Here is a 56,776-nt window from a genome sequence, read left to right as displayed (position 1 = left end):
CACATTCCTGGGCCAGCAGGGGATGTCGTGCCTTGCGGTGACGGCCATCCGCTGTAATTTGAGCGAAACAATCAAAGGAAGGAATCCATGGGGGGAGTTCTGGAGGGCGTGCGCGTGCTCGATTTCGGGCGCTATATCGCCGGGCCTTATTGCGCGACCTTGCTGGCCGAGTTCGGGGCCGAGGTCATCCGCGTCGAGAAGCGCGACGGCAGCGAGGATCGTTTCGTCGCGCCGGTGGGTGAAGGCGGCGAGGGCGCGCTGTTCCTCCAGGTCAATCGCAACAAGAAGTGCATCACGCTCGATCCGATGAAGGCTGAGGGGCAGGAGGTGATGCGCCGCCTGATCGCGACCGCGGACGTCGTGGTCGCCAATCTGCCGCCGCAAACCCTGCGCGCGATGAACCTCGATTACGAGTCGCTGACGGCGATCAAGCCGGACATCATCCTGACCACGGCCACCGCGTTCGGCGGGCCGGGGCCCTGGTCCGATCGCGTCGGCTTCGACGGCGTTGGCCAGGTGATGTCGGGCTCGGTGTACATGACGGGCGCGGGCGATCCGCCGTATCGGGCCGCGGTGAACTGGGTCGATTTCGGCACCGCGCTGCATTGCGCGTTCGGCACGCTCGCCGCGCTGATCGAGCGCGGCAAATCCGGACGCGGGCAGATCGTCGAGGGCGCGCTGCTCGCAACCGCATTGTCCTTCACCAATGCCACGCTGATCGAGCAGGCCGTCATCAACGTCAACCGCGTGCCGACGGGCAATTTAGGCCAGACCGCAGCGCCAGCCGACATCTACCGCACCAAAGATGGCTGGGTGTTATGCCAGGTTACCGGACATCCGCTATTCAAGCGCTGGGCGAGGCTGATGGGCGAGGAAGAGCTGTGGCTGAACGATCCGCGCTTTGCCGACGACATCAGCCGCGGCAACAACGGCCGCATCATCAGCGAGCGGATGGCGCGCTGGTGTGCCGAGCGCACCACGCAGGAGGCCGTCGACGCGCTGGGGCAAGCGATGATTCCGACCGGCCCCGTGCTCTCACCGCAACAGGCGCTGGATCATCCGCATATCCGCGCCGCCGGCTTCATGCAGGACGTCGACTATCCCGGCCTGCCGAAGCAGGCGCCGGTCGCCCGCGCCGCGGTGCGGCTGTCGGAAACGCCGGGCGGCATCGCAACGCGCCCGCCGACGCTTGGCGAGCACACCGATCTCGTCCTCGCCGAGCTCGGCTATGATGAGACCGCGATCGCGGCGCTTCGGCAGGGCGGCGCTATCTAGCGTCACAACAGCTGCTTCAACGCCCTTGCGTCGGCCGGCGCTGCGCTCTTCTGGTCGTTGTCGAAATAGACATAGACGTCGCAGCCCTGCCGCTTCCACGACTTGATGCGCTTTGCCCATTGCGCCAGCGTGGCTTTGGTGTAGTGCCCGTGATAGCGCCCGCCCGGTCCGTGTCCGCGCACATAGACGAAATCCGCCGTGCGCTTCCACGGCGCCGGCGCATCGTGATGGTCGGACAGGCACAGCGAGATATTCTCCTCGGCCAGCATCCGCAGGATGCGCGGCTGATACCAGCTCGGATGACGGAATTCGAAACTGTAGCGTCGTTTCCGCGACAGCAGCTTGAAGAAGGACGCGAGCCGGTCCGCATTCGCCTCGAATTGCGGCGGCAGCTGGAACAAGATCGGGCCGGCCTTGCCGCCGAGCCGCGAGATGCGGTCCTCCAGCAGCTCGAGGCTGTTGACGGAGCGGTCCGACAGGCGCTTCCAGTGCGTGATGAATTTCGACGCCTTCCAGGCGAACACGAAATCGCGGCCGGTCTGCTCGCGCCATCCCTTCACCGCCTCCGGTGTCGGCGTGCGGTAGAACACGCCGTTCAGCTCCGTGGTGTCGAACTGCCCGGAATAATAACGAAGCTGCTGCTTCAGCGTCACGCCCTCGGGAAAGAACGGGCCGCGCCAGGAGGCGTAATGCCAGCCGGAGGTTCCGATCAGAACGCGCGCCATGTTTCACGTATCAACCGTTGCCATTTGCCGGAGGGAACGTCCATGCGGCCGATACGTTGCTCGTGAGGATCAACGCAGGACCGGAACCGATGTACGCGCTGTTCGAAGGCAACAAGCAGATCGGCAATCCCTTTCCGACCGAGAAAGAGGTGTGGGAAGCCGCCTTGATCGAGGGCCTCGTGACCGACGTTCCGGTCGCGGACGAGGAGGGCGGACACCTCTTGCCCGCCGGCTATCACGTCGAGCGCGTGGACGAGGTTTGCGAGCCGCGACCGGATTGGAAGCTTCCGCGCGAGATCTCGTGAGCTAGTTCGACGCCAGCGCCGTCTTGGCCACCTCGGCCATCCAGTTCGACGCCACCGGCAGGATGGCGTCGTTGAAATCGTAGCGCGGGCCGTGCAGCTCGGCGCCCTCGCGCAATTCGCCATTGCCGATCCAGACGAAGGCGCCCGGCCGCTGCTGCAGATAGTGGGCAAAATCCTCGCCGGCCATGCTGGGCGGAAGGTCGCGCCGCACCGGCGCCTGCACCTTCTCCGCGGCGATGCGCGCGAGCTCCGCTTCGGCCGGCGTGTTGATCACGACGCCGACGCCCATGACGATCTCGGGCGTGACCTTGACGCCAAAGCTGGTCGCAATCCCGGCACAGCTGCGCTCGATGCCGTCGAGGATGATGCCCTTGACCGCTTCGCGGTGATACCGCAGCGTGCCGCGGATGGTGACGCGCCCGGCGATCTGGTTCGGCGCGGTGCCGCCTTCGATCGTGCACAGCGACAGCACGGCGGTGTCGAGCGGATCGACGCCGCGCGAGGTGACCGATTGCAGCGCCACGATCAAGTGGCCGGCCGCCACCACCGGATCGCGCGTCAGATGCGGCATGCCGGCGTGGCCGGCATGGCCCTCGATGGTGATGGTGATGCGCCCGCCGGAGGCCATGACGACGCCGTCATGCACCGCGACGGTGCCGGCGGCAAGCCCGGGCCAGTTGTGGAAGCCGAATATCCGTTCCATCGGAAAACGGTCGAACAGCCCGGCCGCGACCATCGCGCGCGAGCCGCCAAAACCTTCCTCGGCCGGCTGGAAGATGAAATCGACCGTGCCGCTCCAATCGGTGTCGGCGGCGAGCAGGGCTGCGGCGCCGAGCAGCGAGGCGGTGTGGCCGTCATGACCGCACGCATGCATCACGCCTGATGTCCTTGAAGCGTAGGGCAGGCCGGTGTCCTCGGTGATCGGCAGCGCATCCATGTCGGCGCGCAGGCCGACCCGCCTTTGCGCGTGGCCGCGCGTCAAGGTCGCGACGATGCCGTGCCCGCCGATGCCTGCCTCAAAGGGAATGCCGAGCTCGGTGAGCTTGTCCTGCACGAAGGCCGCGGTAGCTTTTTCCTGGAGCGATAGTTCGGGGTGGGCATGAAGGTGCCGGCGCCACGCGGTCAGTTTCTGGTGCAGCTCGGGGGACAAGGCGGAGGTCTTTCGCTGGGAGGGCCGACTTGCAGTCAGCATAGCCGAATATTGGGCCGCTGCATCAAGCGCCAGCGAATGCCTCGCCTGCAGCAGCGCGCCCCGGAATGACGAGCAATTCGGTGTCACGCCAGCTTCGCCAGCCCCTTCCAATCGAATCCGATCCCATGCCCCGGCCTATCAGGCGCCAGCGCAAGCCCGTCCTTCAGCACCAGCGGATGCTCGATGTACTTGTCGAGCCCGAAGCCGTGCGCCTCCAGATAAGAGCGGTTCGGGCAGGCCGCGAGCAGGTGCACGGTGATATCGTGCGCGCCGTGGCTGGTGACCGGCAGGTTGAAGGCTTCCGCCAGCCGCGCGATCTTCATGAACGCGGTGACGCCGCCGCAATTGGTGACGTCGGGCTCGGGATAGGACACCGCGCCACTGGCGATGTAGTTCTTGAACTCCCACAGCGAGCGCAGATTCTCGCCCGCCGCGATCGGAACGCCGCCCGCCTGCATGATGCGCGCGTGCCCGGCGACATCGTCGGGGATGATCGGCTCCTCGAGCCAGGTCAGGTCATAGGGAACGAAGGCACGCGCGGCCCGGATCGCCTCCTCGACCGTCCACTTCATGTTGGCATCGGCCATCAGCGGAAAGCCATCGCCGAGGTGCTGTCGCATCGCGGAGACGCGCGCGACGTCGGACTTGAGGTCGGGTCGCCCCACCTTCATCTTGATGGCGCGAAATCCCTTGGCGAGGTTGCCGTCGGTCTGCTTGAGCAGCGCATCGACGGAGAGATCGAGGTCGATGCCGCCGGCATAGCACGGCACGTGCGCATCGAAGCCGCCGAGCAAACGGTACAGCGGCAGCTTGGCCCGGCGCGCCTTCAAATCCCACAGCGCGATGTCGAGCGCGGAGAGCGCCAGCACGGTCGGCCCACCGCGGCCGCCATAATGCAGCGCCCACCAGAGGTGATGCCAGATCGCTTCCGTATCATCGGCCTCGCGCCCTTCGACCAGCGGCGGGATCTCGCGCTTGAGAATGTCGGCAGTCGCGCCGCCATTGCGGCCGACGGTGTAAGTGTAGCCGACGCCTTCGGCGCCATCGGCATCACGGATGCGGCAGGTGATCAGCTCGAACGCGGCGATCTCGCCATGGGTGGAGTCGGAGAGCGTAATGGGGAGGGGAACCCGGTAGAGTCCGGTCTCGGTTGTTGCGATGCGCGCCATGGTTCCTCCCTGCGTTTTCTTTGCAGGGTAAGCCGGTCACGCGATATGCGCAACCGAATGCGCCACGGCCGCTTGGGCAGGACGCGGCCGCCAACTCACGCCTGACATGTCAACGGTTGGATTGACCTTGTGTGCTCGGCTGGCGCAGGAAGGCCAGCAACTGCGCGGTCAAGAACTCAGGATTCTCGTCCGGCAGCCAATGTCCGGTATCCGGCGCGACGCCGCCGTGAACGTCGCTGGCGATCTCTCTGGCCATCGTCACTTCGATCATGCCGTTGCTCTTGTCGCCTGCGAGCGCCAGCACCGGCATCGGCAGCTTGTGCTTCTCGAATTCTGTGAAACGGCGCTCGTCCTCGGGGAAGGCGCGATAAAGCTCGAAGCCGGCGCGCAGGCCGCCGGGCGCCGCATAAGCGCTCGCGTAGACGGCAATGTCATCGTCCGAGACAGGCCGGAAGGCCCGCTTCCTGTAGAAGTCGCGGATGAACTCATACTCGTGGCCTCTCACCAGCATTTCGGCGATGTCGCGCTGCTGGAACAGTCCGAAGTGCCACAGCTCCGGATCGGGCTTGGATTTGGCATCGTTCCAGGCCGTCGTGGCCGGGATCGGTACATCGAGCATCGCGAGTGTCTGAACTTCGTCCGGCCATTGGGCGGCATAGGCGAAAGCAACCATCACGCCTATGTCCCGGCCGACCAGATGAAGCCGGCTTGCGCCGAGGTGATGGACAAGGGCGCGGATGTCCGTGGCCATCGTCGCCTTGTCGTAGCCGCCGGCAGGCTTGTCGGACTCGCCGGCGCCACGGTAATCGATTGCAATCGTGCGATAACCCGCCTTCGCCAGCGGCAGCATCACCTTGCGCCAAGCGTACCAGATTTGCGGCCAACCGTGCAGCAGGACCACGAGCGGACCGTTGTCCGGTCCGCCGATGACGTAGTGCAGCCGCACCCCGTTGACCTCTGCGAAACGATCGTGAAATTCGTCGCGAAATCCATCCGGCAGACCGCTCTGTATCAACGACGCGGCGCGAAGCCCGGCGTCATGTGCGTTGGGCCATGGCTGCGCAAATGCGGCTCCGACGCCGCCTGCAACGACAACCGCCACCATGATCGCGAAACGAGCCGTACGCCGGCCGATATTCATTTTGTCCATCGCGATCCTCCGGAGCCCTTGATTTTCCGTCACGTTGCATCCAAACGTCGTGCGATTTCCTTCGTTCCGATTGCGCCAGTGTGCTGCGCGCACAATCGCCGGCCGCGGACGCGGTCAGCGGATCCGGCAGTTCGACGCCGTCTCCGCTGCCGCGCCGTTGCGGTCCACCGCTGCTCTTGTGCAGCCGGGCCTAGACGATGAAGTCCGTCGCCTCCAGCGAGGCCGCATGAACCCCGCTCAAGGTGATCGTGTCATTGGCGGCGAGGTGAATCACCGCATTGCCCGAGCTGTCATCGCTGATGAGGCTGGACACGGCCGCCCAATCCGCAAAACCGTAGTCGTGCAGGTTGATCACGTCGAGTTCCGGCGCGGTGCTGCCGACGGCGGTGTTGCCTTGATTGAAGTCGTTGATGACGTCGTTGCCGGAGCCGGCCGTGAAGACGAAGACATCGTTGTTCGGTCCGCCCCACAGCTGATCATTTCCCGCGCCGCCGTTCAGCGTGTCCGTGCCGCCGGTGATGGAGCCAGGCGCGGATGGCGCATAAGTCCGCGCATCGCCGTAGAGATGATCGGTGAACTCTCCGCCAGTGAGGGTGTCATTGCCGCCACGCGCGTTGCCGGACATGTTCAGGGCATCGCCAATCAACTGGGAGCCGTAGACGGCTGGCGGCGGCTCGCCACCGTTCGTCACGAAGGTCAAGGTGTCGTCTCCACCCTGGGCATTGTCGGTCAATGACGCGAGCGAATCGCCGGCCAGCGTTCCACCTCCGATGGCCATGCCGCTGCTGATGCCCAGGGTGAGGTTGTCATTTCCGCCAATTGCGTTGCCGGTCATGGCACCGACGGCATCCCCACTGAGGGTCGCCGTGCTTTCGAATGCATATTCGAACACGTTCAGCGTGTCGTTGCCGCCCTGCGCGTTCTCGCTCATGGATCCCCCGGCATCGCCGCTGAACACGTTCTCGAAGGCCCGCCCACCGGTCACGCCCGTCAGCGTGTCATTGCCGCCTTGCGTGCTGCCCGACATGTCGCCTCCGGCATCTCCGTAAATGGAGATGTTGGAGCGGAAATTGCCGCCGGCGTCGGCGGAGAGCGTGTCGTTTCCGCCTGCAGCATTGCCCAACATGGTCTGGGCGTCGCCCATAATGGTGGCGCCGCTGAAGGGATAGTCCACGTCCGCCGTGAGCGTGTCGTTCCCGCCGTGGGAATCGCCCTGCATGATCGTGTCTTCGCCGATGAGCGTGACGAACACGTCCGCGTTCAGGATGGTCGCCGTCACCGTGTCGTTCCCGCCCCAGCCGTCGATCGGGAAGTTGGGATCTCCGACGATGGTCGCGGTTTGGCTGAAGTCCGGAAAGGTGAGGATCAGGGTGTCGTTCGGCATCGTGCGCATGGCGCATCACTCCCATTTCATGTCAGTCGCGTGACTCTGACGACAGCGGAGGTCTCGGCGAGACGCACTGCGGTCACGCTTGAATCCGAATCTACTTGGAGTTGATGGCGGAGGTTTGCTCCGGACTCGGTTTGATTGCGGCCGAGGAACCGCGTGACGGTGCTGGCCGTCGATGGCAGCACGGGGCATGCGCGGACTTCACGGAAGCCGCGACCGACCTGTTAGATCAAAGCCGTGTTAAAGCGCTATGACATGTCTTTTGCCAGCTCACCGTATCGTCGCGAGCTGCAGCGCCAGCGCACAGGCGCGGTCGTATTCGTCAAGATTGATCCATTCGTCGACCGTGTGCGCCTCGTTCTGGCCGGCGCCGAAGGTCACGGTCGGAATGCCGTGACGGACCATCCAGTTGGCGTCCAAGCCGCCATTGGCAGCGCGCACGTTCGGGGTTCCGCCCACCGCAGACACCGCCTCGATCGCGCGCTTGACCACCGGCAGGCTCTCCCTCATGCGGAACGGATAATAGTCGGTCTCCGCCTTGAACTTGACCTTGCCCGATTTGCCTTGCGTGTTGGTGACCTTCTTGGCCGCCTTCTCGAACGCGGCCTTGTAGGCCTTGGTGATCTCCTTGAAGAACTTGCCGTCATGGCTGCGGCTCTCGCCGCGCACATGCACGTAATCGGTGACGACGTTGGTGGCATCGCCCGCCGGGCGGCCTTCGCCGCCGGTGACAGGGCCGACATTGCTGGTGCCTTGGCGCTTGCCTTTCACCACCTTGCCGAACCAGCCGCCGGCCTTCACATCCGCGAGCGCGAGCGCCATGATCATGGTCGAGGAGATGCCGCGCTCCGGCGCGACGCCGGCATGCGAGGCGCGGCCGAAGATCTCGACGGTCCAGCGGTCGGCGCCGACGGCACCGATCACGACGTTGGAGGCCGAGCCGCCGTCATAGTTGAAGGCCATCACCGGCGAGCCGAGCTCATCGAGCTTGACGTGGCGCGCGCCGTAGAGCCCGCTCTCCTCGCGCACGCAGAACAGCAGCGTGATCGGCGGATGATCGAGCTTCTGCCTGGCGAGCTCGGCCGCCAGCGTCACCAGCACGCCGCAGCCGCAGCGGTTGTCGCCGCCGAGCGCGGTCCTGGCTTCGTTGACGATCTTGCGCCCGGATTTCTTCGGCTTGGCGCCGGCACACAGCGGCACGGTGTCCATGTGGGTCATGAACATGATGCGCGGCTGGTTGTGCAGCGCGCCGCGGCCGGGCAGGTCGACGATGAGGTTGCCGGTCTCGGTCGGCACCGGAATGCGCGTGTTGGCATCGTCGAGCCGGATCGCCTTCGCCGGCACGCCGGCCTCCTTCAGCGCGGCGGCAATCTCACGCCCGATCGCCGCCTCCTGTCCGGTGACGCCCTCGACGGCGAGAAAGCGCATGAGACGGTCGGTGCCGGCTTTGGTGTCGACGGGCATGTAGCGGTCCTTCGCTGCGATTTCGTAGGATGGGTCAAGCAAAGCGAAACCCATCGAGCCAGGCGCGAGGATGATGGGTTTCGCGAAGAGCTCAACCCATCCTACGAACGCGGCGAGGTGTAAATCAAAAAGATCAACACACCGAATGCCAGCATGGCAGCCATGAACAGCAGCACCACCGGCAGTCCCGCGAGCGCCGCCACCGCGCCGGTCACCGACTGCATCAAGGCCGCGCCGAGAAAGAATGCGAGGTTCACGGCTGCGAGCGCCTTCCCGGCGGTCTGCGCGTCGACCAGCTGCCTGGACATGCCGAACAGCAGCGGCTGGGCGGAGGTCGCAAGACCGATCAGCACGAACAGCGCGAGGTCGTATTGCGGCGGCATCACGGGCACGCCGAACAGCGTGGCGACCGCATAATGCGGCGCGCCGAACGCCATCAGCGCCAGCAGCACCGCCCCGGCTAGATGCGAGCCCGCCACCAGCGCGCGGCGGCGGCCGAGCCTGCGGTCGATCATGCCGATGCACAGGGGGCCTGCGATCATCGCCAGCGTGAACGCGCCGAGCTGGTTGCCGGCCTCGACCCGCGACAAGCCCTTGACCTGCATCAGCCACGGCCCGCCCCACAGGCCGCGCAGCACCAGTGTGGTCGCCAGCGACACCAGCGCCAGCGCGATCAGGCCGCGCAAGGGGCGGGAGAGGCCGAGCCTGAGCACCTCGATCATCTGCGCCAGCGGCGAGGAGTCGTCCTTGTGCTCGGCCGGCTGGTTCGGCACCAGCGCGAACACCGCGAGCGCCACCGCGACGCCGCCGATCGCGGAGATCCAGAACCCCGCGCGCCAGCCCCAATTGTCGACCACGAAGGCGAGCGGGCTCGCCGACAGCAGCATGCCGATATTGCCGATCGAGAGGATCGCGCCCGACCAAAGGCCGAAGCGGCCTGGCGACAATTGCTTGGCGGCAAGAGTCATCGGGCACATCAGCATGCCCGAGGTGGCAACGCCCAGCAGCAGCTGCCCGACCGCAAAACTTTCCGGTCCCGTCGCAAACCCCGACGCCGCTGCGCCGAACACGGTCCCCGCGAGCAGGCTCAGTGACACCGGCCGCACGCCGAACCGGTCCATCGCCGCGCCGACCGGAATCTGCGCCGCCGCAAAGGCGAAATGATAGACCGAGGTGAGGCTCGCCAGCGCCTGCGGCTCGATGTGGAAATCCGCCGCCATCAGGTCGAGGCTGACGGCCGGAATGGTGCGCAGCAAGGTCGAGAGCATGTGGCCGCAGGCGAGCGCGAGCAGCGCAAAGATCAGCGCGCGGGTGGCGGTGCCCGCGTCGTGGGTGGTGGTCATGAGCGTCCCGTCCCCGAGGAGGTTTTGGGTGGGGTTACATGATCGAGGGGGCGGGTGCCAATGGCGGCAGCGGGACCCCCTCATGTCGGAATGTGCGTCTGTAGATCAACTCGCGAATGACCAGGCGGGCAGTCGGTCATCGGCATGGCGCTGCCGAGTGACTGTCGGCCGTCGCGACGACTGCCGATTTCCGCGGCGCAACTGACGCAGCAATGCCACGGAGGGGCAGGGGGGCCGGACCGTCGACGATAGGAACAAAGGAGACGTCATCGCTCTTACCTCGGTCAGGAGACCTGCTCATGCTGTCCTCGAGACCGCCACGGCCCATTCGCACAACGCTCGATCTTGCGAACGCAGCGCAGGTCAAGTCGGTACGCAGGCGGCTTCGCATCTCCAATACCGATCTGGTCAGGCTCGTCGACAAGATCGGCAACTCTCTCGCGGCCATAGAGAAGGAAGTGGAGATCGAGAAGTTGGCCGTTCAGCAGTGTAGTGCCAAGAACGCAGCCACGAACCTCGAATAGATTCAACCGTCCTACCGGCAAGGAGAATTGCAATGAACGGCTTGATTTACCTCATAGGACTAGTCGTTGTGATCGCGGTCATTCTTTCGTTCTTTGGCTTGCGATGACGTCTCGGTTCTGCACGCTGACGCACCGCCGATCCGGTGAAGCAGTCAGCAATTCCGCGAGCAGTAAATGGTTGATGCCCACCAGGTGAATACCATCATCGCAACGACGCTTTGCGCGTTCTTTAGGGGACATCCCGACGCACAAATCGGAACTGAGGAAGCCAAGCTTCTGGCGAAGCAGATCACTGAAGCGCTGAACAAGGCTGGGCTGCAAATTACCATCGTGGATCCGGAGAGCTCGACGAGCTAGGACGCGGACTCATCAAGGCGAAGCCCCTGTTGACGCGAGTTGGACGAAGGTAAGGTAATTGGCAGCGAACCTGTCGTAACGCGTCACCACCCGACGACATTATTTGATCTGTTGAAGAACTCTCGACCCGGTTGCGAGCGCGGTAGAGATAAGGGCTAAAGCAGATCGGATCGCTGTAGTTGCTTTTCGGCGGGATGTCGGCCGACGCGCCCTTCTTGATGGCAAGCGAAGGCAATGCTGCTATGGGTTCATCGGCTTAGGGCCGGCCGCGGTTTCTTGAAGTATTGCTCTGGCAGCCTGTAGATCCGTAGTCGAGAAACCCTCGGTGAACTGGCCATAGAGTGCCGTGAGCAGGTCGTGTGCGTCACCGCACCGATGTTGTTCTCTCCACAATCCTGCGCGACGTGTCGCCGAGCGCAACTCCCACAGCTTAGCGCCTTGCTGGCGCGCGGTTGCAGCCGCATGCCCGAACCGTGCTTCCGCGGTGGTCGGATCGGGCCTCGGCAGCCGCAGCATCAGTTCTCCATTTATCCGATGGAGCTCGGCCTCGAACCACCTCTCACCGGTTTCTTCCACGCGGTCTAGCGCTGCGGCAACGAGGTCCAAGCCCTCATTCACGGCCCCCGACCGGCCATGGACCCCGGCAAGCAGGCTTGTGAAATAGGGTACCAGGAAACCCGCTCCGGTGGCCTGCCACATCGCAAGCCCGTCTCGGATCTGCGCGATGCCTGTCCCAAAATCCCCAGCCTCGCCCAGCGCCCAGCCACGAATGACGATGCCGGCTCCGAGGAAGTGCAGAGCGTCCTGCTCGGCCGCAAGTGCGATCAGCGCATTCGCCCGATCGCGGGCCTCGTCTTTGTCCTGGCGGAGCTGCGACAGTATGCAGCCGTAAAGCAGGGCATAGCCGAGGGTGTTGCGGTGGGACAACTCCTTCGCGTCTGTCAATGCCTCTTCGCTCCTCGCCTGAGCCTGTTCGGGATAGCCGAGGGCGAACAATCCCCAGGACATAACGGATAGCGCCGCTACGCGTGGATCCTGCGCGAACAGGAAGGCGAGCGACCGATGCGCGGAGGGATCGTAGAGAGCGAGCGTCCGCTCGAGATGGGCGCGAGCAGCCACTAACTCGCCGCGAAGCAATTCACCGGTGCCGACGATGCGGTTGCCAATGGTTTCGGCAGCAGCATCATTCTGTTCCTGGGCGCGGCGGAGCAAATCTTCGCCTGCAGTTCGACCGGCCTCGAGCTCCGCCCTCACGACGTGAAAAACCCATTTCCCATAGAGAACAGGGAAGAGCCGCGACGTGTCGCCGAGGCGCTCGCACAAGTCGCGAGCCCGTGCGTTGGCCCGCCCGACCTCCGGTGCGGCCCAGCCCTTCGCAGCCATCAGGGCGACGCCGAGGGCGATTTGCAGCTCGAGTTCCCGCCGCCATCGTGCGGCGTCGTCGGGAAGAGCAGAAATCAGCTCGAGCCCTTTGGTCAGTTGCGTGATCGCCTCTGCTGTGGCCGAGCGCGCGATCTCTGCTTGTCCTGCCCTCAGCCAATAGTCGATAGCCGGTTCGGCCAGCCCCGCCTCCATGTAGTGATGAGCCAGAAGCTCGGGCTGCGCCTGCACTGTCTCCGGAAAGTGCTGTTCAAGCGCAGCGGCGATCCGCACGTGCAAGCGCTGCCGCTTCGTGCGCACGAGCGTTGCATAGGCGGCGTCCTGAACGAGTGCATGCTTGAAGCTATAGGTCGCCTTCGGCGGCGTGCCGCGCCGGAACACCAGGCCCGAGCCGATGAGGTCGTCCAACGCCACCTGGAGATCGTTCTCCGGCAATGCCGTCGCGATCGCGAGCAGTTCGTGAGAGAACTCCCGGCCAATAGCAGCTGCGACCTGGGCTACCTCCCGAGCCGGAGCCAGCCGGTCGAGCCGCGCCAACAGCGACTCCTGAAGCGTGGCGGGGATCGCCATGGGCGGCAGCGGCCCCGCGAGCGCGTAGTGATCGCCTTCATCGGAGAGCAGATTGGTCTCGAGGACCGTCCGCGTCAGCTCCTCGACGAACAGCGGCACGCCATCGGTCTTGGCGACGATCTGGTCGAGCACCGCAGGGGGGAGCGCTTTTCCGCCGCTCAGCCGCGCAACCATGGCCGCGCCTTGCCGGCGGCTCAGCCGACTGAGGGTCAGGGTGGTGACATTGGCACAACGCATCCAGGGCGGCTCAAACTCGGGCCGGAAGGTGATGAAGACGAGCACACGGGCGCCTTGCACCCGGTCGACCAGCAGATCGAGCAGCTCGAGCGACGTCGGATCTGCCCAGTGCACGTCCTCGTACATGGCCAGCACGGGCCGCCGTGCTGCGAGGCCGAGAACCTGATTGACCAGCTCCTCGAGCGTCCGCTCCTTCTGCCGGTGCGGGCTCATGTCGAGCGGCGGGTACCGCGCCCCTGTCTCGAGCGACAGCAAGGTCGCGAACAGCGAGGCCACCGCGGTGACATCATCGATCGATAGCGCAAGCAGCGCCTCGAGCTTGTCGAGCTTCGCTGCGGCGGAATCGTCTGGGGCGAAGCCCGCCACCCGCTCCAGCAGGCCGATCACCGGATAAAGCGGGCTGGTCTGATGGTGCGGTGAGCAGTAGTGGCTCAGGGCCGTATGCGGTTCGTTTTCCAGTCGCCCCCGCAAGGCCCGCACGAGGCGCGACTTGCCGATGCCAGGCTCGCCTCCGAGCAGGACCACTTGGCCCTCACCCTCTTTGGCTCGCTGCCAGTGTTCGAGCAGCAGGCCGATTTCGTTGTCGCGACCGACAAGCGGTGTCAGGCCCGCGCCGTGCAATGCCTCGAACCGGCTCTCGGCGCTGCCTTCTCCGACCACACGCCACGGGCGTACCGGAACAGGAAATCCCTTCAATATCTTCATACCGAGTTCGGCGAGTTCGAACAGCCCGCCAACGAGCTCTCGTGTGCGGGCGGAGATCACGACCGTGCCCGGCTCGGCCAAGGCTTGCAGCCGCGCCGCGAGGTTCGGGGTATCGCCGACCACCGTCTCCTCCCGTGCTGCGCCTTCGCCGATCAATTCGCCGACGATCACCGAGCCAGTCGCGATGCCGATTCGGGCCACCAGCGCCTCGCCATGTGCCGATCCCAGGCCGCGCACCGCCGCGACTGCGGCGAGGCCGGCCCGCACCGCGCGTTCGGCGTCATCCTCGTGGGCGCGCGGGTAGCCGAAATAGGCCAGCACACCGTCGCCCATGTACTTCGCCACATGCCCTTCGAACCGCGCGATAGCGCCCGCCACCGCGCTCTGATAGATTCGCAGGAGTTCGGCCATTTCCTCCGGATCGAGCTGCGCCGCGAGTGCGGTCGAATCGACCAGGTCGACAAACATCACTGTGAGCTGACGGCGCTCGGCCTCCGCTGCAGGCGTGGACTTTTCGGAGACAGTGATGGCTGCAGCCGTGGCAGCAGGATTGGTGGCGGAAATTGAGCCGGCACGCAGGGCGGCAATGGCGGCGAGCAGCTTGCGGCGATGGCCGATCGAGGCGACTCCGAGCCCAATCAGATCCTCCGCCGTAAGGTCCATGAGAACCTCGGCATCGATGTCGTTCGCCCGGAACGCCTGTTCGTACTGTCCCAGCCCCAGACCACACAGCCAGGCCCCAATGTCCATGGGCTCCTCCCGGCTCTCGTCTTCAGCGCTCTGTGCTCCAGTCTATCTCAAAATGGCGGGCGGCGGGCGCGGTGAAACGCCACGAGTTGACCGGTGAGAAAGCTCGGTTTCTGGCCCATCGCGACCTATTGCGCTGCCGCACGAATTTGGTCGCTATCGGAACAAAGCGGACATTGCCTTCTTCGCATTACGCCGCTGGATTTATGGGTACGCGGCCTGGACTTGCCGCAGGCGATCGGATCATTTGTGTCGATCAGGTCGCCGCATTGCTTCTCCGCCGTCAGCTTGCATTGATCTCGGCCAGCAGCTTCCGCGTCTCGCCCAGCAACTCGCGTATGGCCCGCCGTTCCGCAATCCTATCCTGGGCGAAGGCACCGTGCTTCCGCGCATTCTGATTTCCCCTCGGCGCGCCTGATCTCCCCGCGCCGCCGTGCATGCGGCAGCGGGGCTTTCCCAGCACTGCCGGCGCGCGGCAGGCGGTGCCGTTGCGCGTCGCAGCACCGCAGCGCGGGCTTGCCATCATGGCGCCGGTGTCGCGGGGGTGATTGCCGCTCATGGGACGATGCCTTGGCGGGCGATGGTCTGTTCGCATTCGCCGGCTTCGCGGGAAGCGGTGCCCGGATCGGCAACGATCACATGCGCATGCTGCGTGAGATTGCCCACGATCGCCCGTCCTCCATCCTGCACCGACAGGTTTTGCACCGTGATCGCGCGGTCGTCGCTGTTGCGGTGGCGATTCAGCGCTTCGACCTGGGCGGCGAAGGTACGGGAGAGCCGTGTCAATGCGCGGGTGACGCCCTCCTGCTGGGCAAGATCGTCCGTGCAGGCGAGGCGGCAGGCGCAGCGCATTGCCGCCATATGGACGGAGACCATCTGGGAGACCAGCATGGCCTCGATGGAATCTTTCGGCGCGATGCTCCTGATCGTCGAGATCATGAAGGCGAGGTTGGCCTCATCGGGCTTTTGCCCGATCGCGCTGGCCTTGACCAATTGCCTCAGCATGCCGTGGAGCGCGTCGCGGTCGGCGGCGCCGAGCGCCTCGGCCAGCAATCGCTCGCCGGCCTGCGGGTCGGGATGGCTGATCGCGATGCGCCGCTTGTAGAGTTTTATGCGCGGGGTTGCGAGAGGGCCGCTGCGATCGTTTGCCGCAAGCGGCGATGTGATGTGGCGTTCGAGAGCTGTCGTCATGTCCGGTGTCCTTTGCTGACGCAGGCGCGCGCGAGCGACTGTTCGCTCGTTGCGCGCGAATGCGAATTTTACGGATGTCGATGAAGGGTTACACGCAACCGCGTCGGAGGCCCGTTGTCGGGCAGGTCGTGACGCTCGCGATCTTTGCGATGATGCCATCATGCCACTGTTTTGCCCGACGAGTCAAAATGGATTTCGTAAATCCGAAAATTTTCTTCCCCCTGCGCAAGTCCTTGTTCTGACAGGGCCCGGCTACTGTGCATGGGGTTGTTTTCGCATTTCTTGTTTGGAAGCGGCGCGCACGTGCCGCGCGGCGGAATGCCGGCGCCCAAACGCGATTGCGAAATCCGGCGCGGCCGCTCATCATGATCTTCGAACGCGTCGCACCAACAAGCATGCACAAAGCGGCGCCAAAAAAGGTCTGGGAGAGAACGAATGCAACGAACGGCCCGCCTGCTGGCAGTCATCGCCGGATTATGCGCTTTGGTGCTGGCGACAGAGGCCCTGGCGCAGAAATACCCGTCGCGGCCGGTCAAGGTCATGGTCGGCTTCAGCGCGGGCGGACCGGTCGACGTCGTCGCACGCATCATCGGCGATCGTCTCGGCAACAAGCTCGGCCAGCCCTTCGTGGTCGAGAACCGCGCCGGCGCCAACGGCATGATCGCGGCCGAGGGCGTCGCGCGTGCGGACGCGGACGGCTACACCATGCTCGCCTGCAACTCGTCGACGATCACGTTGAACAAGACGCTGTTCAGGGAGATCCGCTACGATCCGCAAGTCGACTTTGCGCCGCTGACCACGGTGGTGTCGGCGCCGCTCGTCCTCGTCGTCAATCCCGAGAATCCCAAGACGGCGAACATCAAGACGGTGGCCGATCTCGTCGCTGCGGCCAAGGCCGCGCCCGGCGCGCTCGCCTACGGCTCCGGCGGCAACGGCAATCTCGCCCATCTCGTCATGGAGCTGCTCAGCCAGAAGGCCGGCATCAAGCTGATCCACGTGCCCTATCGCGGCGGTTCGGCCGCCGAGGTCGGTATCCTCGCGCAGGAGGTGCTGGCGGTGTTCGATCCGCTCTCCGCTGTGCCGCTGGTGAAGGCCGGCAAGCTGCGCGCGCTGGCGGTGTCGTCGGCCGAGCGGCTGCCGGCGCTGCCTGATGTGCCGACCGTCGCGGAAGCGGGCTATCCCGGCTTCGACATCTCGTTCTGGGTCGGCTTCTTCATGCCGAAGGCGACGCCCGCGCCGATCCTGGAGACGCTGCACCGGGAGATCGTCGCCGCCGCCAAGGATCCCGCGGCCGAGGAGAAGCTCGGCTCGCAGGGTGTCGTCAGCGTGCTCAGCCCGGCCGACTACGCGGCGAAGATCGCCAAGGAGACCAAGGAGCTCGCCGAGGTGGTCGCGGCCGCAAACATCAAGGCGGAGTGAGGCGCGGCCGGCGAGCGCAAGCGAGCGCGACGCGCTATCCGCCGGTCAGCTGCTCCAGTCGGTCAAGCAGCGGACGCTGTCCGGCGTTGATCCTCTCCCGCGCCGCTTCGAGCGTGAACCATTCCGCGCGGTCTGCTTCCGGAAAGGCCTGCCGCTTGCCGCTGCGAGGCGGCCATTCGATCTCGAAGGTGTTGCTGCGAATGCTGCGCACGTCGATGTCCAGCTCGGCCGCGAACGCGGTGACGAGCTTGCCCCCGCGCTGCTTGACCTGGCCAAGCGGGGTCAGCGGCACGGACAGCTCGAGCCCAAGCTCCTCGGCAAACTCCCGTCGCGCGGCAATCTCCGCATCTTCTCCGTCCGCGTACTCGCCCTTCGGGATCGACCATGCGCCGAAATCCTTGTTGCGCCAGAATGGCCCTCCGGGATGAACGAGGAGCACCTCGACTTTCCGGCGCTTCCGATAGGCGATGATCCCGGCACTCTTCGATGGCATTGCGGGTTCCATGCAGGCGTGGGTGGCAGCCTCTTGGCTCGGGAAAAACTGGAACAGAGCGTCCTAGCGCAGGTTAGTAGCCAAGTTCATTTTGATAAAAGGGAGTGAAGTCATGATCCGCCTGCTGGCAACCACCGCCTTAGGGCTGGTGCTGGCGAATGCCGCCTTTGCGCAATCGCCAGGCACGAGCACGACGTCTCAGCAGACGCCGCAATCCCAGTCAAATTCCACCGCGCCATCCACCGCCCCGCCGTCAGGCGCGGCCGATAGGCAGCAGACCACATCGCAACCGCAGCAACCATCGACGTCGGGAACGTCGACCCAGAATACGCAGGCCAACCCACCGTCTTCCGGCTCCGGCAGCTCCAATGCAGCCGGCAACCAGCCTGCGACGCAGCAGAGCGCCAACCCGCCGCCGGCGAATACGAACCAGGCGCAGGACCGGTCCAATCCGCCGCCGACCACCGGCAATCAGGCCCAGCAGGCGCCCGCTGCATCTGGAACCAACCAGGCCCAGCAGGCGCCGAACGCGCCAACCAGCAATCAAGCGCAGGGCGAACGTTCGGGCACCAATTCACAGGCGGCGGCCCAGACTGACGTCAACCTCAACAAGCAGCAGGAAACCAGGATCAGCACCTCGATCTCGCGCCTGAACGTGCGGCCGCTCACCAACGTCAATTTCTCTCTGAATGTCGGCACGGTGGTGCCGCGCGACGTGCACCTTTCGACACTGCCGCCTGACGTCGTCGAGATCGTGCCGCAATATCGCGGCTACAGCTTTGCGCTGGTGAAAGATCGGATCGTCGTGGTCGATCCGGCAACGTACAAGGTCGTGACGGTGCTGCCGTATGCGGGGCAATCCACGGCAACGACGACCACGCGCGAGCGCAGCGCGAGCAAGTTCTCGGATCGCGATCGCGAAGTGATCCGCAAGCATGCAAAGACTCGCACCGAAGGACGGGGCGAGGCGCGGACCACCGGCAGCACCGCGCGCACGGAGATCCATGTAGGTGATCGAGTCCCGGACACCGTCGAGGTCGAGGAATTTCCGAGCACGGTCTATCGCGATGCGCCGGACTTGCGCGAATACCGCTACATCCACCGCGACACCCGGACCTACGTCATCGAGCCGCGCGAGCGTCGGGTGATCGAGGAGATCGACTAGTTCGCACGCCCATCGGAAGCCGCTTCATCGAGCGGCTTCTCCCTCATCGTATCAGATCGCAGAGCGTTCTCGCGCGGCGACGCGGACGGCGCGGGCCTTCGCACTCTTTCCGGCGGCGCGTGCCGCGATCGTGCTGCGTGCCTTGCCGTGAGCCGTGACATTCTTCCGCAGCACGGTTGCGAACCGCTTGCGCGCACGGTTCGCCGCCAGCCGCGCGGCGAACTGCTCGGCCTTGCGAACGATGCTCGCAACCGAAGGCGTCAAGTTCACCGGAACCCAGGCGACGTCCTTGGCCTTCGAAAGACTGCCGATGCCTTCGCAGGGCGCTTCGCGCGGCAGATCGATCCGGATCGCGAGCGCCTCGGAGCGTTCAATCCAGTCTTCCGCCTTGGTGCCGGTGATGATGCGGACATAGTCGCGCGTCTCGCGCGGCAGCTCGCTCTCTCTGGCAAGCCATTTCTGGATGCGGCCGGGGCCTGCGTTGTAGGCGGCGGCAGCAAGGCCGAGATTGCCGAAATCGTCGCGCAGCTTGCGCAGGAATTTCGCCGATGCCGGCAGCGCCTTCATCGGATCGAAGGGATCGTCGAGGCCGACCTCGGCGGCCGTCTCCGGCATGAACTGCGCAACACCCTGCGCGCCGGCATGGCTGACCTCGTTGGACTTGAAGCGGCTCTCCTGCCAGATCAGGCGCGCGAAGAACGGCACCGGAATGCCGCTGGATTCGGCGGCCTCGCGCAGCGCGTGACAAAATCGTTCGGATGGTGAGAGCTCCGCCTGTACCACCGGCTCGATCGCGCGCGGTGGCTCGATCACCTGCTCATAGGCCGCGTGCGCGTTGGCAAGCTCGATCGCCTGCACGCTGGCGACGAAGAGTTCGACCACCGGAACAAGTGGCGAGGCATGATTGTTCTGGAGAACAGTGGCATCGAAACGTGATGCTTGCCGGGACGCCGACGGATCGAGGTCGCACATCAGAAGCAGAAATGCGGCGCAAGCCGCGACGACAAATCGCATTTGCGGGGACAACCTCGAACTGTGGGCTGAACGGCCAGCGATGCGCCGGCGATAACGAGTTCTTAACCGTCCGATTGCGGCAAAGCTGCGATCTCGTCGGTTCCTTCGGTGTTACTACGGTGTTCCCGAAGAGAAACCTTCCGCGGTTTTGCGGGCTGGTTGCGAGATGCGCGATGACGACACGATGGATGCTTGGCGCGGTGATGTCGCTGTGGCTCGTCGGCCCGGCGCTCGCAGGCAATCTCGATCCGGCTGCTGTGAATGAGGCTGCACGTCCGGCGAAGCAGCCGGCCACCGACAAGCTCAATCCGGCGATTGTCAAGCTTCAGGTGCTGCTCGATCGTGCGCAATTCTCTCCCGGCGAGATCGACGGCAAGTTCGGCGAGAACGCGCGGAAGGCCCTCAAGGCCTTTGCGGAGCAGAACGGCATCGCATCCGACAAGGGAGTAGCGCCGGAGCTCTGGGACAAGCTGACGGCAGCGCTCGAAGGTCCTATTCTCGTGGACTACAAGGTCACGGACGCCGATGTGAAAGGGCCGTTCCTGAAGGAGTTGCCGAGCAAGCTCGAGGACATGAAATCGCTGAAGGCGCTGAGCTACATCAGCCCTGTCGAAGGACTTGCCGAGAAATTCCACATGAGCGCGGATCTGCTCAGGGCGCTCAACCCGGGCAAGGCCTTCGACAAGGCCGGAGAGACCATCGTCGTTGCAAACGTTCCGGCACGGCGCGAGCTGCCGCGCATCGCCCGGCTCGAAGTCGACAAGACGCACGGGACCTTGAAAGCGTTCGACGCAGCCGACGCTTTGCTGGCGTTCTATCCGGCGTCAGTCGGCAGTCCGGATCGCCCGACGCCGACCGGAACGTTGAAGGTCACCGGCACCAACGAGCAGCCGACCTACCACTACAATCCCGAGTATAGGTTCAAGAGTGTCAAATCCAACAGGCCGTTCGACATCCAGTCGGGCCCGAACAATCCGGTGGGAGCGTACTGGATCGGCCTGTCGGCACAGGGCTACGGCATCCACGGGACGGCAGAGCCCGACAAGGTCAGCAAGTCGGCGTCGCATGGCTGCGTCAGGCTCACGAATTGGGACGCTCGTGTGCTCGGCGAGAACGTGAAGCGCGGCACACCCGTCGTCTTCCTCGATGCGCCGACGGAATCCTCGTCCAGGCAAAACCGCACGCCCGCTGCGAAGCGCGCGGCAAACTAGTCTGTGGGAAAATCCTTGCGCATCGCGATCTCGGCGGCATCGCCGGGCGACAGCACTGTCTGATCGAAGGCGGCCTGCGGCTTCGTCATGATGTCGTAGAGCGAGATGCCCTTGATCGGCTTGCCCATGAGCTCGCGTACGCATTCGGCGAGTGTGCCGTTGTAGACGAGATAGGGCGGACCCCGATCCTTCTGCCTCTCGCCTTTCAGCGACGGCCACTTCTTCAACTCGGCCGGCGCGTCGTAGGCGATCGGCGATCCCTCTTTGAACATGCGTCGGGTCCCGGCGACTTGGATTGCCTGGAATCCTACAGCCGCCGGGTAAACACCCGTTAAAGAATTAGTTCAAATCAGCCGGCAACGAAGGCGAGCAGGGTGCCGTTGGCCTTGGCCGGCGGGACGCAGACCGCAGCTCCGCTCCGCACGGCTGCTGAACCCAGCGCTTTCTCCGTCGCCGCCAGATTGCCGCTGACCAGCACCAGCGCGGCACCGCCGCGTTCGGAGAGGCCTGCGAGCGGCACGCCGGGATAGCGCTTGGCCAATTGGTCCAGCGTCAGATAGACGAAGTCGGCACGCTCGCCGCCGGAGGGTACGGTAACGGCGCCGTCGGCCTCGGCCTGCGGCTCGCGGTCGATCAGGCGGGCGAGGTGTGCGGCGTCCTTTGCCGGCTCCGGCGTTGCGATCAGCGTCTGCTTGATCCACTTGGCCGCATTGGCGTGGGTCATCAGCGCGGGAATCCACACGGTCTCGCGGCTCTTGTGCTGGCAGGCGAAGATGCGCACGCCGCCCGGCGCTTCGGCGGTCGGCCACATGAAGGTGCGGAATTTCGCCGCCGAGACCGTGCCGTCTGGCAGCGTCACCGGACGTTCGAAATCGGTTGGGCCGATCGGCTCCAGGCCCCGAGCACGGATCTCCTCGGCGCCGGCGGCGGAATCGACTGCGGTGAAGGCGATGCGCTCGATGCCTTCGCCGCGCTTGTCCAGGAAGGCGCGCGCGGGGGCATTGAGCTCGGTCGCAGCGAGCACGCCGAGCAGCTCCATATAGTCGGGGTCGAACATGATAGTGTAGTTGCCAGTGCCCATATGGACGCTGTGGGTGCCGCGCGGGGATACGGTGAAGCCGAGTTGCCGATAATTCTCGGCAGCCTTGTCGAGGTCCTTCACCATGACCACGGCGTGGTCGATACCGATGATGTTCTTGAGCGCCACTGTTCTTTCCCGACTGCAAACTGATTCTTGGGCCGCGCCGACGGCTGCCGGTCATGTCTACGCCGGATAGGCGGCCAAGTCATTTTCCAATTCAGCGGCGCATGCGAAAAATTTCATTCCGCGCAACGCATCCTCGTGCGACGCGCGTCAGCGCGCTTGCTCGAGATAGGCGGCGAGGACGGCGCGCTCCTCGCTGGTCATCTCGGTGATGTTGCCGGGCGGCATCGCGTTGGACCAGGCCGCGACACGCCCGATCAGGCGGATGTTGCGATGGATGTGCTCGGGGGCATCGAGCAGGATGCCTTTCGGGGCGGCGACGATGCCGGCCCAGACCGGCTCGGCCGCGTGGCACATGCTGCAGCGGGACATCACGATCTCCTCGACCTTGGCGAGCGTCGGCTGTGCCGGCAGCGCGCCCGCCTTAACCTCGCGCGGGCCGGCCGCGGAGAGGAAGAGGATCGCGATCACGCCCACGGCTGCGACGCCCCACACCCACCACGGCGATTTGCGCCCGGCATGGCGCTCGTTGAAGAAGTGCCGGATCACCGGCCCCAGCGCCAGGATGATCGCGACGATGATCCAGTTGAAGCGGGTGGCGTAGAGCAGGGGATAGTGGTTGCTGATCATCAGCACGACCACGGGGAGCGTCAGGTAGTTGTTGTGGACCGAGCGTTCCTTGCTGGCCTTGCCGAGTTTTGGATCGGGAGCCCGGCCCGCGATCAGGCTGGCTACGATCTTCTTCTGGTTCGGGATGATCAGCGCGAAGACGTTGGCCACCATGATGGTGCCGATGATCGCGCCGATCTGGTTGAAGGCGCCACGACCGCTGAGCACATGCGTGAAGGCGTAGGTGAGCGCGACCAGAAACAGGTAGCCGCCGATGGCAAAGGGCAGCTCGCGCTGCGCAAGCCCGGTGCGGCAGGCGGCTTCATAGAGCAGCCATGCCAGCGCGAGGCTAAAGAAGCTGAACAGGCCGGCCTGGAATGGCGTGAGGTCGAGGATCGACTTGTCGACCAGGAACAGGTCGGCCTCGAGATAATACACCACCACCATCAGCGCGAAGCCGGACAGCCAGGTGGTGTAGGCTTCCCATTTGAACCAGGTCAGCTCGTCGGGCATCTGGCTCGGCGCAACCAGATATTTCATGATCCGGTAGAAGCCGCCGCCATGGACCTGCCAGGCCTCGCCCTGCACGCCGTCAGGCAGGTCGCGTCTCGGCCTCAGGCTGAGATCGAGAGCGATGAAGTAGAAGGAACTGCCGATCCAAGCGATCGCGGCCACCACGTGCAGCCAGCGCAGCAGCAGGCTCGCCCATTCCGATATGACGGATCCCCACATGATCTTCCCATCAGTCGCGACACCCATGCTGCAGCCTTGATGACGCAACCGGACGTCGTCGCCCTCACAATGTGTCGCACCGATCTGCTGCATTTTCCAGTATGATGGGCTGTGGCTAATGCACATCGTGAGGGCATGAGCTGACGTGGGATTCGGCAGGCGTCGGACCTGCTGCAGACCATTTGCGGGTGATCGGCGTTGACGTGCGACATTTGCAAAGCGGGAGGAAGATGACGTGAGCAACAGGATATCGTTGGTGGCGATGCTCGCAGCGCTGCTGGTTGCAGTTGCGACCGGCGCGCAGGCCGAGCCGGCGCTGCAGGGCAAAGACGCCTATGGCGATTGGCGGGCTGACAAGCCCGGCACGGTCAGGCTGATCCGGCCGCAGGATCTGGTCAGGCCGGGCGCCTCGCGATCGGTTGCGAGCTCGTCGCGCGTGGTGCCGCGTCCGCCGGAGGCCGCGCTCCAGGTGCCGGCCGGCTTCAAGATCGAACTGTTCGCCGAAGGCCTGCGCGCGCCGCGCATCGTGCGCGTGGCGCCGAACGGCGATGTCTTCGTCGCGGAGACACGGGCCGGCAACGTCCGTGTGTTGCGCGCGGGCGAGGGCGGCAGGGTCGCGACCAATGAGGTCTATGCCAGCGGCCTGCGGCAGCCGTTCGGGATCGCCTTCTTTCCGAACGGCGACAATCCGCAATGGGTCTATGTCGCCAACACCGACAGCGTCGTCCGCTTTCCCTATCAGGCCGGTGATCTCAAGGCGCGTGGCAAGGCGGAGACGATTGTTGCGAGCCTGCCGCATGACGGCGGCCATTCCACCCGCGACATCGTCTTCACACCTGACAACAAGCGCATGCTCGTCTCCGTCGGCTCGCTCAGCAACGTCGCCGAGGGCATGGGCATGCCGCCGGGCGGATTGGAAGCGTGGTCGAAGACGCAGCCGCTTGGCGCGGCCTGGGCCAGCGAGACGGAGCGCGCCGCCGTGCTGGCGTTCAATCCTGACGGCAAGGAGCGAAAGATCTACGCCACCGGCCTCCGCAACTGTGTCGGCCTCGCAATCCAGCCGCAGGCCGGTCTGCCGTGGTGCTCGACCAACGAGCGCGATGGCCTCGGCGACGATCTCGTGCCCGATTACGTGACCAGCGTGAAGGAGGGCGCGTTCTACGGCTGGCCGTGGTTCTATATCGGCAACAATGAAGATCCGCGCCACGCCGGCGCGCGGCCGGACCTCAAGGACAAGGTGATAGTGCCTGACGTGCTGATCCAGCCGCATTCGGCCTCGCTCGGCATGACCTTCTATCAGGGCACACAGTTTCCCGCGGAGTACCAGGGTGACGCCTTCGCCGCTCAGCACGGCTCCTGGAACAGGTCGAAGCGCACCGGCTACAAGGTGATCCGCATCAGGATGAAGGACGGCAAGCCGACCGGCGAGTACGAGGATTTCGTCACGGGGTTCGTGGTGAACGACACGGAAGTGTGGGGGCGTCCGGTCGGCGTCGCCGTTGCGAAGGATGGATCGCTGCTGATCTCGGAGGACGGCAACGGCACGATCTGGCGGGTGACGAGCGTGCGCTGACTTCATCCTCCCCTGGAAGGGGAGGGCCGGCGCGAAGCGCCGGGGTGGGGTGATCTCTCCACTCGGGCACTGTGCGTTGTGGTGAGACCGTCACCCCACCCCGCTGCGCATTCCGCTTCGCGGCATGCGCATCGACCCTCCCCCTCCAGGGGAGGGTAAGAGCACCGCGCTCGCTTTACCCCCGTCTCACACTCGCTCCACCATCCACCGGCAGCGTCACACCCGTAATGAAGTTCGCCTCGTCCGACGCCAGGAACAACGCGGCATTCGCGACGTCCCATCCCGTGCCCATCTTCCTGCGCAGCGGTACCTTGCTGTCGCGTTCGGCTTCGACTTCGGCGCGGGTCTTGTGCCATTCGCGGGCGCGGGTGTCGACGGCCATCGGCGTGTTCATCAGGCCGGGCAGAATGACGTTGGCGCGGATGCCGTATTCGGCGTTCTGGTAGGCGAGTTGTTCGGTGAAGGCGATCATCGCCGACTTGGTCGCCTTGTAGGCGACATAAGGATACGTCGTGATCGCCGCCATCGAGGAGATGTTGATAATGGCACCGCTGCGTTGCGCGCGCATGATCGGGATTACCTCTTTCGCGGCGAGGATGCAGCTCTTCAAATTGATCGCGACGACGCGGTCGAACGCCTCCTCGGTCAATTGCAGCAGTTCGGCGTCGCCGCCGGACAGGCTGACGCCGACATTGTTGTGCAATACGTCGATCCGGCCCCAGCGCGATTGCGCGTCGGCCACCAGTGCCTTGATGTCCGCAGCCTTGGTCACGTCGGCCTTGAAGGCCGCGGCGGTGCCGTGCTTCGCGGCGATCATCGTCACCGTCTCCTGCGCCGTCTCCAGATCGAGGTCGACGCACAAGACCTTCGCACCCTCGCGCGCGAAGGTCAGCGCGGTGGCGCGGCCGTTGCCCATGCCTTCTCCGGGGCTTTGCCCGGCCCCGACCACGATCGCAACCTTGTCGCTCAAGCGCATCTCAGTCCACTCCCAGGCGCGGGCATTATTCATCCCATTATTTTCGTGCAGATTAGCAATGGCCCCGACCGGAGAGAAGAGCGTCGCTTCTGCGCTCATCTCATTGAGATCACATGGAATTGCATGTCGCGGGCCGGCCCATCGCGCATGGCTGAACCTTGCAATCCAGGAACCGTTCCAAGGCCGCGGCGTTTGCTGCCGGAGCCTTTCCCGCGCTAGGCTCAGTCCCGGGGCTTCCCAACCGCCAGTGGCATGCCGATGAATCTGCTCGATCCGCAAGGGCCTGTGGCTGCGGCCAACAGCACCATCCTGGTCGATTCCGTCTTCATCATGCTCGTGATCGTGGTGCCGACCATTTTCGCGATTCTGGCTTTTGCCTTCTGGTTTCGCGCCTCGAATCCCAAAGCGCGGTACCAGCCTGAATTCGTCTATTCCGGCCGCGTCGAAATGGTGGTGTGGGCAATCCCTGCACTCACGGTCATCCTGCTCGGCGGCGTCGCCTGGATCGGCTCGCACCAGCTCGATCCGGCCGCGCCCGTGCCGGGCACCGGCAGCCCGGTGCGGATCCAGGCCGTGTCGCTCGACTGGAAATGGCTCTTCATCTATCCGGACCAGCGCATCGCCACCGTCAACACGCTGACGGTGCCCGCCGGCGCCGAGCTGAATTTCCAGCTGACTTCGTCGAGCGTGATGAACACGTTCTTCATCCCGCAGCTCGGGAGCATGATTTACACCATGAACGGCATGGTGACGAAGCTGAACCTGCGCGCCGACAATGAAGGCAAGCTTCAGGGCCTGTCCGCGCATTTCTCCGGCGACGGTTTCCCCGACATGATGTTCGACGTCAACGTGATCTCGCCGCTCGCCTTTCCGGAGTGGGTGGCGGCCACCGCGAAGACGGATGCGGTGCTGAACGCGGACAGCTACAAGAAGCTGATGCAGCAGGGCATCGAGAAGGGCCGGCCGGTCTACCGCCTCGACGATCCCCGGCTGTTCGACCTGATCGCGACACAGCACATTCCGCCGGGACCCGGGCCGGAGCTCGCATCCGAGGCAGGCCGGTCGCACAGTGGAGGCCATGATGCTCGGTAAGCTCGACTGGTCGGCCATTCCGTTTGATCAGCCGATTCCGCTCGTCGCCGGCGCGGTGGTGCTGGTCGCAATCCTCGGCGTGCTGGCCTGGGTCGTGGTGAAGGGACATCTGCCCTATCTCTGGAGCGAATGGATCACCAGCGTCGATCACAAGCGCATCGGCGTCATGTACATCCTGCTCGCCTCGGTGATGCTGCTGCGCGGCGGCAGCGACGCCATCATGATGCGGATCCAGCAGGCGGTGGCCTACCAGTCGCAGGGCTATCTGCCGCCGGAGCACTACAATCAGATCTTCTCGGCCCACGGCACCATCATGATCTTCTTCGTGGCGATGCCGTTCGTGATCGGGCTGATGAACCTGATCGTGCCGCTGCAGCTCGGCGTGCGCGACGTCGCATTCCCGACGCTGAATTCGGTCGGCTTCTGGCTGACCGCGACCGGCGCGCTGCTGGTCAACGTCTCGCTGGTGGTCGGCGAGTTCGCGCGCACCGGCTGGCTCGCCTTTCCGCCGCTGTCGGAATTGTCCTACTCGCCCGGCGTCGGCGTCGACTATTACGCCTGGTCGCTGCAGATCTCCGGCGTCGGCACGCTGGTGGCCGGCATCAATCTCGTCACCACAGTGCTGAAGCTGCGCACGAAGGGCATGAACTATCTGCGCATGCCGATGTTCTGCTGGACCACGCTGGCCTCGAACCTTCTCATCGTCGCGGCCTTTCCGATCCTCACCGCCACGCTCGCGATGCTGCTGCTGGACCGCTATCTCGGCTTCCACTTCTTCACCAACGAGGCCGGCGGCAACGTCATGATGTTCATGAACCTGATCTGGGCCTGGGGTCATCCCGAGGTCTACATCCTGGTGCTGCCCGCTTTCGGTATCTTCTCGGAGGTGGTCTCGACCTTCTCCGGCAAGGCGCTGTTCGGCTACCGCTCCATGGTGCTTGCGACCATGGCGATCTGCGTCATTTCATTCATGGTCTGGCTGCATCATTTCTTCACGATGGGAGCGGGGCCCGACGTCAACGCCATCTTCGGTATCGCCAGCATGATCATCGCGATACCTACGGGAGTGAAGATCTACAATTGGCTTTTCACGATGTATGGCGGCCGCATCCGCTTTGCGACGCCGATGTTGTGGTCGGTCGGCTTCATGGTCACCTTCATCATCGGCGGATTGACGGGCGTCCTCGTCGCGGTGCCGCCGGCCGACTTCATGCTCCACAACAGCATGTTCCTGGTCGCGCACTTCCATAACGTCATCATCGGCGGCGTGCTGTTCGGCGCCTTCGCCGGCTTCGAATACTGGTTCCCGAAGGCGTTCGGCTTCCGCCTCGACGAGCGCTGGGGCAAGGCGGCGTTCTGGTTCACCTTTCTCGGATTCTACGTCACATTCATGCCGCTCTACATTGCCGGCATGCTCGGCATGACCAGGCGCATGCAGCATTATGATGTTGCGGCCTGGCGGCCCTGGATGATCATTGCGGCAGTCGGCATGGCCGTGCTGACGATCGGCGTGATCTGCCAGATCGTGCAACTCGTGGTCAGCATCCGCAATCGCGAGGCTCTGCGTGATCGCACCGGCGATCCCTGGGACGGGCGCTCGCTGGAATGGGCGACCTCGTCGCCGCCGCCGGTGTTCAACTTCGCCTTCAATCCCGATGTGCGCGGCGAGGACGCCTATTGGGAGATGAAGGCCCATGCCCGGCAGCAATCGTTCGCGCACGAAGAGCCCGAATATCAGGACATCGAGATGCCCCGCAATTCGCCGACCGGCTTCGTCTGCGCGTTCTTCGCCACCATCATGGGCTTCGCGCTGATCTGGCATATCTGGTGGATGGTGATCCTGGGCGGTATCGGCGCGTTTGCGACCTTCGTCGTGTTCGCCTGGCGCGACCATGATGAGTACGTCATCCGGGCCGACGAGGTCGCCCGCATCGACCGCATCAATATCGAGGAACGACGCAGCCTCGTCAGCATGGCGGGAGCGGTCTGATGGCGATGACCACGACCGTCGGCCACGCCCATGCCGATCCCCATCACATCGGCGTCGTCGTCGAGCATCCCGGGCCTGCGGCAAAGCGGATCGTGACCGCCTACGGCTTCTGGATCTTCCTGCTCTCGGACATCGTGATGTTCTCCTGCTTCTTCGCGGCTTATGCCGTGCTGGTCGGCCAGACCGCCGGCGGCCCCAAGGGCGCGGAGATCTTCGAGCAAAGGAACGTCGCGATCGAGACGGTCTGCCTGCTGCTCTCGAGTTTCACCTGCGGCATGGCCAGCATCGCTGCCGACGTGCGCAACCGGTTCTGGTTCTATCTCGGCATGACCGTGACCTGCGTGCTCGGCCTCATATTCCTTGTGATCGAGTTCCGCGAATTCGCCGACCTTGTCGCCCGTGGCTATGGCCCGTCGCGCAGTGCGTTCCTGACCGCGTTCTTCTCCCTGGTCGGCTGCCACGGCCTGCATGTCTCCGCCGGCGTCTTGTGGTTGCTCACCATGATGGCCCAGGTGTTCGCAAAAGGCTTTCGCGCCGACATATTGCGCCGGATGATGTGCTTTGCACTGTTCTGGCATGCGCTCGACATCATCTGGGTCGCAGTGTTCTCCGTCGTTTACCTGCTCGGGAGTGCGCCATGAGTGAGCAGACGCATGGGATGGCCAAACACGACCTCGCACCGGGCGAGGAAGAGCAGCACAGCGTCGGCACAAGGATCCTCGGGTACGTCGTCGGGCTCGTGCTTGCGCTGCTGCTCACGGCGACGTCGTTCTTCATCGCCGGCACGGATCTGGTCTGGCAACCCTCGATTCCCGTCGCGCTGATCGTGCTTGCGATCGCGCAGATGGGTGTGCACCTCGTATTCTTCCTGCACATCACCACGGGCCCCGACAACACCAACAACGTGCTTGCGCTCGCCTTCGGGCTGCTGGTCGTGTTCCTGGTTGTCGGAGGCACGGTCTGGATCATGGCGCATCTCAACGCCAACATGCCGCCGATGGACCACATCATGCGGATGCAGTGATAGACCCCGCACAAAAAAGAAGAGCCGCTTGTGGTGACAAGCGGCCAAGTCTAGGGAGGAAACGCCCGAGCAAAGACAATCGGGCCGGAGCCGGATTGCTGCCAAGGAAACGCTCGCGCAAGGCGCTTGCGTATGTTGATAAGTGCAGCAACTCGCGAAAGAGTTCAATTCCGGATCAATACGGTCTCGGAGTACTACTCACGGATGCGTGAACCCCCGATTCATTTTGGCCTGCGGCAATTGTAGGCCTTGCGGAAGCCGGCCGCCTGGGCGTCGTCCTCCGAGCAGAACCAGCGGTCCGGTTTCGTGGTCGCGGGATAGCTCGGGCAGCCTCGCAGATGATAGATGCCGATATTGCCGGTGACGCGGGCGCGCACCGCAAGCTTGCCCTTGATGCTGCAGCTGGGCGGCATGGTCAGCTCCTCCGGAAACAGCACGGCGCGAATCTCCTTGTCGCGGTCGGGCCGGCAGGCGGCGCCCAGAAGCGCGCCGTCCTTCTTGCCGCTACGGAAATCCTGCGGCGCAACAAAGCAGCCCTTCCAGATGCCAGCCGCCGCTGTCTTGGCATCGGTGGCTGCCGGCTTGACGTTGGCCTTGATCGGCTCGCGCGCGAGAGCAAAGCCGAGCTTGATCAGCTGCTCGTTCAAGCTGGCCTTGTCGCCTTCGGCCGTGCAGATGGCGCGGTGCCGCTTGCCAAAACTCTTCTCGGGCCCGACGTCGTCGCAGCGCACCGTCCGCTTGTTGATCAGCTTCGTCAGCTGGTCGCGGGCCTCGATGCCGCAGGTCCAGGAATCGGCGTGATCGTCGATGCAGACTTGGTCCAGCTCGGGCGCGTCGACGCCGTCGAGCCGGTAGGTGACGTCGCCGAGCTGGATCGAGTTGCCGTCACGGGCCGTCGCGGCGCCGGTCAGCGCGGAGGCCGGCCCGAACGAGGCCAGAAATCCGGACAAGGCGAAAAACGAAACGAGCGCAAAAGCGCGGGCGGCGGCAAGGAATTTCTGGAAGGACATACGGTCTCGCTATCGATGGCTCGTGCGCCCTGTTCCTAGCATCCGGATGTGGCGATACCAATGGTCTGCACCCTGCGAAGTGCGACATTCCGGCCTCGCGGCTTTACTCGGCCGTCACTCTGACCCTATCGTTCGCCGGCCTCGCTGACCGCGCAAGGCCGAATCGCCCGGGAAGCGGCGAGGGGGAGGAAAAGGCTGCGATGAAAGACCCCGTGGACGTCCTGATCATCGGCGCCGGCGCTTCAGGCGCGGCGGTGGCGTGGTCGCTGGCCGAGACCAAGATGCACATCCTCTGCCTGGAACAGGGCGGCTGGATGAACCCGGCGGAATATCCCAGCACAGGCCGGGATTGGGAGGCCAAGTTCTACGGCGAATGGTCGTCAAGCCCGAACGTCCGTGGCCGGCCCGAGGACTACCCGATCAACGACGACAACTCCCCGATCAAGGTCGTCAACTACAACGCGGTTGGCGGCTCGACGGTGATGTACACCGCGCACTGGCCGCGGCTGCACCCTTCCGATTTCAAGGTGAAGACGCTCGATGGCGTCGCCGACGATTGGCCAATCGATTACGACGCGCTGATCCCGTTCTTCGAAGAGAACGACCGCATCATGGGCACGTCAGGCCTGTCAGGCGATCCGCTGTCGCCGCTGACGCATCCGCCGATGCCGCAGCAGCCGATGGGATTGTCCGGTGCCATCATCGCCAAGGCCATGAACAAGCTCGGCTGGCACTGGTGGCCGTCGGACACCACGGTCGCGACGATGGATTACGAAGGCCGGGCGCGCTGCATCAATCTCGGCCATTGCACGCCGGCCTGCGCGCAGGGCGCAAAGTCCTCCACCGACATCACCTACTGGCCGCATGCGATCCGCGCCGGCGTCGAGCTGCGCACCCATTGCCGGGTCCGCGAGATCACCACGGACGAGAACGGCATGGCTTCGGGCGTGGTCTATTACGACAAGGACGGCATCGAGCAGTTTCATCCCGCTCACGTCGTCATCATCGCCTGCAACGGTGTCGGCACGCCGCGGCTGCTGCTGAACTCGGCGTCCTCGCGGTTCCCGAACGGCCTTGCCAATTCGTCTGGCCTCGTCGGCAAGAAACCTGATGTTCCACCCCTATGCGCAGATCTACGGCTATGTGAAAGAACCGACCGACTCTAACCGCGCGCCCCCGACCTGCCTGTGGAGCAAGCAATGGTATGACACCGATTTGTCGCGCGGCTTCGTGCGTGGCTATGGCGTGCAGTTCGTGCGCGGCGCCGGGCCGGTGTTCGAGGCCGTCGTCAGCGAGCAGAAGGGCATTTTGCCCTGGGGCGCCGATCATCACAGCGTCTTCCGCAAGCTCAACGGCCACCGCTTGGGTTTTTCCGCGATCTGCGAGGATCTGCCGGAAGAGCACAATCGCGTCACGCTCGATCCCGTGTTGAAGGACAGCCACGGCATTCCCGCGCCGAAGATCGACTACACGATCAGCGAGAACAGCCGGAAGATGATGGAGCATGCCTTGGCGCGCGGCCGGGAGTTTCTCGAGACGGCGGGCGCGACCGAAATCTGCGTCAACTCGCCGATCCCGTGGGGCGGCTGGCACCTGCTCGGCACCGCACGCATGGGCACCGACCCCGAACGCTCCGTCGTCAACGAATGGGGCCGCACGCACGACGTCAAGAACCTTTTCATCGTGGACGGCAGCATCTTCGTCACCTCGGGCGGCGTGAACCCGACCTCCACCATCCAGGCCCTCGCGCTCTACATCGGCGACCAGATGAAGCAGCGCCTCGCCAATTTGTTTGATTGATCCGCGTTATGGATGCACCGAACCCGCTACGAACTCGCTGCAGCTCTCCCGCCTGCGGGAGAGGTCGACGCGCTCGAAGAGCGCGGCGAGTGCACTTTCATTGCCGCGCGAGTGCTAGAAGAGGAAGCCATGACTGAACAGCTCTCCCTGACGCTGCGGCAGCGCGACGACCTCCGCACCATTGCGGCGATGATCATTCCGGCCAGCGACGAGTACAAGGTGCCCGGCGCCGACGATCCCGCGATCCATGCCGATATGCTGGCAACGCTTGGCCGCGATGCCAAATTGGTTGCGGCAGCGCTGGATCATCTGGCGCGGCTCGCCGGAGGGCCGCTTGCCGAGCTCGATGCTGCCGCGCGCGATGCGGTGGCGCAGGAGTTTCGCAAGCACGGCGGCGTCGCCGCCGCAACGCTGGTCCGTGTCGTGCTGCAGTGCTATTACCGCGACGACCGCGTGCTGCGCTCGCTGGGGCTCGAGCTGCGCGCGCCATTCCCCAAGGGGCATGTGCTCCCGGATGGGGACTGGTCGCTGCTCGACCCGGTCAAGGCAAGAGGCGGCTCGCTGAGGCGGGCGCCCTAGCCATCTGGGCAGTCCGGCCCTGCGCCCCGGTCGGGCCACTTGCGCTGGAGGGAACAGGCCACCATCTGTGTGAACCTCAAGGACACTTGCCATGTTGGACTTCACCTCAGATATCGCCGATGACGCATCGTCATCGCGAACGACGGCGTCCGTCCCGGCCGATGACCGGGCGCTGCTGGACGCCTATTCCAATGCCGTGATCGATGTCACCGACCGCGTCGGCCCTGCGGTGGTGCGGGTCGAGACCGGGCCGAAAGTGCCGAACGGCCGCGAGCGCGGCGGGCTCGGCTCCGGCATCGTGATCTCGCCGGACGGACTCGTCCTCACCAACAGCCACGTGGTCGGCTCCTCCAAGGAGATCCGCCTGCGCGACGTCGAGGGCCATGTCGGCGACGCCCAGGTGCTCGGTGTCGACCCCGACACCGACCTTGCGCTGCTGCGCGCCAACGGCGTGCGGCATTTGCCCTATGCCGCGCTAGGTAACTCCAAGAGCCTGCGGCGCGGTCAGCTCGTGATCGCGATCGGCAATCCGCTCGGCTTCGAATCGACTGTGACCGCCGGCGTGGTCTCGGCGCTCGGGCGCTCGATCCGTTCGGTGAGCGGGCGCACCATCGAGGACGTGATTCAGACTGATGCTGCGCTCAATCCCGGCAATTCCGGCGGCCCGCTGGTGTCGTCGAACGCCGAGGTGATCGGCATCAACACCGCCATCATCAACGGCGCGCAGGGCATTTGCTTCGCGGTCGCCAGCAACACCGCGCAATTCGTGCTGTCGGAGATCATCCGCCACGGCTATGTCCGTCGCGCCTATATCGGCGTCGCCGGGCAGACCGCGCCGGTCCCGCGGCGCCATGCGGTGCTGGCCGGCGTCGAGAACAAGATGGGCGCGCTGCTGATGCAGATCGAGCCTGACGGCCCGGCGGCGAAGGCGGGCCTGCTCCCCGGCGACGTCGTGATCAGGCTCGACGGCGTCGAGATCAACGGCGTCGACGATCTGATCCGCGTGCTCGACCGCGACCGGATCGGCCGGCGGCTCGCCATGGACGTGCTGCGGCTCGGCCGCCTGCGGGCGATCGATATCGACCCGATCGAGCGCAGGCCGGCGCGCTAGCGCGGAGTAGGCGGGGGCCCCGTCTACCCATTGGCATCCTCGTCATGCCCGCAGGCGGGCATCCGGTACGCCGCGGCCTATCGTTGAGCCACAACCGTCTCGGCGTACTGGATCGCCCGCCTTCGCCGGGCGATGACACCGAGAGTGGCGAGCGCGCCCCACAATCGCGTCATTGCGAGCGAAGCGAAGCAATTCAGAGTCTTTCCGCAGAGGCAATCTGGATTGCTTCGTCGCAAGGGCTCCTCGGCAATGACGTGGAGAGAGCCTGCTCGCCCTGCTACTCCGCAGCAGCCGCAAAGCGACTGTTATCCAGCTCCGCTTCGAGTCGCGCCGTCTCGGCCGCCGCCAGCTTGATGTTGGCTTCCTTGACATGGCCGAAGCCGCGGATCGTCTCGGGGACGCGGGCGAGCCGTGTCAGCAGCGGAATCTGCGCCGCTTGCAGGCCGAGGATCCGCTGATCGATCATCGCCAGATAATCCGCGACCAGCTTACGTTCGGTGCGACGCTCCTCGGTGCGGCCGAACGGGTCGAACGCGCTGCCGCGCAGGAACTTGAGCCTGGCGAGAATGCGGAAGGCATGGATCATCCAGCCGCCGAACTCCTGCTTTTGAAGCCGGCCCGTTGCCTTGTCGCGCCTGGCGAAGATCGGCGGTGCCAAATGGTATTTCAGCGTGAAGTCGCCGTCGAACTTCTCCGACACCTTCCTGGCAAAGCTGCCGTCGGTGTAGAGCCGCGCGACCTCGTACTCGTCCTTGTAGGCCATCAGCTTGAACAGGTTCTTCGCGACAGCCTCGGTCAGCTCCGTTGACGCGGGCGAAACGGCGCTTTCCGCTTTCCGCACCTTGGCGACCGCCGCAAGATAACGGTCGGCATAGGTCTTGTCCTGATAGAAGGTCAGGAATTCCGCGCGGGTCGCCATGATGTCGTCGAGCGATTTCACCGGCGTGGACGCCCTAGCTTTGAACTGGAGCACGCTGCGCACCCGCGACATGTCGTGGGCGGCGAGACGGCCCCAGGTGAAGGCGAGCTTGTTCATCTCGATCGCAGCGCCGTTGATCTCGATGGCGCGGAGCAGGGATTCCAACGACAGCGGGATCGCGCCCTTCTGGAAAGCGAAGCCGAGCATGAAGGGATTGGTCGCGATGCTGTCGCCCATCAGCGCCGCCGCAATGCCTGTCGCGTCGATGATGTCGAGGTTCTTGTCGCCGATCGCGTCGCGCAGCACGGTCTGCATCGTGCCCATCTCGAAATCGAGATCTGGATTTTGCACGAAGCTCGCGGTCGGCTGCAAATCGGCGTTGATATAGGCCTTCGTCACGCCGCGCTCGGCGCGGCTGAGCGCAGTGGGACCTGCCGAGACGATCATGTCGCAGCCGAGGATGACATCGGCGCCGCCAGTGGTGATGCGGACTGCCGAGATGTCTTCCGGCCTCGGCGCGATGCGGACATGGCTCATGACGGCGCCGTTCTTCTGCGACAGGCCGGTGAAATCGAGCGCCGAGCAGCCGCGGCCGTCGACATGAGCCGCCATGCCGAGCAGGGCGCCGATGGTGATGACGCCGGTGCCACCGATGCCGGTGACGAGGATGTTGTAGGGTTCGTCGAGCTCACGCGCCGGCGGCAGTGGTAGATCGGCGAACAGCTGCCCGGAATCGACCGCCGAGGTCTTCATCCGCTTGAGCGTTCCGCCATGCACGGTGACGAAGCTCGGGCAAAAACCCTCGACGCAGGAAAAGTCCTTGTTGCAGTTCGACTGGTCGATCTGGCGCTTGCGGCCGAACTCGGTCTCCAGCGGTTGCACCGAGACGCAGTTGGAGGCCTGCGAGCAGTCGCCGCAGCCTTCGCAGACCAGCTCGTTGATGAAGGCGCGCTTGGCGGGATCGGGATAGAGCCCGCGCTTGCGGCGGCGGCGCTTTTCCGCGGCGCAGGTCTGGTCGTAGATGATGACGGTGAGGCCCTTGACGTCACGCAGCTCGCGCTGCACCGCATCGAGCTCGCGGCGATGATGGATGGTCGCGCCCTGCGGGAAGTAACTGCCTTCGGGGTATTTGCCGGGATCGTCCGAGACGATCGCGAGCCGCTTGACGCCCTCGGCCCAGACCTGATGCGCGATCTGCGCGGCGTTGAAGGCGCCTTCGGCCGGCTGGCCGCCGGTCATCGCGACGGCGTCGTTGTAGAGGATCTTGTAGGTGATGTTGATGCCGGCGGCCGATGCCGCGCGAAGGGCGAGCAGCCCGGAATGGGTATAAGTGCCGTCGCCGAGATTCTGGAAGATGTGCTTCTCGGTGGTGAAGGGCGACTGGCCGATCCAGTTCACGCCCTCGGCGCCCATATGTGAGATCAGGTCGGTGCGGCGGGCCGGCATGCTCAAGGCCATGCCGTGGCAGCCGATGCCAGCCATGGCGCGGCTGCCCTCGGGGACGCGCGTCGAGGTGTTGTGCGGGCAGCCCGAACAGAAGAACGGTGTGCGCGCGAGCTTGATCGACGTGCTCGCGGTGACGGGATTGTCGAACGCCTCGAGCCGTGCCAGGCGCTGCTCCAGCACCGGGCTGTGATGGCCGAGCTTGCGCAAGCGTGCCACCAGCGCGGACGCGACGATCGTCGGCGTCAGCTCGCCCTCGCTCGGCAACAGCGGTGCGCCGCGCTCGTCGCGCTTGCCCGTGACGATCGGGCGTCTGGACGCATCGACGTTGTAGAGGATGCGCATCAGCTGGTCTTCGATGAAGCCGCGCTTTTCCTCGACCACGAGCACGTCCTGAAGACCCTCGGCGAAACGCTTGGCGCCGCTCTCCTCCAGCGGCCAGGTCATCGCGACCTTGTAGATGCGAAGGCCGAGATCCTGCGCGTCCTTGTCGGTGATGCCCAAGTCGACGAGCGCCTGGCGCAGGTCGAGATAGGCCTTGCCGGTCGCGACGATGCCGAGCCGGGCCGGCTTGGAATCGAGCACGATGCGGTCGAGCTGGTTGGCGCGGGCAAAGGCCTGCACGGCGGCCATCTTCGGGCCGAACAGGCGCCTCTCCGCCTCCAGCGGCGGATCGGGCCAGCGGATGTTGAGGCCGCCGGGTGGCATCTCGAAATCATCGGGCAGCCTGATCTGGATACGTTCAGGATCGCTGTAGATGGATGCCGAGCTCTCGACGGTCTCGCTGATTGCCTTGAAGCCGACCCAGCAGCCGGAGAAGCGCGACAGGGCGAAACCGTAGAGGCCGAGATCGAGATAGTCCTGCAGCGTTGCGGGATTGATCACGGGGATCAGCGCCGCTGCGAATACCTGCTCGCTCTGATGTGCCAGGGTCGAGGACTGGCAGCCATGATCGTCGCCGGCGAGCGCGAGCACGCCGCCACTAAGCGAGGTGCCGGCCGCGTTTGCATGCTTGAGCGCATCGACCGAGCGATCGACGCCGGGACCCTTGCCGTACCAGATGCCGAACACACCATCGACCTTGGCGCCGGGAAACAGGCCGACCTGCTGGCTGCCCCAGACCGCGGTCGCGGCCAAGTCTTCGTTGAGTCCGGGAACGAAGGCGATGTCGTGCTGCTGCAGGTGCGACTTCGCGCGCCACAGCGCGTGGTCGTACATGCCGAGCGGGGAACCGCGATAACCCGAGATGAAGCCGCCGGTGTTGAGCCCATGGATCCGGTCGCGTTCGCGCTGCAACATGGGAAGGCGGACCAGAGCCTGGGTGCCCGACAGGAAGATCCGCTTCGATTCGAGCCGGTATTTATCGTCCAGCTCGACCTGCATCAGCGTCATTTCGGAAGTCCTCGTCTTGGTTCGGCGTGGGGTTTGCGCTGCGGGAGGGAGTGCGGCTGCGCGACGCGAATTGTGACAGTCAAAAGTATGCGGCGGCGAAGTCAATATCGCTGGCCGCATCCGTGGCGCTCCTGCTAGTCATGGCTTGCTAGCGGAGGAGAGCATGACCGGCTTCGATACCCAGATCACTCAGACCGGAGGCGCCTTGATCGGACCGTGGCGGATGCCGCGGCAGATGCTGCAGGCAGACCTACGACGCGCATGCCTCGATCCACGATGACGCGACAGCGCAAAAGCTCGGCTTCAAGGGAGGTACGATCGAGGGGCCGACGCATTGCAGCCAGTTTGCGCCGCTGTGCGAGCGACAATGGGGGCAGGTCTGGTTTGAGAGCGGCTGCCTCTCCGCGCATTACCGCAGCGTCTGCTACGAGGGCGAAGAGGTGCAGGCGGTCCTCATGGCCTCCTCGGTTGAGCAGCCAGAGTGTCAGATGCAGATGGTCAAGCGCGACGGCACCGAGGTGCTGCGCGGCACTGCCTCCGTCGTTGAGGGCCCGACCGCTCTTGACCTGCGGCTCCGTGAGCTGAAGCCGCTCGCCGATCCCGTCATCCTTCGTGACATGAAGGTCGGCATGAAGAGCAAGCGTCAGGCGGTGCGCATGGCCTTCGACCAGAACATGGATGACCTCTATCCGTTTTCGCTTCGGCAGAAGCTCGCCGTCATCACCGAGAACTCGCCCTACTACTCGGGCGCGGACAATCCCTGGGGCAAGCCCATCATCCCGATGGAGATGCTGAGCGTGCTGTTCCAGTACCGCTCCAAGAACGATCCGCTGCCGGCCAAGGGACCGGCCGTCGGCCTGTTCGCCGACCAGGAGATCCGCCTGGTGAAGGGCCCGCTGTTCGTCGACGAAGATTACGAAGTCGAACGCGAGTTGGTCGCGCTCTCCGGCAGCCGCCGCACCGAAAGCGCCTGGGTCAAGACACGCGTGTTCGACAAGGCGGGTGCGATGGTGGCGACCATGTTGCTGAACATGGCGACGCTGAAGGACTCGTATGCGCCGTATGAGGACGAGTATCGGGCGCTGTATGGGGCGGGGCGGTAGTCTCCTCGTCATTGCGGGCGACGCGAAGCGTCGAGCCCGGAATCCATTTGTCTGCACCGTATGAGGTGAAATGGATTCCGGGCTCGCGCTGCGTGCGCCCCGGAATGACAGCGGATGCCGCTCATCCTTTAAGCAAATGCACGTCGTAAGGCTGTCGCACAGGGAATAAGCAGACGTCGACAATCAACGTAACCGTCTGACCAAACAGCAAATTCGCTCGCGGCTGACGCCCCATTGCAATTGTACACAATGGCACGGCGCTTGCAGAACTCCTGGCCAAGAGAGTTCTCGCGGGGGCCTGCGTCATGTTGAACTCAGCCAAGCCGACGAAGGGCGTCGTGAGCGCAGAGCCCGAGCCGATCAAGCTCGACTGGCCCGCCACCGCGCTTCTCATCATCGACATGCAGCGCGACTTCATGGAGCCCGGCGGCTTCGGCGAAACGCTCGGCAACGACGTCAGCCAGCTTGCGCGCGCGGTGAAGCCGATCGGCGCAGTGCTGACGGCGGCGCGCGACACGGGCATGCTGGTCATCCACACGCGCGAGGGGCATCTGCCCGATCTCTCCGACGCGCCGCCGGCGAAGATCGCGCGCGGCGCGCCGAGCCTTCGCATCGGCGATCCCGGTCCGATGGGGCGCATTCTCATTCGCGGCGAGGTCGGCCACGACATCATCCCCGCGCTCTATCCGCTCGACAGCGAAATCGTGATCGACAAGCCGGGCAAGGGCGCCTTCTACGCCACCGAGCTCGGCGACGTCCTCGAGAACTACGGTATCGAGAATCTCCTGGTGTGCGGCGTCACGACCGAAGTCTGCGTCAACACCACCGTGCGCGAGGCCAATGACCGCGGCTATCGCTGCGTCGTCATCTCCGATGGCTGCGCATCCTACTTCCCCGAATTTCACGAGATGGGCCTGAAGATGATCAAGGCCCAGGGCGGCATCTTCGGCTGGGTCGCAAGCTCAGCCGCGGTCTTGGAGGCAATGAAGGGTTCGACCACATTGGGGGTAACAGCATGAGCACATTGACGGGGACGACTGGCAAGTCCGGGTTTAAGCCGGCGCTATGGACATCGGGCGACTGGAACGCGTTTTTCGGCTTCGGCACCAACATCCTCGTCAACATGCTGGTGCTCACGGGCCTGCTTCGCTTCGTCTTGAAGATGCCGGACAGTCTCGTGTTCGGCCGCATCCTGCCCGCGCTAGGGCTGATGATGTGCCTGTCGACCTTCTACTATGCGTACCTCGCTTATCGCCTCGCCCAGAAGACAGGCCGCAACGACGTCTGCGCGCTGCCGTCTGGCGTGAGCGTGCCGCACATGTTCATCGTTACCTTCGTGATCATGCTGCCGATCACGCTCAAGACCGGCGATCCGCTCAAGGGCTGGTCGGCGGGTCTGGTCTGGGTGTTCTTCCAGAGCTTCATTCTCATGATCGGCGGCTTCATTGCGCCGTTCATCCGCAAGATCACGCCGCGCGCGGCGCTGCTCGGCACGCTGGCCGGCGTCTCCGTCACCTTCATCTCGATGCGGCCGGCGCTGGAAATGTACATGACGCCGCAGATCGGTCTCGTCTGCTTCGCCATCATCCTGGTGAGCTGGTTCGGCGGTGTGAGATATTGGCGCGGCATTCCCGCCGGACTCGTCGCGATCGCGGTCGGCATGATCATCGCCTGGGGCTCGAACCTGTTCGGGCTCGGTCTCGGCGGATTGAGCATTGCAGGCGTCGGTGCGGCCTTTGCCAATTTCGGCTTTTCTGTGCCGATCCCGGCAGTAAACTATGTCTTCTCCGGCTTCGAATTCCTCGGCATCATCCTGGTCACGGCCATCCCGTTCGGCATCTACGACCTCGTCGAGGCCATGGACAATGTCGAGAGTGCGGAAGCGGCTGGCGACGAATATCCGACCACGCGCGTGCTCACCGCTGACGGCGTCGTCAGCCTGATCGGCTGCCTGATGGGTAATCCCTTCATCAACGCCGTCTATATCGGCCATCCCGGCTGGAAGGCTATGGGTGGTCGGATCGGTTACTCGGCGGCGACCGGCATCATGGTGGTCGTGCTGTCCTGGTTCGGCATCATCTCGGTGCTGCTGGCACTCGTGCCTGTCGTCGCGATCTCGCCGATCCTGCTTTACATCGGCATGCTGATCGGCGCTCAGGCATTCCAGACCACGCCGGTCAAACACGCGCCCGCGATCGTGCTGGCGCTGACCCCGCATCTTGCCGCCTGGGCCAAGCTCCAGATCGACACGATGCTCGGCTCCACCATGAACGCGGCGGCAACCGTCGGCGGCTTGGCGGCCGACAAGGCCGATGCGGTCAAGGCCGCAGCGATTGCCGCGCTGCCGCAGCAGGGCGTGTTCTATCACGGTCTTGAGGTGATGGGCGGCGGCTCCATCCTCGGCGGCCTAGTCCTCGGCGCGATCGGCGTCTTCATCATCGAGCGCGATTTCGAGAAGGCGTCCGCCTTCGCGTTGGTCGGGGCGGTGCTGACCTACTTCGGCTTCATGCACGGCGAGGCCGTCGGCATCGGCGGCGGCTTTGGCGTGACGCCCGCGGTCGCCCTGGCCTACGCCGTGATGGCCGCTGGCCTGTTCGCCGCCGGTAGGCTCGGTGCCAGCGAGCACTATGCCGCGCATCCGGAGATGTCGGCTGCGCCGGCGGAGTAGGCGCGCGAAGCACATCGGTTGCGGCCGGGCGATGTCCCGGCCGCTTTCGTTTCAGGGACGTACGGCCGGCGTCTCCATCGGCAGGCCATGCGCCCGCGACATCAGATAGAGCTCGAGCGCGACCAGCTCGGGCGAACCGTAATCATAGGCCTGGGCCCGGACGCCGTTCATGCAGCTGCGTAGCCGCCGCTCCAGCGAGCCCAGCGTCTGCCATTCCAGTCGATAGAGCGGATAGCCCGTCGGCTGCGCTTGCGTGATCGGCGCGCCGGCGAGGCGCTTGTCGAAATTATCGTCGTGGCAGTTGGTGCAGGCGAGGTTGAGCTGCCCCTCACGCTGCATGTACAGCGCGCGGCCTTGCTCGACAAAGGGCCTGGCTTGCGGATCGTCGCCGGCCGTGATCGCGGTGCCGCGCGACTGGTGGGCGATGAAGGCGGACAATGCGAGCAGATCGCGGCTCTCGTAGGGCAGCGGCGTCGCTTGCTGATGGTTGGCGCGGCAGAGATTGATCCGCTGATCGAGCGTGACGGGACGGCCGAAGGCCTTGTCGAAGGCAGGATAGCGTGCCGCGACGTCCTTCATGCTTGTGCGCGCATCGCCATGACAATCGGCGCAGGCCTTGTCGGCGCTGCCGGTCTTCCTCGCCCAGAGCGCTTCGCCGTCGAGCACGAACAGCATGCCGGGATTGCTGGTGTCGTCGTCCTGCATGGCGCGCGTGTCCGGACCCATGAAGGTATAGCCGGAGCGGCGTGCATCGGGCGGGATTTCGCCGGCAAGCACGGCAGGGGCCGCGGCGAACAATGTTGCCGCCGCTATCGCGCGCCAAGAAATCATTCGACCGTGATCGATGCCGATGCGGTGGACGAATAGCCGTTGTCACCGATCCATTCGAACTCGAACTTGCCGCTTTCCTTGGCCACCGTGAAGAACGACAAATATGGGTTCGCCGCGATCGCCGGAAACAGATCGGCGCGAAAGACCTCGGCGCCGTTGTAGCGGCAAATGAAGCTCGTGATGATGTTGCGCGGCACCAGCTTGCCGTCGGCGGTGTGGCGGAAGCCGGTCTCCATGATGTGCGAGGTCAGCGTGCGGATCTCCATGATCTCGCCGCGTTTGGCCTTCGAGGGAGCGTTGATGAGGGCGGCCATCAGTTCATCTCCTCGGTGCAGGCGGCCAGCGTCACGACGACATCGGCGGCGACCTGCCAGAACGTGTCGTCGGAGAGGCGCGCGATCGCGACCACCTTCTGGGTGTCGGCGAGCCGAATCCGGGTCGAGACCTGGGCCCGGCCGGAGGAGGGGCCGAAATAGAAATTGCCGATGTTCGGCTGCGGGTTCTTCTCGTTGAAGACGTGGATGCTCTTGACGTGGTCATCGGCCGTCATCTGGCTTGCGACGCTCACCGTCATCGGCACGGTGTTGCCGTTCTCGACCAGCGGTGGAATGTCGAGCTTGACCCTGCCGGTGTGAATCTGTGCTTCGCCAACGACGTTACGGATTGCGGTGTTGAGCATCGCCGGTGTCGCCTCCAGCGGCCGCAGCGTGACGATCGGGATCGTGCCGGCGACTGTCACGCCTCCGGCGAGGCTCAGGAATTGTCGTCGCGTGGTTGGCATGAACTAGTCCCGAAGCGTTGCAAGAAAAGCCACGATGTCCTCGATCTCCGCAGCCGACAATATCGGCTTGCCGGCGAAGTTACGTCCGACGCGGACGAGGCCGTCGTTGCGATAGTAGGACGGCATGATGGTGTCCGGATTGAAGCGCGAGGCATCGACCAATCGAAGTCGCAACTGGCTCACCGTCCACCGGTTCCCGGTGCCGGTGAGATCAGGCGCGAGGTCACCCTGGAACCGCGTTTCAGGGAATGGGCCGGAATGGCAGAGGATGCAGGTCGTGGTGCGCGCGAGCACCAGCGCGCGGCCGCGGGCGGCATCGCCGGGGGAGCCGGTGAGCGCGGCTGGAATGCCGTCGCCGATGATTGTGTAGGACAAGAGCTCTTCGGCTCGGGCGGGCAAGGCAAAAGCTAGGCTCGCTACGATGAATGCCGCAATCGCAGATATTGGATGGAATGATCGAGGTCCCCGCGCGCTCCTCTTGCCTCTCCCGCGTGCGGGAGAGGCCGCAGCGAAGCGGCGGGTGAGGGCTCTTTCCTCTTGGGTGTTCTCGCGTGCGGAGACACCCTCTCCCCAACCCTCCCCCGCAGGCGGGAGAGGGGGCGCACTGCGGTCGTGGCGATTGCATTGCCTCGTCATATCCTAACCAAAGCAATCCGCCGTGATGGTCTGAAACCAGCGCTCGGCGTCAGCTGCCTCGCGGGCGCGCAATTCGCGCGGCGCATCGACCGGGCTGGTGGCGCCGCCCTCGACCTCGGTGAAGATGTCGCCCCTGGGTTGGTAGTTGCCGCCGAGCGAGAAGCCGTAACCGGGCGCGACGGTGTTGTAGCAGATCCCTGTGAGCCGTGGCGTCTCCGGCGCGCGGCCCGCGAGCAGATTGACGATCGCGCCAGCGCAGGCCTTGCCTTGCGCACTTGCAGCGGAGGCCGATTTGGGAATGCCGCCGCCGAGGCAGGCGTCGCCGATGACGTGGATGTTCGGAACGAGTTTCGACTCGAATGTGACAGGATCGATCGGGCACCAGCCGGTCGCGTCCGCAACGCCCGCGATGGCGGCGATGCGCCCCGCGCGCTGCGGCGGGATGACGTTGGCGACATCAGGGGTGTAGTTGCCGAACTCCGTGACGATGGTTCTCGTCGCGACATCGACCGAGGTGACGCGGCCGCCCTGTGACAGTGCGACGCGCTCGATCATGTCGCCATAGAGCTCCTTCCACGCCTTCTCGAACAGCCGCTGCTGGGAGAACGTGTCCTTGGCATCGAGGATCAGAACTTTCGAGCGTGGCTTCTTCGCCTTCAGATAATGCGCGATCAGGCTCGCGCGCTCGTAAGGTGCTGGCGGGCAACGCGAAGGATTGGCCGGGATTGCAATGGCGACCGTGCCGCCGTCTGCCATCGCTTCCAATTGCCTGCGCAGCAAAAGCGTCTGCGTGCCGGCCTTCCAGGCGTGCGGCATCGTCTCCGACTCGGCGTCGTCATAGCCGGGCAGGGCTTCGAGATGGAAGTCGATGCCGGGCGAGAGCACGAGCCGGTCATAGCCAAACGCGGCGCCATCGCCCGCCGTCACGCGACGCTTTTGCGTGTCGATGCTCGTCGCAGCCTGGGCGACGATGCTGATGCCTTCGGAAGCAAGCTTGTCGTAGCCGAACTGCTGCGCCTCGATCTCGCGCAGGCCTGCAATCACCTCGTTGCTGAAGGGGCAAGAGATGTAGGTCTTGTTCGGCTCGATCAGGGTGACCAGCAATTTTGCATCGGCGCGCTTGAGCGTGCGAGCGCAAGCCGCGCCGCCAAAGCCGCCGCCGACCACGACGACGTGGCCTGCCGATTGCGCGCGCAGGATCGAAGGTGCCGCGAGCGATGTGGCCGCCGCGGTGATGCCGAGGACGGCATTCCGCCGCGTCACCGGCGCATTCATGAGACTTATCCGGAAAATGCTGCGGCGGCCGGCGTGGCCGCCGCAGCTCGTCTTACGCGAAGGTGATGTTCTGGTCGCGCAGCGGCACCGAGCGGATGCGCTTGCCGGTCGCGGCGAAGTACGCGTTGAGCACCGCCGGCGCCGCGACGCCGATGGTCGGCTCGCCGACACCGCCCCAGAACCCGCCGCTCGGCACCATCACCGTCTCCACCTTCGGCATCTCGTTGATGCGCATCGAATTGTAGGTGTCGAAGTTGGTTTGCTCGATCTTGCCGTCCTTGACGGTGCAGCCGCCGTAGAACAGCGCGGAGAGGCCATAGACGAAGGAGCCGGCGACCTGCCGCTCCACCTGCGCCGGATTGACGACGTAGCCGGGATCGGTGGAGGCGACGATGCGGTGCACCTTGATCTTGCTGCCGTCGGTCACCGAGATCTCGGCGGCGCCGGCGACATAGCTGCCGTAACCCATCACCTGCGCGATGCCGCGATAGATGCCCTGCTGCGCCGGCGTGTTCCAGCCGACCTTCTCGGCCACCGCGTTGAGCACCGCGAGGTGCTTGGGATGATTGCCCATCAGCTTGCGGCGGAATTCGAGCGGGTCCTGGCCTGCGGCCTGGGCCAGCTCGTCCATGAAGCATTCCATGTAGATCGCGTTGTGATTGACGTTGACGCCGCGCCAGAAGCCCGGCGGAACGTGCGGGTTGCGCATCGCGTGCTCGATCAACAGGTTCGGCACCGAATAGCCGAACGCGGCCTCGCCGGATTGGGCGACGCCCTGGAATGCCGCAGGATCCATGCCGTTTTGCAGCGCTTCGGGGCGCAGCGAGAACAGGATCGACTGCCCGGACAGGCGGTAGTGCAGCGCGACCAGGTTGTTGTTGGCATCGAACGCGCCGGTCATCTTGCACTGGGTGATCGGGTGATAGCGGCCGTGCGCCATGTCCTCTTCGCGCGACCACAGCAGCTTGATCGGCGTGCCCGGCATCTGCTTGGCGATCGTGACGGCCTGGCGGACATAGTCGGTCTGGCCGCGCCGGCCGAAGCCGCCGCCTGGCATCACCTTGTGCACATCGCATTTCTCGGCCGGCAGGCCGGACGCCTCCAGCACTGCCGCGAATGCCGCCTCGCCATTCTGCGTGCCGCACCAGACCTCGCATTTGTCCGCGGTGTAGAGCGCGGTGGCGTTCATCGGCTCCATGGTGGCGTGGTTCTGGTAGGGATAGGAGTAGACGGCTTCGACCTTCTTGGCGGCCCCGGCAATCGCCGCCTTCGCGTCGCCGTTCTTGTTGCCGACATAGGCCGGCTGCGCGTCGTCGAGCCCCTCGGCCAGCCATTTCGCGATCGAGGCGCTGGAGACCTTGGCGTTGTCGCCCTCGTCCCAGACGATCGGCAGCGCCTCCAGCGCGGTCTTGGCGTGCCACCAGGTGTCGGCAACGACCGCGACCGCGGTATCGCCGACCTTGACGACCTTCTTGACGCCTTTCATGTTGGCGATCTTGGGTTCGTCAAAGCTCTTCAGCTTGCCGCCGAACACGGGGCAATCCTTGATCGCGGCGTTCAGCATGCCCGGCAGCTTGACGTCGGTGCCGTAGATCATGGCGCCGGTGGTCTTGTCGACGGTGTCGAGCCGCTTGACGCCCTTGCCGATCAGCTTCCAGTCCCTCGGATCCTTCAGCTTGACGTCCGCCGGCGGCGTCAGCTTCGCCGCGGCCTCGGCGACCTTGCCGTAGGTCGTGGTCCGGCCCGATGGCGTATGGGTGATGACGCTGTTCGCGGCCGCGCATTCGGAGGCCGGCACCTTCCATGCATCGGCGGCGGCCTGGATCAGCATCACGCGCGCGGTGGCGCCGCCCTTGCGGACATAGTCCTGCGAGGAGCGGATGCCGCGGCTGCCGCCGGTCGAAAAATCGCCCCAGACGCGCTTGCGGGCGACGCTCTGGCCGGGGGTCGGATATTCGGTCGTGACCTTGGTCCAGTCGCATTCGAGCTCCTCGGCGACGAGCTGGGCGAGACCGGTCAGCGAGCCCTGGCCCATCTCGGAGCGGGCGATGCGGATTACGACGGTGTCCGTCGGGCCTGACCACGACCCAGGCGCCGATTTCCGGCGAGCCGTCAGCGGCGCGGACCACGGCGGGGCCGCCGAAGGGGAGGTCGAGGCCGATGGCGAGACCGGCACCGACCGCGGCCGTGCCGATGACGAAGGCGCGGCGATTGAGCCGCGGCGAAATATGCTTATTCATGTGGGGATTTCCTTACGCGCTTGCGAGCGTGTGGATCGCCTCGCGCACCTGCGCAAAGGTGCCGCAGCGGCAGATATTGGTGATGGCCTCGTCGATGTCGGCGTCGGTCGGCTTCGGCTTCTCGTTCAAGAGCGCCGCCACGGCCATGATCATGCCGCTCTGGCAGTAGCCGCATTGCGGCACGTCCTGGGCGATCCAGGCTTCCTGCACCTTGTGCAGCGCATCGCCGGTGGCGAGCCCCTCGATGGTGGTGATCTTCTTGCCCTCCGCCTCGCTGACCGAGATCCCGCAGGAGCGCATCGCCACGCCGTCGATGTGAACCGTGCAGGCGCCGCATTGTGCAATGCCGCAACCGTATTTGGTGCCGGTCAGGCCGGCATTCTCGCGGATCGCCCAGAGCAGCGGCGTGTCCGGCTCGACGTCGAGGGTGAAGGTTTTTCCGTTGATTGTTAGGTTTGCCATCGCAAGTCCCCTGATTGGCCCAATCCACCGATTGAACTCAGGGGCGCAATCTGTCCGGCAAACTGGAACGGTTCAAATCAACAGTCCGAGGGGTGGCCGGGATGCATTGCTCCTGCGGCTTGAGGGTATGGACCGGGCCCTCGTTTTGCCTCATCCCTTCGCAATCGATTCGGGTTGACGCCCCTTCCATGGGCGCCAATCCGCGGCTTGAGGCGACGTCCGGCCGTGAACGCCGGTTCCAGCGGCGACAGTTTGTCCCTTTTGCCGGGGTGCAAGACGCGGGCGCTTTGGTACACTGCGCCGACGCAAAAGGAGTTCCATGAACGTGCCGAGTCCCTGCAACGTACTGATGCTCTACCCGCTGTTCTCGGCAGAGTCCTTCTGGACCTTCGGCGAATCCTGCAAAGTGATGGGTGTCAAGCGCCCGGCCGCCCCGCTGGGCCTGATCACCGTTGCCGCGATGTTGCCCGAGAGCTGGACCGTCCGGCTGATCGATTGCAACACGGCGGCCTTCGGCGAGGAGGATATCGCCTGGGCCGACGTCGTCTTCACCGGCGGGATGTTGCCGCAGCAGGCCGATACGCTGCGCCTGATCGAGCTCTGCCGCGCGGCTGGCAAGCCCGTGGTCGTCGGCGGTCCCGATCCGACCTCGAGCCCCCACATCTATGAGCGGGCCGACTTCCGGGTGCTCGGTGAGGCCGAGAGCGTCATCGATGAATTCATCGCGGCCTGGGAGAGCGGTGCGCGGTCCGGCGTCTTCACTGCGCCGAAATTCCAGGCCGACGTCACCAAGACGCCGGTGCCTCGCTTCGACCTGCTCAACTTCGAGGACTATCTCTATCTCGGTGTGCAGTATTCGCGCGGCTGTCCCTTCACCTGTGAATTCTGCGACATCATCGAGCTCTACGGGCGCGTGCCGCGGACCAAGACGATCGAGCAGATGTTCGTCGAGCTCGAGACGCTCTATAAGATGGGCTATCGCGGCCATCTCGACTTCGTCGACGACAATTTCATCGGCAACAAGAAGTCGCTGCGGCAATTCCTGCCGAAGCTCGCCGAATGGCAGCGCACGCACGGCTATCCTTTCGAGTTCTCCACGGAAGCCTCGGTCAACCTCGCCGACGATCCGGAACTGCTGGAGCTGATGGGGGCGGCGAATTTCTTCGGCATCTTCGTCGGCATCGAAAGTCCGGACCCGGCGACGCTGGTGGCGATGCGCAAGAAGCAGAACACGCGGCGCAACATCGCCGAGAGCATCCACAAGATCTACGCGGCCGGTATGCTCGTCACCGCGGGCTTCATCGTCGGCTTCGACAACGAGAAGGTCGCGATGGCGGAGTCGATGATCGACTTCATCGAGGAGGCGGCAATTCCCGTCGCCATGGTCGGCCTGCTCTATGCCTTGCCCAACACGCAGCTCACGCGCCGGCTGGAGCGCGAAGGCCGGCTGCATTCGGGCCACGATGTGGCGCCGACCATCGGCGCCGACCAGTGCACGGCGGGCATCAACTTCGATCCGGTCCGCCCGTTGCGCGACATCCTGACGGACTACAAGCGGGTGCTGGAGCACATCTACAGCCCGGCAGCCTATGCGGGACGCGTCGACCGCCTGATGACGCTGCTCGACCGGTCCAGGCAGCGTTCCGAGCTTGCCGAAGGCGATATCCGCTCCAAGCTCGGGGCCATGGAGACCGTGCACAAGGTGGTGTCCGCCCTTCCCGAGGCGCGGGGGCCGCTCTGGCAGACCTTTATGAACTGCGCCAAGCGCGACACGTCATCGGCGCGCATCGCCGTGCAGATGATCGCGGCCTATGCACATCTCGGACCGTACTCGCGCAAGGTCATCGCGGCCATCGACGAGCGCCTGGCCGCGCTGGACAACGAAACCGTCGCTCCGGTAGCTGTCGGCGTGACGGCGGCCTGACGGCTTACTTCACCGCGAGCCGCAAGAAGCTCATCACGCTGCCGAGCGCGGCAAAGCCCGCGCCGAGCGCTAGCGCCAGTGTCGCGCCGTCATGGCCAGCGAGTGCGAAGCAGGCGGCGGCGAGCGCCGCGCCGGTCGTCTGCCCGGTCAGGCGCGCGGTGGCGACGATGCCGGAGGCGCTGCCGCTGCGATGCGGCGGCGCGCTTGACATCACCGCCTTCATGTTCGGCGCCTGGAAGAAGCCGAACCCCATGCCGCAGATCACCATCCGCCAGATGATGTCGGCGATGGCGGGATTGGCCGGCAGCGTCGCGAGCAGCGCCATGCCGAGGCCGAGCAGCACGAGGCCGACGCCGCCGAGCAGGCCGACCGCGTGGCGGTCGGAGAGACGCCCGGCGATCGGCGCCATGATGCCCACCACCAGCGGCCATGGCGTCATGAAGAATCCGGTCTCGACCTGCGAGCGGCCGAGCACATCCTCGAAATAGAACGGCAGCGAGACGAAGGCGAGGCCCTGGACTGCGAAGGAGCACACCGCGGTCGCCGCCGACAACGCGAACATCGGCCTGGCGAACAGGTCGATCGGCAGCATCGGCGCCGGATGATCGGCATGGCGGCGGGTCAGGATGAAGCCGAGCGCGAGGGCGGTGACCAGCTCGACGCCCACGACGATCGGCGACAGGTTATGCGCGGCGCTGCCGATGCCGGTGATGAACAGGCCGAGACAGGCCGACGCCAGGATCGCGCCGACAAAGTCGAAGCCGTGATCGGCGCGCGGCGTCTTCGGCAGCATCGCAAAGCCGATGCCGATGGCGACGAGACCGAACGGGATGTTGACGGCGAACAGCCAGGGCCACGGGCCGAGCGCCAGGATGGCGGAGGCGATCGAGGGCCCGAAGGTGAAGGCTGTCGCGACCACCAGCGCGTTGTGGCCGAAGCCGCGGCCCAGCATCCGGCCCGGATAGACGAAGCGCACCAGCGCCGTGTTGACGCTCATGATGCCGCTTGCGCCCAACCCTTGCAGCGTGCGCGCGACCAGGAGGCTCTCCAGCGACCAGGCGACCGCACAGAACAGCGAGGCGATGGTGAACAGGATCAGGCCGCCGAGGTAGATGCGCTGGTGCCCGACGATCTCGCCGAGCGCCCCGAGCGGCAGCAGCGTCGCGACCAGCGCGATCTGGTAGACGTTGACCACCCAGACCGACTGCTCCGGGCTGACATGCAGATCGGCGGCGATGGCGGGCAGGGCGATGTTGGCGATCGCGGTGTCGAGCGAGGCCATCGCCAGCGCGGTGAAGATCGCGGCGATCGCCCAGCGCCGCTGCGCGGCCGGCAGGCCGTCGGCGATGGCATGTTCGGACTCGCGCGCGGCGGCAGGTAACGTGATTGTCATTGCGCTGGCGCGTTGCTCCGGCAGGTCTATGCGCCGTGTACTACGGCTCGGCGGCCGGCCACAGGCTTATGCGTGCATGCTGTGTATGCGCCGATGCTGGACGCACCGCGGAAAGGGCAACGCGAGCGGGGCGCTTCGCCTGCTTTCGGTCCTGGTCGCGACGTTCAAAACAAAAAGTCGAAAAACAACCCCATGCACAGTAGAAGCCCCCTTGATCGATAAGGGGATTTTCGAACTGCGTTGCGACGGCCGCGATCAAGTTGACCCGTCGGGCAAAACACTGGCAGGATGCTAACGTGGCATGGGGCCCGCAGCAGGCCGCATTCTCGTCTTGCGCGCGCCGTCTCCCGAAGCCGACGTTGAGGCAGATCAACACTCCGCTCGCAGGGCCGCCAGACCTTTCCATCAGCGCATCGATGGAAAGGGCGGCCGACATGCAGACTCTGCTCAGGGAAATCCGGAATACCCCTTTGCTCTGGATGCTGGCCTTCGTGCCCATCGTGCTGGTGGCCGAGGCAGCCGCGCCGCATTCCCACACGCTGCTGTTCGTGCTGGCGGTGCTTGCGATCGTGCCGCTGGCAGCGCTGCTCAGCCACGCTACCGAGGCGGTGGCCGCGAAGACCGGCGATGCCGTGGGCGGACTGCTCAATGCAACCCTCGGCAATCTGACGGAGCTGATCATCGCCATCACGGCACTGCGGGCAGGCCAGTACATGCTGGTGAAGGCCTCGATCGCGGGCGCGATCGTCACCAACGCGATCTTCATGTTGGGAGCCTGCTTGCTGCTCGGCGGCCTGCGCTATCACGTGCAGGAGTACAATCGCGCCGGCGCGCGGCTCTCGTCCGGCCTGTTGCTGATGGCAACCGTCGCCCTGCTTGCGCCTTCGGCGGTCGCCGATCTCCAGCACCTGCCGCAGGGCGAAGGCATCATGAACAAGCTCAGCCTCGGCATTTCAGTCCTGCTCATCATCGCTTACGGGCTGGGCCTGTTGTTCTCGCTCCGGACACACAAGGAATTGTTCGCGAGCGCCGATCATGGCGACGATAAGGAGGCGCACTGGCCGATCGGAATAGCCATTGGCACGCTGCTGGTCGTCACGGTGCTGGTCGCGCTCGTCAGCGAAATCTTCGTGGAGTCGGTGCAGAAGGCGGCGGAAACCTTCGGGATGAGCCCGGCCTTCGTCGGCTTCATCGTCGTCTCGCTGGTCGGCGCCGCCGCCGAATTTGCGGTGGCCTTTGCCGCGGCGCGCAAGGACCGGCTCGACATGGCCGTCAGCATCGCGCTCGGCAGCGCCTCGCAGATCGCGCTGTTCGTTGCACCCGCGCTGGTTCTGCTCAGCTACGTCGTGGGGCCGAAGCCGATGGACCTGCAGTTCTGGCCGGGCGCCGTCACGATGGTGATGATCGCAACGGTGACGTCGGCCTTCATCACCGCCAGCGGACGCTCGGCATGGTTCGTCGGCGCCCTGATGATCTTCATTTATGCGGTGTTTGCACTGACGCTGTACGTCGTCCCGCCGGCGGGGCAGGGATGAAGAGCGCTGGCCCGCCGCCATAGGGGCTGCGACTAACTCGGCGGAGAACGGCGGCCTGCGGTGAGCGGTCTTCCGCAGAGACCAATATTTTCACCGTTAGTAGCCGGCGTAGCTGCCTGATCGACCACCGATAGCAGGCTTGCGGCTGTCGACCCGCCGCTAGTGCCCAAGCCGGCGCCACGTCGGCCAGATACTACTGACTTTTGAACGTCTGCGGGTTCGTCTTTCCTCGGCTTTTTTCAGTCGGGTACGAAGATTCTGAAGCTCTGCCAATTGAGAGGTGAGCGACGAAACACGTTGACGCAGAACCACAATACGGTCGCACACCTGACCACGAGTACTCATGACACGACGCGCCCCTAAACTGTGACTTTAAAAAAATGACCTACGTTGGGCGAGCAGACAAAAAGAGTATAAACCTATAATGACGGTAGCACAGGTTCATTCACAAGGTGTGAACTAGCTCACACGCACGGCAGGAGACGTGGCCCGACCGCAGTCCCGGAGCACGGCAAAGATCAAACCGCCGTTGGATCGTGATTTTCGAGCGAGAGCCGAAGTCGCTTGCGAATTCGTCTGGGGGAAACCGCCGCTAGAGTACAAGCCCCAGCGCCAACCAGGTCGCAACAGACAGGCAAACGCCAATTCCTAAATACGGCAATGCAATGCGCATCGGTCACTCCTCGGCTCCGAGACGCTACGAGAACATGGTCGCTACGAGAACATGGTCAGATACGCATATTCGCCGCCCTGTGCCTATAATCCATGCGATGTACGGGCTTTGGCGTGTAACCGCGGGCCGGCAACGTACGGGAATGCCTCGTGATTTAAACGAATAATTCAACTTTATTAAAAATTGTGATTTAATTTACAAAACGAGACGTTGTAAATGTTAGCGCCACATCCGGCACCAACCTGCAAGCACGAGGGAGGGGCACATGGCTATTCTATTTGGCGATACGAGCGGATCACTCGCCGGCCGACAGCGCGGCGGAGCCCAAACACTGGTCGGTTCCGATTCGACCAACATGCTGTTCGGGGATGCCGGTGTGGACTTGCGCGACCGCGCAGTCGGCGGCAACGACACATTGCTGACTTCCGGATCCGGAACCCTGTTCGGTGATGCAGGCGGAAACATTTCTAATCATGCGCGGGGCGGCAACGACACGTTGTCCGCCCAGGTGCCGGCGTCTGCCATCATCCCCGGCGAGACTTTCACCCTGAACATGTACGGTGATGCTGGAGGCAGCATCTCGGACCGGGCCCTTGCCGGCGATGACAGCCTCGATGTCGAGCTGCCCCTGGCTCTCACGCCCGGCGTGAGAGTGAATGCCTATGGCGACGCCGGCGAAACATTGGCCGGTCAAGCCCGCGGAGGTGATGATCATTTCGGCGTTTCCGGTGGCGGGCATCAAACGGTGGTCGTGTATGGCGACGCGGGCGGCAACCTGATCAATTGCGCTGTCGGCGGCAACGACACATTCGTTGGTGAGGCCGGACCGGATAGCAGTTTTGAGTTCTATGGCGACGCCGGCGGAAGCCTGTTCGGGTATGCGCGCGGCGGAAATGACAGCTTCACCGCGAGCGGATTCGAGTACAACAATCATCTCTATGGTGATGCTGCGGGCGACATGGCCGGGCATGCAGCCGGCGGCAACGATAGCTTTGCTGTGGGCGGGATTGCTCCGTTCAATTTCGTCTTTGGCGACGCCGGTGGAAACATGTCGGCTTCCGCCGCCGGCGGGAACGATACGTTCAACGACTCGAGCGATGCGACACTCGCCGACCGCAATGTCTTTGCCGGCGATGCGGGCGGGAACATGTCTGGTCTGGCCCGCGGAGGAGACGACACCTTCAATAAGACCGGCGTAGGAGGAAGCACGTTCTACGGGGATGCCGCGGGTGATATGTCTGATCGCGCCCACGGCGGCAATGACATCTTCCAGGCTTCGGGCACGCAGGACCAAAATGTCTTCTACGGCGATGCCGGCGGCAACATGGGTGATCGGGCTGCCGGCGGCGACGACACCTATATCGGCGGCAACGTCTTTTCCCATCTCGCCAATCAGGCGTACGGGGATGCGGCGACCATGTCGGGCCACGCGCATGGCGGCAACGACACGATGGTTGGCGGCGATGATCTCAATCCGCATCCGGCAGGCAGCTACGAGACCACTCTCGTAGGCGATGCTCAGTCCATGAGTGACTACGCAAGCGGCGGCAATGACGAGCTGGTAAGCGGCACTGGAAATGACGACATCTGGGGCGATGCGCAGGTGATGCTCGGCTTCGCCAAAGGTGGGAACGATACGTTTGTGTTCAACTTCGACAGCGGCCACGACAGGATCGAGGATTTCGGGCAGGCGCTGTCGAACTTGGGGTCCGATCACATCGATGTCTCTGCTCTCGGCATCGCGGATTTCGGTGATCTCAGCATCTCACAGTTCGACCCCGCAACGCACGAGAGTACGATCACGTTCGGTCCGGGCGACGACGTGGTCGTGCATAGCGAGGAAGCGCTCAGGCCCGAAGACTTCATCTTCGCGCCACATCAGGACCAGCTATTGGCCTGAGCCGAGTGTCTCGGTGCTTAGCTATCGCTGATGGAGAAGGCAGCGTTCACGCCGCCACGGGGCGGACCGCATTTCATGGTCCTCCTGGTCAGCGGTTCGAGAGCGGAGCTCGAGCTGCAGATGCAGGTCTCCCATAGAGAAGGGCGGCCTTTGTTCGGCACAGCGGGCGTTCCAAGCGGGTGGGGTCTAGCCGCACGCTGGCGAGCGCGATTTAATTTGACTTCGCATTCGGTCGAAATTATATGGATTTTAATAATTTATTTATTAAATCTGGCGCCTCGCTGCGCTGCGACATCATTACGATCCACGGGTGTTCTGATCGGGTACCGAGACCATGCGAGCAGGCCGAGCGATCGCTCCATTGGAGTTGCTCTCGATAGAGGCGTGATACATGCGCCGATCAATCGATACTGCACCCAGGGATGGAGAAAACATCTCGATAAACGATGTGGCGGGGGCTGTTGAGGCCGGTCACTGGTCGGCCGAGGCGGGTGGATGGGTTGGGAAGGACGGCTCTCCAATCGGCTTTGCGCCGACCCATTGGTGTCCCGGGGACCCCGAAACCGAGTATGTCGATCCGGAGGACGAGAAATCGGGCAGTTCGCTCGCTGCGGCTGTCGTTCTGGTGCCCCTCATCTTCGTTGGGATGGCCCTGCTCGGTGCGTTCGACCCGTTCAAGGCACAAACGGTTCCGGAAATGACGCGCATTGATGGCGAGAGCGCCGTCGGCCTTGATCAGCGGCCGGAAATCGCGACCGGGTCGCCTGCATTCCTTCAGCGCGAAACGACCGGGGCCCTGATGCTGGCGGTGCCGGCAAGCACGGTAGGCCCTGGGGAAGGGCTCGACGCAGACGCTCGGCGCAGCGACGCGCTCT

General features: G+C 64.6%; 45 protein-coding genes and 4 pseudogenes (1 of these 49 cut by a window edge). 22 read left to right on the top strand and 27 right to left on the bottom strand.

All coding sequences use genetic code 11. The annotated features are described in order from the left end of the window. Nucleotides 1-87: 87 nt before the first annotated feature. Nucleotides 88-1,275, top strand: a complete 1,188-nt coding sequence (locus tag ACVIIV_RS33720; RefSeq protein WP_456748036.1) for a CaiB/BaiF CoA transferase family protein — start codon at nucleotides 88-90, stop codon at nucleotides 1,273-1,275. 2 nt (nucleotides 1,276-1,277) lie between these two features. On the opposite strand, the gene ACVIIV_RS33715 is transcribed toward ACVIIV_RS33720, so the two are convergent. Then, complete coding sequence (locus ACVIIV_RS33715; RefSeq protein WP_456748035.1) at nucleotides 1,278-2,000, bottom strand: DUF72 domain-containing protein; 723 nt, start codon at nucleotides 1,998-2,000, stop codon at nucleotides 1,278-1,280. An 89-nt stretch (nucleotides 2,001-2,089) separates the two neighbouring features. Here ACVIIV_RS33715 and ACVIIV_RS33710 point away from each other — a divergent pair, with 89 nt between their 5' ends. Continuing rightward, on the top strand, nucleotides 2,090-2,305 hold the full coding sequence (locus ACVIIV_RS33710; protein ID WP_407113949.1) for a hypothetical protein: 216 nt from the start codon (nucleotides 2,090-2,092) through the stop codon (nucleotides 2,303-2,305). 1 nt (nucleotide 2,306) lies between these two features. On the opposite strand, the gene ACVIIV_RS33705 is transcribed toward ACVIIV_RS33710, so the two are convergent. From ACVIIV_RS33705 to ACVIIV_RS33680, 6 genes are all read right to left on the bottom strand, one after another. Next, nucleotides 2,307-3,455: an amidohydrolase gene (locus tag ACVIIV_RS33705; protein WP_456748034.1), complete on the bottom strand. Its 1,149-nt coding sequence runs from the start codon at nucleotides 3,453-3,455 to the stop codon at nucleotides 2,307-2,309. 125 nt (nucleotides 3,456-3,580) lie between these two features. Next, on the bottom strand, nucleotides 3,581-4,666 hold the full coding sequence (locus ACVIIV_RS33700) for a mandelate racemase/muconate lactonizing enzyme family protein (RefSeq protein ID WP_456748033.1): 1,086 nt from the start codon (nucleotides 4,664-4,666) through the stop codon (nucleotides 3,581-3,583). A gap of 109 nt (nucleotides 4,667-4,775) precedes the next feature. Further along, a complete protein-coding gene (locus ACVIIV_RS33695; RefSeq protein ID WP_456748893.1) occupies nucleotides 4,776-5,771 on the bottom strand; it encodes an alpha/beta fold hydrolase in 996 nt (331 codons plus the stop codon). Between the two features lie 235 nt (nucleotides 5,772-6,006). Then, nucleotides 6,007-7,209: a calcium-binding protein gene (locus ACVIIV_RS33690; RefSeq protein WP_456748032.1), complete on the bottom strand. Its 1,203-nt coding sequence runs from the start codon at nucleotides 7,207-7,209 to the stop codon at nucleotides 6,007-6,009. 267 nt (nucleotides 7,210-7,476) lie between these two features. After that, nucleotides 7,477-8,670: a M20/M25/M40 family metallo-hydrolase gene (locus tag ACVIIV_RS33685; RefSeq protein ID WP_456748031.1), complete on the bottom strand. Its 1,194-nt coding sequence runs from the start codon at nucleotides 8,668-8,670 to the stop codon at nucleotides 7,477-7,479. 101 nt (nucleotides 8,671-8,771) lie between these two features. Next, nucleotides 8,772-10,013 (bottom strand): MFS transporter, encoded by a 1,242-nt coding sequence (locus ACVIIV_RS33680; RefSeq protein ID WP_456748030.1) that lies wholly within the window; start codon nucleotides 10,011-10,013, stop codon nucleotides 8,772-8,774. 299 nt (nucleotides 10,014-10,312) lie between these two features. Between ACVIIV_RS33680 and ACVIIV_RS33675 the strand changes: the two genes are divergently transcribed. Next, complete coding sequence (locus tag ACVIIV_RS33675; RefSeq protein ID WP_456748029.1) at nucleotides 10,313-10,537, top strand: hypothetical protein; 225 nt, start codon at nucleotides 10,313-10,315, stop codon at nucleotides 10,535-10,537. Between the two features lie 174 nt (nucleotides 10,538-10,711). Further along, the gene (locus ACVIIV_RS33670) at nucleotides 10,712-10,894 is read left to right on the top strand and encodes a hypothetical protein (RefSeq protein WP_456748028.1); all 183 of its coding nucleotides are present in this window, start codon (nucleotides 10,712-10,714) and stop codon (nucleotides 10,892-10,894) included. A gap of 12 nt (nucleotides 10,895-10,906) precedes the next feature. Here ACVIIV_RS33670 and ACVIIV_RS33665 read toward each other — a convergent pair. The 4 genes and pseudogenes from ACVIIV_RS33665 to ACVIIV_RS33650 form a co-directional block, all read right to left on the bottom strand. Continuing rightward, nucleotides 10,907-11,120 (bottom strand): annotated as a pseudogene (locus ACVIIV_RS33665) (IS5/IS1182 family transposase); the annotation flags it as partial. Between the two features lie 14 nt (nucleotides 11,121-11,134). Next, the gene (locus tag ACVIIV_RS33660; RefSeq protein WP_456748027.1) at nucleotides 11,135-14,536 is read right to left on the bottom strand and encodes an AAA family ATPase; all 3,402 of its coding nucleotides are present in this window, start codon (nucleotides 14,534-14,536) and stop codon (nucleotides 11,135-11,137) included. Between the two features lie 280 nt (nucleotides 14,537-14,816). After that, nucleotides 14,817-15,092 carry an HGGxSTG domain-containing protein gene (locus ACVIIV_RS33655; RefSeq protein ID WP_456748026.1) on the bottom strand — a complete coding sequence of 92 codons (276 nt, stop codon included), beginning with the start codon at nucleotides 15,090-15,092 and terminating at the stop codon, nucleotides 14,817-14,819. Further along, a complete protein-coding gene (locus ACVIIV_RS33650) occupies nucleotides 15,089-15,724 on the bottom strand; it encodes a hypothetical protein (protein WP_456748025.1) in 636 nt (211 codons plus the stop codon). The genes ACVIIV_RS33655 and ACVIIV_RS33650 overlap by 4 nt, the downstream gene beginning before the upstream one ends. A 435-nt stretch (nucleotides 15,725-16,159) precedes the next feature. Here ACVIIV_RS33650 and ACVIIV_RS33645 point away from each other — a divergent pair, with 435 nt between their 5' ends. Beyond that, on the top strand, nucleotides 16,160-17,143 hold the full coding sequence (locus ACVIIV_RS33645; RefSeq protein WP_456748024.1) for a Bug family tripartite tricarboxylate transporter substrate binding protein: 984 nt from the start codon (nucleotides 16,160-16,162) through the stop codon (nucleotides 17,141-17,143). Between the two features lie 34 nt (nucleotides 17,144-17,177). On the opposite strand, the gene ACVIIV_RS33640 is transcribed toward ACVIIV_RS33645, so the two are convergent. Continuing rightward, nucleotides 17,178-17,636: an NUDIX domain-containing protein gene (locus ACVIIV_RS33640; RefSeq protein WP_456748023.1), complete on the bottom strand. Its 459-nt coding sequence runs from the start codon at nucleotides 17,634-17,636 to the stop codon at nucleotides 17,178-17,180. Between the two features lie 112 nt (nucleotides 17,637-17,748). Between ACVIIV_RS33640 and ACVIIV_RS33635 the strand changes: the two genes are divergently transcribed. After that, a complete protein-coding gene (locus tag ACVIIV_RS33635) occupies nucleotides 17,749-18,801 on the top strand; it encodes a DUF1236 domain-containing protein (protein WP_456748022.1) in 1,053 nt (350 codons plus the stop codon). Between the two features lie 51 nt (nucleotides 18,802-18,852). On the opposite strand, the gene ACVIIV_RS33630 is transcribed toward ACVIIV_RS33635, so the two are convergent. Next, the gene (locus ACVIIV_RS33630) at nucleotides 18,853-19,815 is read right to left on the bottom strand and encodes a lytic transglycosylase domain-containing protein (protein ID WP_456748021.1); all 963 of its coding nucleotides are present in this window, start codon (nucleotides 19,813-19,815) and stop codon (nucleotides 18,853-18,855) included. A gap of 173 nt (nucleotides 19,816-19,988) precedes the next feature. Between ACVIIV_RS33630 and ACVIIV_RS33625 the strand changes: the two genes are divergently transcribed. Beyond that, nucleotides 19,989-21,026: a L,D-transpeptidase family protein gene (locus tag ACVIIV_RS33625; protein ID WP_456748020.1), complete on the top strand. Its 1,038-nt coding sequence runs from the start codon at nucleotides 19,989-19,991 to the stop codon at nucleotides 21,024-21,026. Here ACVIIV_RS33625 and ACVIIV_RS33620 read toward each other — a convergent pair. From ACVIIV_RS33620 to ACVIIV_RS33610, 3 genes are all read right to left on the bottom strand, one after another. Beyond that, nucleotides 21,023-21,298, bottom strand: a complete 276-nt coding sequence (locus ACVIIV_RS33620; protein ID WP_456748019.1) for a hypothetical protein — start codon at nucleotides 21,296-21,298, stop codon at nucleotides 21,023-21,025. The genes ACVIIV_RS33625 and ACVIIV_RS33620 overlap by 4 nt on opposite strands. A gap of 77 nt (nucleotides 21,299-21,375) precedes the next feature. Next, on the bottom strand, nucleotides 21,376-22,233 hold the full coding sequence (locus ACVIIV_RS33615) for a VOC family protein (protein WP_456748018.1): 858 nt from the start codon (nucleotides 22,231-22,233) through the stop codon (nucleotides 21,376-21,378). Between the two features lie 147 nt (nucleotides 22,234-22,380). Further along, nucleotides 22,381-23,571: a urate hydroxylase PuuD gene (locus tag ACVIIV_RS33610; RefSeq protein ID WP_456748017.1), complete on the bottom strand. Its 1,191-nt coding sequence runs from the start codon at nucleotides 23,569-23,571 to the stop codon at nucleotides 22,381-22,383. Between the two features lie 235 nt (nucleotides 23,572-23,806). On the opposite strand from ACVIIV_RS33610, the gene ACVIIV_RS33605 reads away from it, so the two are divergent. Continuing rightward, on the top strand, nucleotides 23,807-25,144 hold the full coding sequence (locus tag ACVIIV_RS33605) for a PQQ-dependent sugar dehydrogenase (RefSeq protein WP_456748016.1): 1,338 nt from the start codon (nucleotides 23,807-23,809) through the stop codon (nucleotides 25,142-25,144). 175 nt (nucleotides 25,145-25,319) lie between these two features. Here ACVIIV_RS33605 and ACVIIV_RS33600 read toward each other — a convergent pair whose 3' ends face one another. After that, nucleotides 25,320-26,120: an SDR family NAD(P)-dependent oxidoreductase gene (locus ACVIIV_RS33600; protein WP_456748892.1), complete on the bottom strand. Its 801-nt coding sequence runs from the start codon at nucleotides 26,118-26,120 to the stop codon at nucleotides 25,320-25,322. A gap of 252 nt (nucleotides 26,121-26,372) precedes the next feature. On the opposite strand from ACVIIV_RS33600, the gene ACVIIV_RS33595 reads away from it, so the two are divergent. From ACVIIV_RS33595 to cyoD, 4 genes are read left to right on the top strand one after another with little or no spacing between them, the layout of a single operon-like run. Next, complete coding sequence (locus ACVIIV_RS33595) at nucleotides 26,373-27,212, top strand: cytochrome ubiquinol oxidase subunit II (protein ID WP_456748015.1); 840 nt, start codon at nucleotides 26,373-26,375, stop codon at nucleotides 27,210-27,212. Further along, the gene (gene cyoB, locus ACVIIV_RS33590) at nucleotides 27,202-29,202 is read left to right on the top strand and encodes a cytochrome o ubiquinol oxidase subunit I (protein WP_456748014.1); all 2,001 of its coding nucleotides are present in this window, start codon (nucleotides 27,202-27,204) and stop codon (nucleotides 29,200-29,202) included. Before ACVIIV_RS33595 ends, cyoB begins: the two co-directional genes overlap by 11 nt. Next, nucleotides 29,202-29,843, top strand: a complete 642-nt coding sequence (locus ACVIIV_RS33585) for a cytochrome (ubi)quinol oxidase subunit III (RefSeq protein WP_456748013.1) — start codon at nucleotides 29,202-29,204, stop codon at nucleotides 29,841-29,843. Before cyoB ends, ACVIIV_RS33585 begins: the two co-directional genes overlap by 1 nt. After that, nucleotides 29,840-30,226, top strand: coding sequence for a cytochrome o ubiquinol oxidase subunit IV (gene cyoD, locus ACVIIV_RS33580; RefSeq protein ID WP_456748012.1), 387 nt, complete (start codon nucleotides 29,840-29,842; stop codon nucleotides 30,224-30,226). Before ACVIIV_RS33585 ends, cyoD begins: the two co-directional genes overlap by 4 nt. Before the next feature lie 221 nt (nucleotides 30,227-30,447). On the opposite strand, the gene ACVIIV_RS33575 is transcribed toward cyoD, so the two are convergent. Then, on the bottom strand, nucleotides 30,448-31,236 hold the full coding sequence (locus ACVIIV_RS33575; RefSeq protein ID WP_456748011.1) for a thermonuclease family protein: 789 nt from the start codon (nucleotides 31,234-31,236) through the stop codon (nucleotides 30,448-30,450). A gap of 200 nt (nucleotides 31,237-31,436) precedes the next feature. On the opposite strand from ACVIIV_RS33575, the pseudogene ACVIIV_RS33570 reads away from it, so the two are divergent. The 3 genes and pseudogenes from ACVIIV_RS33570 to ACVIIV_RS33560 all read left to right on the top strand — a co-directional run bounded on the left by ACVIIV_RS33570 (nucleotide 31,437) and on the right by ACVIIV_RS33560 (nucleotide 34,726). Beyond that, a pseudogene (locus ACVIIV_RS33570) lies at nucleotides 31,437-33,036 on the top strand (GMC family oxidoreductase). Between the two features lie 129 nt (nucleotides 33,037-33,165). Then, nucleotides 33,166-33,615, top strand: a complete 450-nt coding sequence (locus ACVIIV_RS33565; RefSeq protein WP_456748010.1) for a hypothetical protein — start codon at nucleotides 33,166-33,168, stop codon at nucleotides 33,613-33,615. A 91-nt stretch (nucleotides 33,616-33,706) separates the two neighbouring features. Further along, nucleotides 33,707-34,726: a S1C family serine protease gene (locus ACVIIV_RS33560; protein WP_456748009.1), complete on the top strand. Its 1,020-nt coding sequence runs from the start codon at nucleotides 33,707-33,709 to the stop codon at nucleotides 34,724-34,726. A gap of 277 nt (nucleotides 34,727-35,003) precedes the next feature. On the opposite strand, the gene ACVIIV_RS33555 is transcribed toward ACVIIV_RS33560, so the two are convergent. Next, entirely contained in the window at nucleotides 35,004-38,480 is a 3,477-nt protein-coding gene (locus tag ACVIIV_RS33555; protein ID WP_456748008.1) for an indolepyruvate ferredoxin oxidoreductase family protein, read from the bottom strand. A 163-nt stretch (nucleotides 38,481-38,643) separates the two neighbouring features. Here ACVIIV_RS33555 and ACVIIV_RS33550 point away from each other — a divergent pair. The 3 genes and pseudogenes from ACVIIV_RS33550 (at nucleotide 38,644) to ACVIIV_RS33540 (ending at nucleotide 42,251) form a co-directional block, all read left to right on the top strand. Beyond that, nucleotides 38,644-39,583 (top strand): annotated as a pseudogene (locus tag ACVIIV_RS33550) (hypothetical protein). 305 nt (nucleotides 39,584-39,888) lie between these two features. Next, nucleotides 39,889-40,602 carry a cysteine hydrolase family protein gene (locus ACVIIV_RS33545; protein WP_456748007.1) on the top strand — a complete coding sequence of 238 codons (714 nt, stop codon included), beginning with the start codon at nucleotides 39,889-39,891 and terminating at the stop codon, nucleotides 40,600-40,602. Further along, the gene (locus tag ACVIIV_RS33540) at nucleotides 40,599-42,251 is read left to right on the top strand and encodes a regulator (protein ID WP_456748006.1); all 1,653 of its coding nucleotides are present in this window, start codon (nucleotides 40,599-40,601) and stop codon (nucleotides 42,249-42,251) included. The genes ACVIIV_RS33545 and ACVIIV_RS33540 overlap by 4 nt, the downstream gene beginning before the upstream one ends. A 51-nt stretch (nucleotides 42,252-42,302) precedes the next feature. Here the strand turns inward: ACVIIV_RS33540 and soxA are convergent, their stop codons facing one another. From soxA to ACVIIV_RS33505, 7 genes and pseudogenes are all read right to left on the bottom strand, one after another. After that, nucleotides 42,303-43,082: a sulfur oxidation c-type cytochrome SoxA gene (soxA, locus tag ACVIIV_RS33535; RefSeq protein WP_456748005.1), complete on the bottom strand. Its 780-nt coding sequence runs from the start codon at nucleotides 43,080-43,082 to the stop codon at nucleotides 42,303-42,305. Further along, nucleotides 43,079-43,396: a thiosulfate oxidation carrier complex protein SoxZ gene (gene soxZ, locus ACVIIV_RS33530; protein ID WP_456748004.1), complete on the bottom strand. Its 318-nt coding sequence runs from the start codon at nucleotides 43,394-43,396 to the stop codon at nucleotides 43,079-43,081. The genes soxA and soxZ overlap by 4 nt, the downstream gene beginning before the upstream one ends. Continuing rightward, nucleotides 43,396-43,863 (bottom strand): SoxY-related AACIE arm protein, encoded by a 468-nt coding sequence (locus ACVIIV_RS33525; RefSeq protein WP_456748003.1) that lies wholly within the window; start codon nucleotides 43,861-43,863, stop codon nucleotides 43,396-43,398. The genes soxZ and ACVIIV_RS33525 overlap by 1 nt, the downstream gene beginning before the upstream one ends. 3 nt (nucleotides 43,864-43,866) lie before the next feature. Further along, entirely contained in the window at nucleotides 43,867-44,238 is a 372-nt protein-coding gene (soxX, locus tag ACVIIV_RS33520) for a sulfur oxidation c-type cytochrome SoxX (RefSeq protein ID WP_456748002.1), read from the bottom strand. 264 nt (nucleotides 44,239-44,502) lie between these two features. After that, a complete protein-coding gene (locus ACVIIV_RS33515; RefSeq protein WP_456748001.1) occupies nucleotides 44,503-45,774 on the bottom strand; it encodes an FCSD flavin-binding domain-containing protein in 1,272 nt (423 codons plus the stop codon). 52 nt (nucleotides 45,775-45,826) lie between these two features. Beyond that, nucleotides 45,827-48,014 (bottom strand): annotated as a pseudogene (locus ACVIIV_RS33510) (molybdopterin cofactor-binding domain-containing protein). A 12-nt stretch (nucleotides 48,015-48,026) separates the two neighbouring features. Continuing rightward, entirely contained in the window at nucleotides 48,027-48,476 is a 450-nt protein-coding gene (locus ACVIIV_RS33505) for a (2Fe-2S)-binding protein (RefSeq protein WP_456748000.1), read from the bottom strand. A 319-nt stretch (nucleotides 48,477-48,795) separates the two neighbouring features. Between ACVIIV_RS33505 and ACVIIV_RS33500 the strand changes: the two genes are divergently transcribed. Further along, nucleotides 48,796-50,400, top strand: a complete 1,605-nt coding sequence (locus tag ACVIIV_RS33500) for a B12-binding domain-containing radical SAM protein (RefSeq protein ID WP_456747999.1) — start codon at nucleotides 48,796-48,798, stop codon at nucleotides 50,398-50,400. A gap of 4 nt (nucleotides 50,401-50,404) precedes the next feature. On the opposite strand, the gene ACVIIV_RS33495 is transcribed toward ACVIIV_RS33500, so the two are convergent. After that, nucleotides 50,405-51,793 carry an MFS transporter gene (locus ACVIIV_RS33495; RefSeq protein WP_456747998.1) on the bottom strand — a complete coding sequence of 463 codons (1,389 nt, stop codon included), beginning with the start codon at nucleotides 51,791-51,793 and terminating at the stop codon, nucleotides 50,405-50,407. A gap of 434 nt (nucleotides 51,794-52,227) precedes the next feature. Between ACVIIV_RS33495 and cax the strand changes: the two genes are divergently transcribed. The 3 genes from cax to ACVIIV_RS33480 form a co-directional block, all read left to right on the top strand. Next, nucleotides 52,228-53,328, top strand: coding sequence for a calcium/proton exchanger (gene cax, locus ACVIIV_RS33490; protein WP_456747997.1), 1,101 nt, complete (start codon nucleotides 52,228-52,230; stop codon nucleotides 53,326-53,328). A 938-nt stretch (nucleotides 53,329-54,266) separates the two neighbouring features. Then, entirely contained in the window at nucleotides 54,267-55,901 is a 1,635-nt protein-coding gene (locus ACVIIV_RS33485; RefSeq protein WP_456747996.1) for a hypothetical protein, read from the top strand. Between the two features lie 391 nt (nucleotides 55,902-56,292). Next, a protein-coding gene (locus ACVIIV_RS33480; RefSeq protein ID WP_456747995.1) for a hypothetical protein crosses the window boundary here: on the top strand, nucleotides 56,293-56,776 show its 5' portion. 1,154 nt of this gene lie beyond the right edge of the window; 484 of the gene's 1,638 nt are visible here — the first part of the coding sequence; its start codon is at nucleotides 56,293-56,295; the stop codon falls past the right edge of the window.

Source organism: Bradyrhizobium sp. USDA 4354 (assembly GCF_054060315.1).
This window is presented reverse-complemented; position numbering and strand designations above follow the sequence as displayed.

Excerpts from the sequence above, each read along its gene's own strand:
- ACVIIV_RS33720 (WP_456748036.1), top strand. The coding sequence starts at position 88 with ATGGGGGGAGTTCTGGAGGGCGTGCGCGTGCTCGATTTCGGGCGCTAT.
- ACVIIV_RS33715 (WP_456748035.1), bottom strand. The coding sequence starts at position 2,000 with ATGGCGCGCGTTCTGATCGGAACCTCCGGCTGGCATTACGCCTCCTGG.
- ACVIIV_RS33710 (WP_407113949.1), top strand. The coding sequence starts at position 2,090 with ATGTACGCGCTGTTCGAAGGCAACAAGCAGATCGGCAATCCCTTTCCG.
- ACVIIV_RS33700 (WP_456748033.1), bottom strand. The coding sequence starts at position 4,666 with ATGGCGCGCATCGCAACAACCGAGACCGGACTCTACCGGGTTCCCCTC.
- ACVIIV_RS33695 (WP_456748893.1), bottom strand. The coding sequence starts at position 5,771 with ATGGTGGCGGTTGTCGTTGCAGGCGGCGTCGGAGCCGCATTTGCGCAG.
- ACVIIV_RS33690 (WP_456748032.1), bottom strand. The coding sequence starts at position 7,209 with ATGCGCACGATGCCGAACGACACCCTGATCCTCACCTTTCCGGACTTC.
- ACVIIV_RS33685 (WP_456748031.1), bottom strand. The coding sequence starts at position 8,670 with ATGCCCGTCGACACCAAAGCCGGCACCGACCGTCTCATGCGCTTTCTC.
- ACVIIV_RS33680 (WP_456748030.1), bottom strand. The coding sequence starts at position 10,013 with ATGACCACCACCCACGACGCGGGCACCGCCACCCGCGCGCTGATCTTT.
- ACVIIV_RS33675 (WP_456748029.1), top strand. The coding sequence starts at position 10,313 with ATGCTGTCCTCGAGACCGCCACGGCCCATTCGCACAACGCTCGATCTT.
- ACVIIV_RS33670 (WP_456748028.1), top strand. The coding sequence starts at position 10,712 with ATGGTTGATGCCCACCAGGTGAATACCATCATCGCAACGACGCTTTGC.
- ACVIIV_RS33660 (WP_456748027.1), bottom strand. The coding sequence starts at position 14,536 with ATGGACATTGGGGCCTGGCTGTGTGGTCTGGGGCTGGGACAGTACGAA.
- ACVIIV_RS33655 (WP_456748026.1), bottom strand. The coding sequence starts at position 15,092 with ATGAGCGGCAATCACCCCCGCGACACCGGCGCCATGATGGCAAGCCCG.
- ACVIIV_RS33650 (WP_456748025.1), bottom strand. The coding sequence starts at position 15,724 with ATGACGACAGCTCTCGAACGCCACATCACATCGCCGCTTGCGGCAAAC.
- ACVIIV_RS33645 (WP_456748024.1), top strand. The coding sequence starts at position 16,160 with ATGCAACGAACGGCCCGCCTGCTGGCAGTCATCGCCGGATTATGCGCT.
- ACVIIV_RS33640 (WP_456748023.1), bottom strand. The coding sequence starts at position 17,636 with ATGCCATCGAAGAGTGCCGGGATCATCGCCTATCGGAAGCGCCGGAAA.
- ACVIIV_RS33635 (WP_456748022.1), top strand. The coding sequence starts at position 17,749 with ATGATCCGCCTGCTGGCAACCACCGCCTTAGGGCTGGTGCTGGCGAAT.
- ACVIIV_RS33630 (WP_456748021.1), bottom strand. The coding sequence starts at position 19,815 with ATGCGATTTGTCGTCGCGGCTTGCGCCGCATTTCTGCTTCTGATGTGC.
- ACVIIV_RS33625 (WP_456748020.1), top strand. The coding sequence starts at position 19,989 with ATGACGACACGATGGATGCTTGGCGCGGTGATGTCGCTGTGGCTCGTC.
- ACVIIV_RS33620 (WP_456748019.1), bottom strand. The coding sequence starts at position 21,298 with ATGTTCAAAGAGGGATCGCCGATCGCCTACGACGCGCCGGCCGAGTTG.
- ACVIIV_RS33610 (WP_456748017.1), bottom strand. The coding sequence starts at position 23,571 with ATGTGGGGATCCGTCATATCGGAATGGGCGAGCCTGCTGCTGCGCTGG.
- ACVIIV_RS33600 (WP_456748892.1), bottom strand. The coding sequence starts at position 26,120 with ATGCGCTTGAGCGACAAGGTTGCGATCGTGGTCGGGGCCGGGCAAAGC.
- ACVIIV_RS33595 (WP_456748015.1), top strand. The coding sequence starts at position 26,373 with ATGCCGATGAATCTGCTCGATCCGCAAGGGCCTGTGGCTGCGGCCAAC.
- cyoB (WP_456748014.1), top strand. The coding sequence starts at position 27,202 with ATGCTCGGTAAGCTCGACTGGTCGGCCATTCCGTTTGATCAGCCGATT.
- ACVIIV_RS33585 (WP_456748013.1), top strand. The coding sequence starts at position 29,202 with ATGGCGATGACCACGACCGTCGGCCACGCCCATGCCGATCCCCATCAC.
- cyoD (WP_456748012.1), top strand. The coding sequence starts at position 29,840 with ATGAGTGAGCAGACGCATGGGATGGCCAAACACGACCTCGCACCGGGC.
- ACVIIV_RS33575 (WP_456748011.1), bottom strand. The coding sequence starts at position 31,236 with ATGTCCTTCCAGAAATTCCTTGCCGCCGCCCGCGCTTTTGCGCTCGTT.
- ACVIIV_RS33565 (WP_456748010.1), top strand. The coding sequence starts at position 33,166 with ATGACTGAACAGCTCTCCCTGACGCTGCGGCAGCGCGACGACCTCCGC.
- ACVIIV_RS33560 (WP_456748009.1), top strand. The coding sequence starts at position 33,707 with ATGTTGGACTTCACCTCAGATATCGCCGATGACGCATCGTCATCGCGA.
- ACVIIV_RS33555 (WP_456748008.1), bottom strand. The coding sequence starts at position 38,480 with ATGACGCTGATGCAGGTCGAGCTGGACGATAAATACCGGCTCGAATCG.
- ACVIIV_RS33545 (WP_456748007.1), top strand. The coding sequence starts at position 39,889 with ATGTTGAACTCAGCCAAGCCGACGAAGGGCGTCGTGAGCGCAGAGCCC.
- ACVIIV_RS33540 (WP_456748006.1), top strand. The coding sequence starts at position 40,599 with ATGAGCACATTGACGGGGACGACTGGCAAGTCCGGGTTTAAGCCGGCG.
- soxA (WP_456748005.1), bottom strand. The coding sequence starts at position 43,082 with ATGATTTCTTGGCGCGCGATAGCGGCGGCAACATTGTTCGCCGCGGCC.
- soxZ (WP_456748004.1), bottom strand. The coding sequence starts at position 43,396 with ATGGCCGCCCTCATCAACGCTCCCTCGAAGGCCAAACGCGGCGAGATC.
- ACVIIV_RS33525 (WP_456748003.1), bottom strand. The coding sequence starts at position 43,863 with ATGCCAACCACGCGACGACAATTCCTGAGCCTCGCCGGAGGCGTGACA.
- ACVIIV_RS33515 (WP_456748001.1), bottom strand. The coding sequence starts at position 45,774 with ATGAATGCGCCGGTGACGCGGCGGAATGCCGTCCTCGGCATCACCGCG.
- ACVIIV_RS33505 (WP_456748000.1), bottom strand. The coding sequence starts at position 48,476 with ATGGCAAACCTAACAATCAACGGAAAAACCTTCACCCTCGACGTCGAG.
- ACVIIV_RS33500 (WP_456747999.1), top strand. The coding sequence starts at position 48,796 with ATGAACGTGCCGAGTCCCTGCAACGTACTGATGCTCTACCCGCTGTTC.
- ACVIIV_RS33495 (WP_456747998.1), bottom strand. The coding sequence starts at position 51,793 with ATGACAATCACGTTACCTGCCGCCGCGCGCGAGTCCGAACATGCCATC.
- cax (WP_456747997.1), top strand. The coding sequence starts at position 52,228 with ATGCAGACTCTGCTCAGGGAAATCCGGAATACCCCTTTGCTCTGGATG.
- ACVIIV_RS33485 (WP_456747996.1), top strand. The coding sequence starts at position 54,267 with ATGGCTATTCTATTTGGCGATACGAGCGGATCACTCGCCGGCCGACAG.